Below are 55169 nucleotides of genomic sequence, written 5' to 3'. Positions count from 1 at the left end.
AGCTTGCGAGGGGTGGGGGCAGGAGGGTCCTCTTGCCGTGCGGCTGGGCCCAACGCTAGTCGCGAAAACGCGGTCGCGGCGCCCGCTGGTCGCGGTCCCGGACGACGTGGATCGCGGCCTCCTCGGCCGAGGCGGCGGCGCCGTCGATGCCTTCGTCCTGCGCCCACAGCTCGTCGTCGGTGTCCTCCGTCCCGCCGTCGTCGGCGTCGATCAGGCGGCCGGACCGCACGTCCCCCACCTCGTCGTCGAGCAGTTCGCCGTCGGTGTCGGACGCGTCGCCGAGCCCGTCGCCCTCGTCGGCAGTGCCGTCGGGGAGCTCACGGGCCAGCCGGCCGTCGAGGCTCTCCCCCGCGGACTCCTCGGCCTCCGTGGTGCCCCGGTCGTTCACCGCCCAGGGCCGCTCGGGCACCGACCAGCCGGTGTCCAGGACATCGCGCAGGCCGCGCGGGTCCTCGAGGGTGTCCTCCGCTGCCAGCAGCCCGGAGGCTTCCTCGGGGTCGGTGCCGTCCGTACCGTGGATACCGGGTTCCATGCCGACAGTCCTCTCGGGGCGGGAGAACGCGATGACCGCAGCCGCGATCGATGCATCGGTGCCACCCAGCGGACCCGGGTGCGTGGAGTGCGAGGCCGCGGGCGGCTGGTGGTTCCACCTCCGTCGCTGCGCGCGGTGCGGGCACATCGGCTGCTGTGACTCCTCGCCCAACCAGCACGCTCGCGCCCATGCGACATCCGCCGGCTATCCGGTGATGCGCAGCTTCGAGCCGGGCGAGGACTGGTTCTGGGACTTCTCGTCCGAGCGGCCGGTGGCCGGGCCGGCGCTGGCCCCGCCGCAGCACCACCCCCTCGACCAGCCCGCACCGGGACCGCGGGGGCGGGTCCCCGCCGACTGGCGGTCGCGACTGCACTGATTCCAGTTCCCGGCCGAGTCTGACCGGGCCGGCGCGCGGCGGACAGCCCTTCGCGCGCCGGCCCCGGCGATCAGGGGCTCACTCCGAGGCGGCGCCCGCGGTGTCGCCGTCGGCCTGCTCGCTGCTGGGCGGCCCGATCCAGACGGTCTTGGCGTTCATGAACTCGCGCATGCCCAGTTCGGTCAGCTCCCGGCCGTATCCGCTCTGCTTCACGCCACCGAAGGGCAACTCGGGGTAGCTGGTGACCATCCCGTTGACGAACGCCAGGCCGGAGGCGATGTCTCTGATGAACTGCGTGCGCTCGTCCTCGTCCTCGCTCCAGAGGTTGGCGCCCAGGCCGTACGGGTGGCTGTTCGCGATCTCGATGGCCTCGTCGAGGCTGTCGACGGTGAACAGCGCCGCTACCGGGCCGAACACCTCCTCGAAGTACAGATCCATCTCCGGGGTGATCCCGGTGAGCAGGGTCGGCGCGTAGAACCAGCCGGGCCGGTCGACCCGCGTGCCGCCGACGAGGACGGTCGCGCCCTTGTCGACGGCGTCCTGCACGTATCTCTCCACGTCGTCGCGCCCGGACTCGGTGGCGAGGGGGCCGACCTGGGTGTCGGGGTCCATCGGGTCGCCGACGGTGAGCGCCGCGATCTTCTCGGCGAACAGCCGGGTGAACTCCTCCGCCACGTCGCGGTGCACGAAGAACCGCTTGGCCGCGATGCAGCTCTGGCCGTTGTTCTGGTTGCGCGCGGTGACGGCGACCTCCGCCGCCTTGTCCAGGTGCGCCGAGGGCATGACGATGAACGGGTCGCTGCCGCCGAGCTCCAGGACGGTCGGCTTGAGCGCGTCGCCGGCGATCGAGGCCACCGACTGCCCGGCCGGGGCGCTTCCGGTCAGTGTCGCCGCCGCGACGCGGTCGTCGCGCAGCACCCGCTCGATCGTGCCGGACCCGATGAGCAGCGTCTGGAACACGTCTTCGGGAAAGCCCGCCTTGCGGAAGATTTCCTCCAGGTACAGCGCCGTCTGCGGCACGTTGCTGGCGTGCTTGAGGAGCCCCACGTTGCCGGCCATCAGCGCCGGGGCAGCGAAGCGCATGGCCTGCCACAGCGGGAAGTTCCACGGCATGATCGCCAGGACGACACCGATCGGCTGGTAGACCACGTAGGCCTCGTTCGCCTTGACGGCCTCGGCGTCCTTGCGCTCGGGTTCCAGCATCGCCGGCCCGTGCTCGGCGTACCAGCGCAGCGCCTTCGCGCACTTGGCGACCTCCGCCTTCGCCGAGGCGAGCGTCTTCCCCATCTCGGTGGTCATCAGTTCTGCGACGGTGTCGGCGTCGGCGTCGAGGACGTCGGCCGCCCCACGCAGCCAGCCGGCCCGCTGCTCGGCCGAGGTTCGCCGGTAGCTCGCCCACGCGGTGGCCGCACGCGCGAGCTTGTCCTCCAGTGCCTCGTCGGTCAGCGGCTCGTAGGTCTTGAGCGTCTCGCCGGTGGCCGGGTTGACGGTGGCGATGGCCATGCTGGGCTCCCGTGGGTCTGCGCTGCCGGACTGCACTGCTCCCCTGCCCGTCCGGCCGGTCGGGCAATCGTGCCGTGCGGCCGTGGCACAGTCCGGCCTCGTCTCCGTCCGCGGCTACCGGCACGCCCGGGCGCAGGGCCGGGCCGCAGCCGATCTGGCGCTGTCCTGACCCGCGGTCCCGGAGCCGTCCGGTGAGCCGGGTGAGCCGCGTCGCTCGGCGTCCATCCCACCCCGGAAACCGTTCTGCCTTACCGTGGAGCCGCAGCCCCGCATGCCGGGCGCCGACAGACATCTCGGGGTGGATCAGTGACGCAGTGGTCAGCGGGCGGACGGTCGGACGCGCCCGCCGTCGACCACCTGCGCAGCTCGGGCGCCTACCCGCACGACGCGCTGCTCTACGAGAAGCCCGAACAGGTCGTCGCGGCGGCCGTGCCCTTCCTGCTGGAGGGGCTGGAGGCCGGCGACGCCGCCGTGGTCGCCACCAGTGCTGCGACTGCCTCGGTCCTGCGCGACGCGGTCGACGGTGACCCGCGGGTGCACGTCCTCGAACGCGGCGACGTCTATCGCGCGCGCACGCCGACGGCGATCACGACGTTCCGGCAGCTGGCCGAGCAGCGCGCCGCCGAGGGTGTGGTGCGGGTGCGCATCGTCGGCGAGGTGGACTTCGGTGAGACCGAGCGCGACTGGCTGGAGTGGCAACGCTACGAGTCGGTCATCAACAAGGCACTGGCGGACTGGCCGTTGTGGGGTCTGTGCGTCTTCGACGCCCGACGTCTGCCCGAGACCGTCCTGGAGTCCGCGCGGCGCACCCACGGTCGCGTCGTGACGCCGGAGGGCCGCGCAGACAATCCCGACTTCGTCGCCCCCGCCGACTACCTGCGGTCCCTGCCGATCCCCGTCGAGCCCCTGGAGCGCACTCCCCCGCGCCTCTGGGTTCGCGACATCACCGACTTCATCGCCCTGCGGCACACCGTCGCCGCCGCACTGGCAACGGTCGACGCCCCGCCGGACGCCGTCGAGGACTACCTGCTCGCCATCGACGAGATGACGTCCAACGCCGTCCGGCACGGCAAGCCCCCGGTCAGCCTGCGGCTCTGGGTGGGCCAGGACCGGATCGTCTGCTCGATCGATGACCACGGTCCCGGCTTCGACGACCCGTTCGCCGGGTACGGGCCGGCGCACGGCGACGACCTGTCGCGCGGCGGCATGGGCCTGTGGCTGGCCCGGCAGCTGTGCGACCACGTCGACATCTCCGGCGACGACGACGGCGCGCACGTGCGTCTCACGATCCGCCTGCCCTGAGCCGGACCTCCCCGGCGGCCGGCGCTCAGCCGAAGAGGTCGCCGAGGAAGGACTCCTTCTTCCGCCGGTGGTACGACCCGGAGGAGTGCGAGGACTGCTTGGACCCCTGCACCTGGCGCAGGACCTCACCGACCACCGCACCCAGCCCGGCGCCCGACACCTTTTGCCCGTGGGCGGACTGCTGGTGGGACGACTCGCGGTGGGTGGACTGCTGGTGGGACGGCTGCTCGGCCTGCGCTGCCGGGGCGCCGCTGTGCCAGGCGTTCTCCGCGTCGATCAGCCGGTCCAGCTCGCCGCGGTCGAGGAAGATGCCTCGGCAGTCCGCGCACTGGTCGACGTGCACGCCGTTGCGCTCGTAGGTCCGCATCGCACCGTGACACTTCGGGCAGGTCAGCTCCATGCCCGCGCAACGGGGGTCCCGGGCCAGGAGTTCCCCGACCGGTAGGTGCGGGGACCATTCCACCCAGTGGTGGCCGCACGTCGGAACAGCCTGCTCCGGCATAGATACTGGGGAACCGCAGTCCTGAGCGATGGGAGCACGTTGGTGGATCGAACGCGCACGCACCAGGGGCCGGACGCCGTCCTGCCGCCGGTTCCCGGTACACGGAGGAGCTGACGATGGACAAGGTCCTGGCCTCGACACGGGAGGCGGTCGCCGACATCCCCGACGGCGCCACGCTGGCGGTCGGCGGGTTCGGCCTGTGCGGGGTGCCGATCAAGCTGATCGACGCCCTGCTCGAGCAGGGTGCCAAGAGGCTCACGACGATTTCCAACAACTGCGGCGTGGACGACCAGGCGCTGGGCGTTCTCCTCTACGCCGGGCGGATCACCCGCACGATCAGCTCGTTCGTCGGGGGCAACAAGGAGCTGGCCCGGCTGTACCTCTCCGGCGAGCTGGAGGTCGAGCTGACCCCGCAGGGCACGCTGGCCGAGCGGCTGCGCGCCGGCGGCACCGGCATCCCCGCCTTCTACACGCCGACCGGCGTCGGCACGATGGTCGCCGAAGGGGGCATCCCGGTCCGCTACGACAGCGAGGGCAACGTCGTGGCGACCAGCGCCCCCAAGGAGGTGCGGGTCTTCGACGGCGAGCAGTACGTGCTGGAGACCGCGCTCACCGCCGACTTCGGTCTGGTCCGGGCGGTCCGCGGCGACCGGCACGGCAACCTGGTCTTCCACGAGTCCGCGCGCAACTTCAACCCGCTGGCCGGCATGGCCGGGCGCATCACCATCGCCGAGGTCGAGGAGCTCGTCGAGCCGGGCGAGATCACCCCCGAGGACGTGCACCTGCCCGGCGTCTTCGTCGACCGCGTCGTCGTCGTGGGCCCCGAGGGCAAGGGGATCGAGAAGCGCACCACCCGCCCGCGCACCGACCGCACCGGCACCCCGGCCGGCGCCGGCGAAGAAGCCACCACCGTGGAAGGAACGGCCTGATGACACTGGACCGCGAGCAGCTCGCCGCCCGGGTGGCCCTCGAGCTCGAGGACGGCCAGTACGTCAACCTCGGGATCGGGATGCCGACCCTGGTGCCGAACTACGTGCCCGACGACATCCACGTCGTCCTGCACTCCGAGAACGGCATCCTCGGGGTCGGCCCCTACCCGTTCGAGGGCGAGGAGGACCCCGACCTGATCAACGCCGGCAAGGAGACGGTCACGATCCTGCCGGGGGCCAGCTTCTTCGACTCGGCGCTGTCGTTCGGGATGATCCGCGGCAAGCACCTCGACGTCGCGATCCTCGGCGCCATGCAGGTCAACGCCCGCGGCGACCTGGCCAACTGGCTCATCCCCGGCAAGATGGTCAACGGGATGGGTGGCGCCATGGACCTCGTCCACGGCGCCCGCAAGGTGATCATCATGATGGAGCACGTCGCCCGGGACGGGTCGGCCAAGATCGTCGAGGAGTGCACCCTCCCGCTCACCGGCAAGGCCTGCGTCGACCGGATCATCACCGACCTCGCCGTCATCGACGTCACCGGCGACGGCCTGGTGCTGCGCGAGGTGGCCCCCGGCGTCACCGTCGACGAGGTCGTGGCCGCCACCGACGCGCCGCTCACCGTCGTCGAGGACTGCCCGACGATGCCCCTCCCCGCGACCGTCTGACCCATCCCGAGGGAGTGCGCTGAGGCCCCGTTCCGGAGTGCGGAACGGGGCCTCAGCGCACTCCCTTCCCGTCCGTCGCGATCCCGGCGGGCCGGTGTCGGCGCCGGCGCGCCGATCAGCGTCAGGCGGAGGTGTCGCGGAGCTCCTCGAGGACGGGCGCGGCCACCTTGAACGCGTGGTTCGCGGCCGGGACGCCGGCGTAGATCGCGGCGTGCTGGATCACCTCGGCGATCTCCTCGTCGGTGAGCCCGTTGTTCTTCGCCGCCCGCACGTGCAGCGCGAACTCCTCCCAGTGCCGCAGCGCGATGGTGATCGACAGCGTCATCAGGCTGCGGTCGCGGCGGGCCAGCCCCGGGCGCTGCCAGAGATCACCCCAGGCGGTCCGGGTGATGAAGTCCTGGAAGTCGGCGGTGAACGGGGTCGTGGCCGCCACCGCGCGGTCGACGTGGGCGTCCCCGAGCACCTCGCGCCGGGTCCGCATGCCGGCCTCGCGCCGCGCGTCGTCGGTGGTCGGCTCGCTCAACGGGTACCTCCTGCGGAGTCGAAGTGGCCCAGCAGGGCGCCGGTGACCTCCAGCGTCCGTTCCAGGTTGGCCAGGTGCGCGCCGGGGCTCACGGTGACCAGCTCCGCGCCGCGGATGCCGTCGGCGATGAGCCGCTGGTGCTCCGGCGGCAGGGCGGGGTCTTCCGCCCCGGACACGACCAGCGTCGGCGCGGTGATCCGGGCGAGGTCCTCGCGCAGGTCCAGGCCGGCGACCACCTCGCAGCAGGCGGCGTAGCCCTCGTCGTCCGACCCGGCGATCATCGCCTCCAGCCGCGCGACCAGGTCCGGGTGCTCGGCGGCGTAGGTCGGCGTCAGCCAGCGGCTGACGACGACCGGGGCGAGTGGGGCGGTGCCGCCGGAGCGGGCGGCGACCGCCCGGTCCAGGTAAGCCTGCGGGTCGGCCTTCGCCGAGGTGCACAGCAGCGCGAGCCGGTGCACCCGCTCCGGGTTCCGCGCGGCCAGCCGCATCGCGGTCATGCCGCCCAGGGACAGTCCGGCGACGTGCGCCCGCTCGGCGCCCACCTCGTCGAGCAGGGCGACCAGGTCGTCGGTCAGGTCGTCGAGCGTGTACGGCCCCTTCGGCGCCGGGGATTCCCCGTGCCCTCGGGTGTCGTAGGTGACGACGCGGTACCGCTCGGCGAGCGCCGGTACCTGCGGGTCCCACATCGCGCGGGTGGCGCCCAGGGAGTTGGAGAGGACGACGACCGGCGCGTCGGCGGCCCCGTCCACGGTGTACGAGACGGCGACGGTCACTGCTCCTCCAGGGCGCTCGTCGGCCGCGTGCCTGCGGCTCCGGTCACTGGCTTGCTCGCACGTTGGCTCACTGTGTCCCCTCGGTCAGTCGGCGGTGGTCGGCCAGGACTGCGTCCACCTGAGCTCCGGCCTCGCCCACGTCCGGGCCCGCCGCCAGCAGCGTGTGCACGTCGACGTCGGTGCGCTCGGCGAGCACCTCGCGCAGCGGCCGGCCACTCGCCACCGCCTCGCGGGATGCGTCGGCCGCCGCGTCGTGCGCCGCTCCCCGGCCCAGCGTCGGCGTCAGGGCCTCGGCGAGGGCTCCAGCCAGCTCCGGGTCCCGCGCCGAGGCGACGGTGGCGGCCATCCGGTCGACGTCGGGCCGGAGGCCGGCCAGGCTCTCCGCCAGCCACGACGCGGCGGAGCCCACGGTGCTGAGCAGATCGGTCAGGGTGGGCCATTCGCTGTGCCAGGCCCCCGCCGCCCGCTCGTGCTCCTGCTCCATCGCCGCGAACAGCGTGGCGACCAGGCCGGGCGCACGCCGCGCGCAGGCGCGGGCCGAGATCGCCGCGACCGGATTGCGCTTGTGCGGCATCGCGGAGGAGCCGCCGCGGGACTCCCCGCTCTCGCTGACCTCGGCGACCTCGGTCTGTGCCATGAGGACCACGTCGACGGCGATGGTCCCGAGCACGCCGGCGGTCGCGCCCAGTGCGCCGGCGAGGTCGGCGATCGGCAGCCGCATCGTGTGCCAGGGAGCCGCGGTGTCGGCCAGACCGAGCTCGGTGGCCAGGGCGGAGCGCAGGGCCACGCCCGACCCGGAGCTGGCGACCAGGGTCCCCGCCGCTCCGCCGTACTGGACCGGCAGCGACGCGACCACCTCGGCCAGCCGGAGGCGCGCTCCGTCCAGGCCGGCCAGCCAGCCGGCTGCCTTCAGGCCGAAGGTCGTCGGCAGCGCCTGCTGCATGAGCGTGCGGCCCATGACGACGTCGTCCCGGTGGACTCCGGCGAGCCGGGCCGCTGCTCCGGCGGCGCCGGCGAGGTCGGCGTCGATGGCCGCGATCGCGTTCCGGGCCAGCAGCAGCAGGGCGGTGTCCAGGATGTCCTGGCTGGTGGCACCGACGTGGACGGCACGGGCGGCGTCCTCGCCGACGGCCTCCTGCAGCGCCCGCACCAGCGGCGGCACCGGGTTGCCGGCATCCGCAGCCCTCGCCACGACGGTCGCGAGATCGAGCCGGGCCGGGTCGGCACAGACGGTCGTCACCGTGGCGGCCGCGGTCTCCGACACCAGCCCGAGGCGGGCGGCCGAGCGGGCCAGTGCGGCCTCCACCTCGAGCAGGGCCCGGAACCACGCGGCGTCGGAGACTGCGGCGGTGGCTCCGCCGCGGGCGAAGGTGCCGCCGAAGAGTCCGCTCACGCGCAGGTCCCGGTCATGGGGCCGTTCTTACCGGAGCAGCGGTCAGGGAGCCGGGTCATACCGCGAAGAACACGGTCTCGCGGTCGCCCTGGAGGCGGATGTCCAGCCGGTACCCGTCATCGGTGGGGGTGGCGATCAGCGTCTCCCGAGCCGCGTCGTCGGGCAGCGACCTCAGGACGGCGTCCTCTGCGTTGGCCGCGGCCTCGTCGGCGAAGTAGATCCGGGTGACGACGCGATCGAGGATCCCGCGCATGAAGACCGAGACGTCGAGGTGCGGAGCCTGCAGCCCGCCGTCGCCGTCCGGGACGCGGCCGGGCTTGAGCGTGCAGACGGCGTACTCGCCACCGTCCACGGTCTGCGACCGGCCGAAGCCGCGGAACCCCGGGTAGGCGACCGGGCCGCGCGGGTCGTCGGGATGGTCGAAGCGACCGTCGGGATCGGCCTGCCACGTCTCCACCATGGCGTCGGGGACCACGTCGCCGTTGCCGTCGAACACGGTGCCGCGGATCCAGATGGCACCGTCGGCGTCCGGGGCGACGACGAAGGGACCGTCCTCCCACGTCAGCCCGATGGCGAGGTAGGGGCCGACCGTCGCGCTGGGTGTCGTGCGCAACTGCGTCTTCACGCCACACCTCCCGGCGCGATTCCGGCCTCGATCCGCTCCTCGCTCCGCGTCAGCGGTCGCCTCCGCGGTCGCTCCGCTCCTCGCTCGCTGGCGCTCGCTGCGATGCTCACTCCCTGTCGGCTCCTGCCTCGCTGCGATGCTCCCTCGGCTGTCATCACGCCACGTCTCCGTCGTCCTCGGTCTCGAACGGCGTCTGGTCCTTGCCGCGCAGCACGATGTCCCACCGGAACGCCAGGGCCCAGTTGTCCACGGTGCGCTCGTAGTCGAACCGGCTGATGGCGAGCGGCCGCGCGGCCTCAGGGATCGCGTTGAAGATCGGATCCTGGAAGAACAACGGATCGTCCGGGAAGTACATCTGGGTGACCAGTCGCTGCGTGAACGCGGTGCCGAACAGCGAGAAGTGGATGTGCGCCGGCCGCCAGGCGTTGTGGTGGTTGCCCCACGGATAGGCGCCGGGCTTGATCGTCGTGAACTCGTAGCGGCCCCGGTCGTCGGTGAGGCATCGCCCGAGGCCGGTGAAGTTCGGGTCCAGCGGCGAGGGCCAGTTGTCGACGACGTGCCGGTAGCGGCCGCCGGCGTTGGCCTGCCAGATCTCCACCAGCGTGTGTGGCACGGGCTTGCCGTCGCTGTCGAGCACTCGGCCGTGAACGATGATCCGCTGCCCCTGCGGTTCGCCGTCGTGCTGGCGCGTCAGGTCGGCGTCGGCCGGGGTCACCCGTCCCTCACCGAGGAGCGGACCGGTGATCTCGGTCAGCCGGTGCGGGAGGTCGACGGGGGCGTGCAGCGGCGCCCGCAGGCCGGTGCTCCGGTAGTCCGCGTAGCCGACGGGCGTACGGAACTTGTCCTCCTCCCGCAGGTAGCGCGGGAGGTGCAGCCGACTACCGGATGTGGTCCTGCTCATGCCGGGACGGTACGGCCGAGCGGCTACGCTTCCCAAGCGCCCACTTCCACTGGGCGGGAGGAGCGCGCATGGCCGGCCGCAGCGCCACACCGGGGCGATCGGTGACCTCGCGTGCCCTGGCGATCCTCGACGCCTTCGACAGCACCGCCCCGCGGTTGTCCCTGTCGCAGATCGCAGAGCGCTCCGGCACCCCGCTGACGACGGCCCATCGGCTCCTCGGCGAGCTGGCCGACTGGGGCGCCCTCATCCGCCGTCCGGACGGCCGCTACGAGATCGGCCGCAAGCTCTGGGATCTCGGGCTGCTCGCGCCGGTGCAGATGGAGCTGCGCCAGATCGCCGCCCCGTTCCTCCAGGACCTGCACACCACCATCCGCGACACCGTCCATCTCGCCGTCCGCGAGGGCCTGCACGCGCTCTACGTCGAGCGGGTCTCGGGCCGGGAGTCCGTGCCGATGGTGAGCCAGGTGGGCAGCCGGCTGCCGTTGCACGCCACCGGGGTCGGCAAGGTGCTGCTGGCGGCGGCGCCGCAGGACGTCGTCGAGCAGGCGCTGCGTTTGCTCACCCGACAGACCCGGAACACGCTGGTCGACCCGGGGCGCATGCGCCGAGAGCTGGCCGAGGTCCGGCGTCGTCGGTACGCCCGGACGTCGGAGGAGATGTCACCGGGCGCGGCCTCCCTGGCCGTCCCGGTCCAGGTGGAACGCCGCAGCGGCCCGGCGGTGGTGGCGGCACTCGGCATCGTCGTCCGCCCGCACCGTCGGGACCTCCCCCGCCTCGTTCCCGTCCTGGAGGTCGCGGCCCGGGGCATCGGACGCGAACTCGCCCGCACCCGCGATTTCCGCTGAATGGAAGGGGCCGGTTCCCAGCGACCCGGAGCGGCGGTCACACTCGGGCCGTGCGCACCCAGGTAGGCATCATCGGTGCCGGTCCCGCCGGCCTGCTCCTCTCGCGGCTGCTGACCCTGCAGGGCGTCGACAACGTCGTCCTGGAGAACCGCTCGCGGGAGTACGTCGAGGCGCGGATCCGTGCCGGCATCCTGGAGCAGCACACCGTCGACACGCTCACCGACGCGGGGCTCGGCGACCGGCTGCACCGCGAGGGCATGGAACACCAGGGGATCTACCTGCAGTACCCGGGAACCCGCCACAAGCTGGATTTCCCCGAGCTGTGCGGCCGCACCGTCTGGGTCTACGGGCAGACCGAGGTCACCAAGGACCTCATCCAGGCGCAGCTCGACGGCGGCGCGCCGCTGTTGTTCGAGGTCTCCGACGTCAGCCCCGAGGACGTCGACTCCGACTCGCCCCGCATCCGGTTCACCGACGCCGACGGCACCCCCCAGGTGCTCGAGTGCGAGGTCATCGCCGGCACCGACGGCTTCCACGGCCCCTCGCGGGCCGCGGTGCAGGAGGGCACCGGCGGTCGGGTCTGGGAGCGCACCTACCCCTACGCCTGGCTCGGCATCCTCGCTGACGCCGCCCCGTCCACCGACGAGCTCGTCTATGCCTGGCATCCCGAGGGCTTCGCGCTCTACTCGATGCGCTCACCGACGGTGTCGCGCCTCTACCTGCAGGTCGACCCGACGGACGAGATCGGGAACTGGTCCGACGACCGGATCTGGGACAACCTGTCGAAGAGGTTCGCCCTCGAGGGGTGGGACGTCTCGACCGGACCCATCACCGAGAAGTCGGTGTTGCCGATGCGCTCCTTCGTCAGCGCCCCGATGCGCCGCGGCCGGCTGTTCCTCGCCGGCGACGCCGCCCACATCGTGCCGCCGACGGGCGCCAAGGGCCTCAACCTCGCGATCGCCGACGTCACGCTGCTGGCCTCGGCGCTGGTCCGGCTGCTGCAGGAGAAGCAGACCGACCTGGTCGACAGCTACTCCGACCGTGCGCTGGCCCGCGTGTGGAGGTGCACGCACTTCTCCTGGTTCATGACCTCGATGCTGCACCGGTCCGGCGACGACTTCGACGCCGAGCTGCAGCTCTCGCAGCTGCGGCGGGTGTGCTCATCGGAGGCCGCTGCCCGGGAGCTGGCGGAGAACTACACCGGGCTCCCGCTCGACCGCTGAGACGGCGTCCCCCCGCTGCCGGCTGCCGCGTATCCGGCGGGGACCGCCTGTGCCGGCGGCGGCGGGCACACGGTGCAGCGCCGGCGTGACCACCGCTGCCGGCGGGCCGCCTCCATCGCCGCGGCCGCCTCCGCTCCGACGGCCCGGCCCAGCGCCGAGTAGGCCGTGAACTTCCCGTCGTCGAAGAACTGGTCACCGGTCGAGTCGTACGGGAACACCTCGTTACGCGCGGCGTAGGAGAGCAGCGGGTACGGCAGCCTCGGTGTCAGTGATGCCTTCGCGAACACCAGGATTCCGTGGCGGTGGCCCTCGGGCAGACCACTCTCCGCCGGATAGCAGATCCGGGCCGTCAGGACCGACCGGTCCGACAGCCGCTTGTTCAGCGCCTCGAGCGGGTCCGGCGGAGGCAGTGGGGTGCCGCTGCCCGGGACGAGTCGCCACGCCTCGTCGTCGAGCTCGATGCGGACGCCGAGCTCGGTGTAGGCGAGGGCGACCGCCTCCGCGAACGTCCCGGCCGTCGGCGGCTTGTCGCCGCTGGCATCGATGCAGTAGATCTCGGTACACCGGCGGCGCAGCGCCTCCACCAGGCCGAGGTTCTCGTAGTGGCCGCCGTCGGTGATCTGCAGCAGCCGGTCGGTCCACCGGTGGATGCCGAGGACCTCACGCGCCAGGTACCCGAGCCGACGCAGCCGGGGCAGGCCCGGCGTGGTCCAGTCCTTCGCTCTCCTGGCGTCGTTCCAGCGGTCCACGAAGACCGGGTTGGGCAGCCAGGTTCCCAGCCTGAGGCCGCTGAGCGCGAGCAGCGTGGTGTACCAGCGGGTGTGCCGCCCGGCGGCCGACGCGAACGCGGCCCCCGAAACCGCCATGGCCGCCTGCACCGTGAGATCACGCCGGAACGCCGGCGCCACGGCCCTCCGGAGCGCTCCGGTGGCGACGTAGCCGACGTCGGGCCCGCCGACCCACGCCGCGTCCATCGTGAAGGACGTCGCCTTCAGCGGCGCCCGGCGCTCACCCGTCAGGTTCGCCGCGGCCGCGAAGACGACCTGGGGGAAGCCGTCCACCTTCACGCCGTAGGAGTCCAGCCGGGTGGCCTCCCCGTAGCTGTACCCCTCGGCGACCACGCGGTGGTCGAGGTCTCGCTCCACCCGCCGCGCGGCGAAGGCGTCCGCGAGCCGCCGCCGGTAGAACGGGTGCAGGCTGAGCTCCGTCTGGTCGAGCAGACCGCCGAGCACCACCAGCGCGACGAGCAGTCCGGCGGCCGCCACCCGGACGGGCCCGGGATCCGCCGCGGTCGTCGCCGCCGCCACTCCCCCGGCCAGGACCAGCCAGCCCGCCGCCAGCAGGCACAGGGAGACCGCGACGAGGAGCAGCTGCAGGAACCCGCCCGGAACCGCGGCGACCGTCGTCCCGCCCTTCTTGCCGAACAGGCCCCGCACACCCTCGACGACCTTCTTCCTGCGCAGGAGCGTCGTCAGGGTGACGGCGTACGTGACGACGACGCCGGCCACCGGGCCACCGAGTCCGATGTCGGTGGCCCCCGAGGCCTCGAGCAGCCGGCCCGCCCCGTACACGAGCCAGGGCAGGCCGACCGCGACGACCGCCACGAGCAGCCCGAGGGCGGTGATCCGGCGGGCCCAGCGGCGTGCGCCCGCGCCGGTGCCCTCCGAGGACGCCTTGCGCCACAGGGTCAGCACGTACGCCGCCAGTGCGGCCGCGGTCAGGATCGCGAGCAGCAGCCACGTGCCGGCGGGCACGTCCGGCACGTGCAGGGGGCCGGTGGGGTCGTCCCGCACCGGCGCCATCGGGACGGCGCGGTAGAACTCCCCGGCCAGCCAGCCGAACACCAGCGCGGGCGCGAAGACCGCCACCAGGGAGAGGACGAGGACGCGGGCGACCAGGCCGAGCGCGCCGAGGATCTGCGTCGTCGAGTCCGCGAGGTAGCGGGCGTGCCGCCGCAGCCGGTCCTCCTCCACCGATCCCGGCTGGTAGACGCCGGCAGGCTGTCCGGCGCGCGCTCCCGTGGACGGGTGGTCGGGATCGTGGGCCGTGGTGAGGGCCAGCTGCAGGGCCCCGGCCGTGTACCCGCCCCCCGACACCGAGACCAGGTAGCGCGAACGGACCAGCTCCGACCGGAGTGACTGCAGGGCTCCGAGCGCGACGGAGGCGGAGCGGATGCCGCCGCCGGAGAGGCAGAAACCGAGCACCGGCTGCCGCTGGTCCGGCGCCTCGGCCAGCGAGCGCGGCTCCTGGAACCCGCGCAGCCAGCGGCCTCGGGGCTCGGGGATCCGCGGTGCCGCTTCGCGCGCAGCCGGCACGTCCCGTCGTCCGGCCGCGGGATGCCGAACCCCGGGGTCGCCCTCGAGGGGGTCGGGTGGACGGACCGTGGGGTAGCCGGGTTCGTCCAGCCGGCCGGGGCGGTGCACCCAGAACCGCACCAGCGTGACCCCTCCGGCGGCGAGTGCGACGGCCGCGGCGGGCAGCAGGCAGGCCCACTTCAGGACGCCCGCGGCCACCGCGAGGTCCAGCAGCCGGGGCGCCGCGGCGCCGGAAGGCGACAGCATGAGCGCGTTCTCGACCAGATCGGCCACGATCCCCACCACGGCGAGCGGGAGGAGCACCCGGGCCACGGGCGCGGGCTCCGTCTCCCCCGGCACCACCGGCTGGGACGGGGCCTCGGACATGGGGGCGGCGCCGGCCCTCGTGACGTCGCCGTCCGCCGCCAGCGGACCGATCGCGTCGGCCTCGCCGTCCCCGGCCCGGGCGTCGTGCTTGGTCAGCTGGCGCCGGAACACCGCTGGGGCCAGGACGAGCCCGCAGATCAGCAGCGCCGCCCCGTAGCCGGCGATGAAGACCAGGTCCCACCAGAGGGCCGCCCGCGTTCCCTCCGGCAGCGGCAGCGACTGCCCCCCGCCGGCGAAGGCCAGCCGCCCGACCCCGACGTCGGGGGCCAGGCGGCTGTAGACGATCCAGCCCCCGACGGCGCAGCCGAGCGCCGCCACGACGCACAGCGCGGCCCGCGCCCGAGGCAGCCGTCCTCCGTGCGGCGGCTGCGCCGCGCTGCTCGCCGGTCGTGACCTCGCGCGCATGGGCACCCCCGGAGCGCCTCCTGCCGCTGCCTGCAGCGGAGGAACGCTAGGGCGCCTCGGGGACGGCCGTCCATCCCCTCGCGCGCGGCCTCACCGCCCCCCGCTCGGCGCGTCGTCCGTACGGACGCCGGAAGACGCCGCCACGCCGCTCGCGCCCGGAGTTACCGGCCGGTACCAGATGTGGGATCGTCCGACGTACACGTCGAGACGGCGCGCACGACGACGAGTGCTGCCGTCAGGAATGAGGACCGATGCGGTTGCAGCTGTCCCCGGAGCTCGAGGCCTTCCGGGAGGAGATGCGGACCTTCTTCACCACACAGGTGCCGCAGGAGATTCGCGACACCGTCGCGGCCCACCGGCACGTGAGCAAGGAGCAGTACGTCAAGACGCAGCGGGTGCTCAACGCCGCCGGGCTCGCCGTGCCGCACTGGCCGGTGGAGTGGGGCGGCAAGGACTGGACGCCGCTGCAGCGCCACATCTGGCGCGAGGAGATGCAACTGGCCAACGTGCCCGAGCCGCTGGCCTTCAACACCAGCATGATCGGCCCGGTCATCGCGACCTTCGGCAACCAGGAGCAGAAGGAGCGCTTCCTGCCGAAGACGGCCAACCTCGACATCTGGTGGTGCCAGGGCTTCTCCGAGCCCGACGCCGGCTCGGACCTCGCGTCGCTGCGCACCACCGCGGTGCGCGACGGCAACGACTGGGTGGTCAACGGTCAGAAGACCTGGACGACGCTCGGCCAGCACGCCGACTGGATCTTCTGCCTGGTCCGCACCGACCCGACCGCGGAGAAGAAGCAGCGCGGCATCTCGCTGCTGGTCTTCCCGATGGACTCCCCCGGGGTCACCCTGCGGCCGATCGAGCTGCTCGACGGCGGCTTCGAGGTCAACGAGGTCTTCTTCGAGGACGTCCGGGTGCCGGCGGACGACCTGATCGGCGAGGAGAACCGCGGCTGGGACTACGCCAAGTTCCTGCTCGGCAACGAGCGGGTCGGCATCGCGCGCGTCGGCACCACGAAGCGGATGCTGGCCCAGGCCAAGGAGCACGCCCGGGAGATCACCGTGGGCGGCCGCCCGCTGTCGGAGGACCCCCGCATGGCCGCGCGCATCGCCGAGCTGGAGAACGAGCTCGTGGCGCTGGAGCTCACCGCCCTGCGCGTGGTCGCCAACTCCGCCGACGGCAAGCCGCACCCCGCCTCGTCGGTGCTCAAGCTCCGGGGCTCCGAGCTGCAGCAGGCGGCGACCGAGCTGTTCGTCGACATCGCCGGCCCGCTCTCGCTGGCCTCGTTCGCCGGCGAGGGCTCCGACGTGCCCGAGTGGGCGCGCGTCGCGACGCCGCACTTCCTGAACTACCGGAAGGTCTCCATCTACGGGGGCTCCAACGAGGTGCAGCGCACCATCATCGCCGGCTCGATCCTGGGGTTGTGAGACAACCGTGAACTTCGACTACGACAGCGAGCAGAACGACCTCCGGGAAGCGGTCCGTGGCCTGCTGGCCCGGTCCTACTCCGACAGCGAGCAGCGCCGCTCGGTGGTGGCCGCCGACCCCGGCTTCGACGAGAAGACCTGGTCGCGGCTGGCCGAGATGGGCCTGCTGGGTCTGCCCTTCACCGAGGAGGACGGCGGCATGGGCGCGGGCCCGGTCGAGGTGGCGATCGTCGCCGAGGAGATCGGGCGGGTGCTCGCGCCCGAGCCGTTCATCGAGACGGTCGTGCTGGCCGGTGGCCTCGTCGCCGCCGTCGGCACCGCGGAGCAGAAGGGCGAGATCCTCGGGGGCATCGCCGAGGGGACGACGATCGCCGTCTTCGCGCACGCCGAGCCCGGCACCCGCTGGACGCCGACGGCGGAGGGCGTCACCGCCACGCGGAGCGGCGACGGCTGGACGCTGACCGGCGTCAAGGAGCCGGTGCCCAGCGGCGCCCGCGCCGACGTGCTCGTCGTCTCCGCGGTCGTCGACGGCGGAACCGGCCTGTTCCTGGTGCAGGGGGACGCCTCCGGGCTGAACCGCACCGGATACCGCACGCACGACGGCACGCGAGCGGCCAACGTCCGCTTCGAGGGCACCCCCGCCGTCACCCTCGGTGCGGGCGGTGACCAGACCGCCGCCATCGAGCGCGCGCTGGCCGAGGCCCGCATCGCCTACGGCCACGAGGCGATCGGTGCCATGGACACCGCACTGCGGACCACCGCGGCGTACCTGAAGACGCGCAAGCAGTTCGGCGTCACCCTCAACAAGTTCCAGGCGCTCACCTTCCGGGCGGCGGACATGTACGTGTCCCTGGAACTGGCCCGCAGCACCGCGCTGTGGGCGTCGATGGTGCAGGAGGCCGGCGGGGACGTCGTCCAGGCCGCCGACCGTGCCCGGCTGCAGGTCAGCCGCGCCGGCCGGCACATCGGCAAGGAGGCCATCCAGCTGCACGGCGGCATCGGGGTGACCGCGGAGTACTCCGTCGGGCACTACACGAGCCGGCTCACCGCGATCGACCACCTGCTCGGCGACGGCGACTGGGCCGCCGACCGGCTCGCCGCGAACGTGGCGAGCTACGAGACGGTCGACCCGCTGGGCGCCCCGTACGCCTGATCGGCACCGCGCACTCCCCCGGCCCCCTCGGGACTTTCGGTACCGAGAGTTCCGAGGGGGCCGGGAACTTTCGGTACGGAAGTCCGGTCAGGAGACGATGCGGGAGACGATCAGGCGGTTGGCCCAGTCGGGGGTGACGGCCGCCGCGGCGGCGAGCAGCCGGGTCTGGCGGCCCACGGGGCGGTGCGGGGAAGCCAGCGGACGACGGCGCTCGTGCACGACGTTCCACGCCGCCGCGGCGACGTCGTCGGCGGTCAGCCGCACCCCGAGGCGGGAGACGCCGGCGGCACGGACGCCGTCCCGCGTGACCATCTCGGTGGACACGAACAGCGGGAGCAGGCTGCGCACGCGGATGCCGTCACGGCGCCACTCGATGTCGAGGGCCTCGGTCAGCGACTTGACCGCCGCCTTCGTCGCCCCGTGGGTGGCCAGCGTCGGCTGCCCGTAGAGCGCGGACGCCGAGCACAGGTTGAGCAGCAGCCCTCGCGACGAGCGCTTCAGGAAGGGGTGCCCCTCGGCGGCGCCCTGGACCGCCCCGGTCACGTTGACGTCGACCATGCGCCGGTGGCTGTCGAGACCGGTCTCGGTGAACGGACCCGACGAGAGCACCCCGGCGTTGTTGATCAGGACGTCGAGGCCGCCGTCGCCGCAGAACGAGTGCAGCGCCGAGCGCCACTGACCGGCGTCCCGGACGTCGAGGGCGCCGTGCACCGCACCGTCCCGGCCCGCAGCGGCGCCGGCCGCGACGTCCGCGTCGACGTCGTACATCCCGACCCGCCACCCTCGGGCGAGGAAGAGCTCGGCGGTGGCCCGCCCGATACCGCGCGCGGCTCCGCTGATGAAGATGCTCCGAGATGGCGTCATTCGGTCGCTCTTACCGGACGGCGTGCGCGGCCCCCGTGCCGGGGCCCACCGCCGGCCCCGTCCCGGGTCCCGCCCTGAGCTCGCGAAGGGTCGGGAGGGGGTCCTCTTTCACGGGGTCCTCTTTCACGGGGTCCACTCCTCCGGGTTCCCGCTCGGGTCGTCGGACGCGGCCGTCTCGCCCAGCATCGCCCGCCGCAGCTCGGCGGCGTCGGCGCGGACCTGGTCCAGGACCGGCACCACGTCGTCCTCGCGGAGCCGGCCGCAGGTGAGGCGCACGATCGGCTCGTCCTCGTAGTCCTCGACGGTCAGGCGCGCGGCCACCTCGAAAGCCGCCCGCAGCAGCGCGCCGTCCATCGACCGGTCGTCGTCGATCTCCTTGAGCGGCGTGGTCAGCGACACCGGGAAGCCCCACTGCTCCAGCGCGACCGACGTCAGCCGCAGGCCGTTGATGCCGTAGCGACGGGTCTCCGCGGAGCGCCGGCCCCGGTAGGTCGGCTCCGAGGCGAGGATCTCGCCATAGCCCACGGGGTCGTTGTGGTGCAGCAGCGCCGCCCCCATCTGGGCGAGCAGGCCCAGGCACAGCGACTCCTGGGGCCGTTCGCCGAATCGGGGCGCCAGGCTGGAGGCCGCCAGCGCGAGGCTGGTGGTGACGTCCCAGAAGTTCTCGGGCAGCCGCGACTCGTCGTCGAGGTTGGTGAGCGCGACGGTGGCCATCGTGCGGACGGTCGTGAAGCCGACGACGGTCACCGCGAACTGGAGGGAGGTGACGCGGCCGCGCATGCCGAAGTAGGCGGAGTTGGCCAGCTTCATCACCCGGCTCGCCAGCGCGACGTCGGAGGCGAGGATCCGGGCCAGCGCCTTGGCGCTGGTGTCGTCGGAGTTGGCCACCGAGACGATCTGGGCTGCGACCGGTCGCTGGGCGGCCATCGTCTCGATGCTGGCCAGAACCTTCTCGATGTCGAAGACGGGCACCGGAGCGACGCGCGTGTCGGAGCCGGGGAACGGCGTCACGGTCACCGCTCCTCCCCTGAGCGGGCGGCGAACCACGCCGCGGTGCGCCCGCCCGTCATGGGCGGGGCGAGGCTGAACCCCTGCAGGTAGGTGGCGCCCAGCCGGGCGAGCTCCTCGGCCTGCTCGACGGTCTCCACCCCCTCGGCGACGGTGCGGAGGCCGAGGTTGCCGGCCAGGGCGATGACGGCCGATGCGATCTCGGCGTGCCCGTCGGCGAGCTCGGCCACGAAGGAACGGTCCACCTTGAGGCAGTCGACCGGCAGGTGCCGGAGGTAGGCCAGCGAGGAGTAGCCGGTCCCGAAGTCGTCGATGGCCAGCTCCACCCCGAGGTCGCGCAGCTGCTGCAGCACCGCCCGCGCCGAGTCGGGATCCTTCATGAGGGCGGACTCAGTGATCTCGACCGAGATCCGGCTGGGGTCGAGGCCGTGGCGTTCGAGGGCGGCGGCCACCTGCGCGGGCAGGTTGTCGTCCAGCTGCAGCGCCGAGACGTTGACGTTCGCCCGCGGCGGGGCGGCCGGGCCCAGCAGGTGGTCCCAGTCCGCGATCTGCCGGCAGGTCTCCTCGAGGACCAGCAGACCGAGGCCGGTGATCAGACCGCTCTCCTCGGCCAGCGGCACGAACGTGGCGGGGCTGATGGCACCCCGCTCGCGATGGTTCCAGCGCGCCAGGGACTCCACGGCCACCGGCGCACCGTCCTGGGTGCCGAAGATGGGTTGGTAGTACAGGCTGATCTCGCAGCCCTCGATCGCGTCGCGCAGCTCGGCGACCAGGCGCAGCTTCTCGCGCGCCTCGGCGCGGGCCTGCTGATCGAGGACGGTGACCCGCCCCTTGCCGCCGGCCTTCGCCTGGTACATGGCGATGTCGCAGTCGCGGATGAGCTCCTCGGCCATGACGTGCTCGGCGGTCTGCACGGTCACGCCGACGCTGGCGTAGGGACGGACGTCCACCCCGCCGAGCCGCATGGGCTGCGCGAGGGCGTCGGACACCCGTCCGGCGAGCGTGACGGCGGCGTCCTCGTCCACGTCCTCGCAGACGACGACGAACTCGTCGCCGCCGAAGCGGGCGACCAGGTCACCCGGCCGGACGGTGGCGCGCAGCCGGTCGGCCACCTCCACGAGCAGCTCGTCGCCGGCGGTGTGCCCCAGGGAGTCGTTGACGACCTTGAAGTTGTCCAGATCCAGGAACAGACAGGCCAGGCCACTGGTGCCGGACACGAACCGCGCCGCGACGTACTGCGCGAGCAGGGTGCGGTTGGGCAGGCCGGTGAGGGGGTCGTGATTGGCCTGGTGGGCCAGCCTGGCCTCGAAGGCGAGCCGGTCGGTGATGTCCTCGATCGTGCCCACGAACCCCGCGCCCACGCCGGGGCTGAACAGGTGGGCGAAGCGGATGACCGTCGTGCGGACGGTGCCGTCGTCCCGGACCAGGCGGGCCTGGATCTCCACCTCGTCGCCCTCCAGTGCGGCGGCGACCCGCTCGATGACGCCGTCGAGGTCGTCCTCGTGGATGGTGTCGATCCAGCCGGTGCCCAGCAGCTGCTCGGCGCGCCGGCCGACCAGGCTGCAGAAGGCGTCGTTGACGTGCGCCAGGCGCATGCCCTGCTCCGAGAGCAGGGTCGGGACCGGCGAGCGCTCGGTGAGCGCGGAGAACCGTCGCTCGTGGGCGTCCGCGGTGGCGCGCAGGGCCCGCTCCTGCTCGTTCGCGGTCGACAGGAGGCGGACGGTCCACATGCGCCCACCCGGCGACGGCGTGGTGACGACGACCGCCTCGAGGTCGGCGCCGCTCGCCGTGCGCACGGGCAACGTCATGCGGGCGGCGCGTTCCCGGCGCAGCAGCAGCTTCAGCTCCCCTCCGCCGAGGGTGGGGAAGAGGCGGCCCACCGGGAGCACCCGCAGGTCCTCGATGCCGTAGCCGAGGAGCCGCAGGGCACTCTCGTTGCCCCAGGTCAGCCGCTGCGTGCCACCGATGGTCTCGGCGACGAGGATGGCCAGACTCTCACTCACGGTCGCGCTGTAGAAGACCGTGGAGACGATCTCCGGTGGCACCGTGTGATGCTCGGTCGTACTCATCGAGACCGACACGGCCCTCCCCTCCGATGGTGCATGGACGTCGCCGGACGGTCGGCGTCGGCGGGACCGTCGGGCGCGCCCCGGCCACGGTCGGGGACGACCGGGCCCGAGCGGGACCACGGCCTCGCTGATGCCTATGTCGGCCGGTTGGGGCCCTTCCCTCCACCCGGACGTGCTCGAGTCCCTCGGAGGGGGGAGGCCACTACGGCAGGCCCGCGCGGGGCCCCGCGCTGCCGTGTCACCGGTCACAACGGCGGACCCAAGCGGTGGCCCTCATCGTTGACAGGCATGATCGCGGGGATCACCGCGAGACGCACCACACGCACCGAGCACGACCCGCACCGCGTACGACAGCCACCGAGGGCAGGCGACGCTGCCTCCCCGGCGACGAATGGAGCGCCACCATGCGAATCGGAGTTCCGCGGGAGACCCGCGCCCGCGAGACACGGGTGGCCGCCACCCCGACCACGGTCGGCAAGCTGCTGGCCCTGGGCTACGACGTGGTGATCGAGAGCGGTGCGGGGGCCGCGGCGAGCTTCCCCGACGAGGCCTATGCCGAGGCCGGTGCCACCGTCGGGACGGCGGACGACGCGTGGCAGGCCGACGTGGTCCTGCGGGTCAACGCCCCGAGCACCGGGGAGATCCCACGCCTGCGGGACGGCGCGACCCTGATCAGCCTGCTCAGCCCCGCGCTGAACCCCGACCTGGTCGACGCGCTGGCCGCCCGGCCGATCACCGTGCTCGCCATGGACGCCGTCCCCCGGATCTCCCGCGCGCAGTCGCTGGACGTGCTGAGCTCCATGGCCAACATCGCCGGCTACCGGGCGGTCATCGAGGCCGCGCACACCTTCGGCCGGTTCTTCACCGGGCAGGTGACCGCGGCGGGCAAGGTGCCCCCTGCCAAGGTGCTCGTCGTCGGCGCCGGCGTGGCCGGACTGGCCGCGATCGGCGCGGCGAGCAGCCTGGGCGCGATCGTGCGCGCCACCGACGTCCGCCCGGAGGTGGCCGAGCAGGTGCGCTCGCTGGGCGGCGAGTACGTCGCGGTGCCCGCCGCCGAGGCACAGGTCAGCACCGACGGCTACGCCCGCGAGATGTCCGAGGACTTCAACCGCCGGGCGGCGGAGATGTACGCCGAACAGGCGCGCGACGTCGACATCATCATCACCACCGCTCTGATCCCCGGGCGGCCGGCGCCGCGGCTGATCACCGAGGAGATGGTGGCCAGCATGCGCTCGGGCAGCGTGATCGTGGACATGGCCGCCGCCCAGGGCGGCAACGTGGCCGGCTCGGTGCCCGACGAGATCGTGGTGACCGCCAACGGCGTCTCGATCATCGGCTACACCGACCTGCCCGGCCGGCTCCCGGCCCAGGCCTCGCAGCTCTACGGCCAGAACCTGGTCAGCCTGATGACGCTGCTCACCCCGGGCAAGGACGGCGAGCTGATGCTGGACTTCGAGGACGTGGTCCAGCGGGCGATCACCGTGGTGCGCGCCGGGGAGAAGACCTGGCCGCCCCCGCCGGTGCAGGTCTCGGCGGCTCCCGCCCCTGCCGCGGCCGCTCCCGTCACGGCCGAGCCCCCACCACCGCCGGAACCACCGTCGCCGAGCCGCAGGCTGGCACTCGTGGGCCTGGGCGCCGCCGTGCTGTTCCTCATCACGGCGTTCTCGCCCAACGAGCTGATCCAGCACTTCACGGTGTTCGCCCTGGCCGTCGTCGTCGGCTTCTACGTGATCGGGCACGTGCACCACGCCCTGCACACGCCGCTGATGTCGGTGACGAACGCGATCTCCGGGATCATCGTCGTCGGCGCCCTGCTGCAGATCGGCCACGACGACGCCGTGGTCACCGCGCTGGCCTTCGTCGCCGTCCTCGTCGCCAGCATCAACGTCTTCGGCGGCTTCGCCGTGACCCGCCGCATGCTCGGCATGTTCACGAGGAGCTGACCGCGACCCATGACAGCCACCACCGCCGCGTCCGCGGCCTACATCGTCGCCGCGCTGCTGTTCATCCTGAGCCTCGCGGGACTGTCCAAGCACGAGACCGCCAAGGCCGGGAACGCCTACGGCATGGCCGGCATGGCCATCGCCCTCGTGGCCACCATCGGCCTGGCCGCCCGCAACGCCTCGACGGTGGGCATCGTCCTGCTGGCCGTCGCCATGGTCGTCGGCGCCGCCATCGGCCTCTCGCGGGCCGCCCGCGTCGAGATGACCGGCATGCCCGAGCTGATCGCGATCCTGCACAGCTTCGTGGGCCTCGCCGCCGTCCTCGTGGGGTGGAACGGCTACCTGTCGGTGGAGGCTCAGGCGTCAGAGGGGAGCGGCGCCCCCGGCCAGACGGAGGTCGCCGGGAACCTGCTGGGCATCCACTCCGCCGAGGTGGTGATCGGCGTCTTCATCGGCGCGGTCACCTTCACCGGGTCGATCGTGGCCTTCCTCAAGTTGTCGGGTCGCATCAAGAGCAACCCGCTGATGCTGCCGGCGCACAACCTGCTCAACCTCGGGGCACTGGTCGTCTTCGCCGTCCTGACCGTCGTCTTCGTGATCGAGCCGAACCTGCTCGCGCTCTCGGCCGTGACGCTGGTGGCCCTCGCGCTGGGCTGGCACCTGGTCGCCTCGATCGGGGGCGGCGACATGCCCGTCGTCGTCTCGATGCTCAACAGCTACTCGGGGTGGGCCGCGGCGGCGTCGGGCTTCCTGCTGGGCAACGACCTGCTGATCGTCACCGGCGCCCTGGTGGGCTCCTCCGGTGCCTACCTGTCCTACATCATGTGCAAGGCGATGAACCGGTCGTTCATCTCGGTGATCGCGGGCGGCTTCGGCAACGAGGGCAGCATCTCCGACGACCGCGACTACGGGGAGCACACCGAGATCAGCGCGGAGGACACCGCCGACCTGCTGCGCGCGGCGCGAACCGTCGTGATCACGCCCGGTTACGGCATGGCGGTGGCCCAGGCACAGAGCGCCGTCGCGGAACTCACCCGGCATCTGCGCGAGAAGGGCGTCGACGTCCGGTTCGGCATCCACCCGGTCGCCGGACGCCTGCCCGGGCACATGAACGTGCTGCTGGCCGAGGCCAAGGTGCCCTACGACATCGTGCTGGAGATGGACGAGATCAACGACGACCTGGCCGACACCGACGTCGTACTGGTCATCGGCGCCAACGACACCGTCAACCCGGCCGCGACGGAGGATCCCAGCAGCCCGATCGCCGGCATGCCGGTGCTGCGAGTCTGGGAGGCCGCCAACGTCGTCGTGTTCAAGCGGTCGATGAGCACGGGGTACGCGGGGGTCCAGAACCCGCTGTTCTTCCGCGAGAACAGCCGGATGCTCTTCGGTGACGCGCGCGAGCGGGTCGAGGACATCCTCCGCGCCTTGTGACCCAGCCCGAGCCCCGTCATCCGGGGTGCCCTGCACCCCCGGCCGCCGGCCGGCGGACCGCCGGGCGCCGGCCTTCCTGGGGAGCACATCGCAGGTGAGGCACCCGGCGCCCTCGCCGCGTCGCTGACTCCTCGGGCCGGCGATCGTCGTCCCGCGAACGACCGTGCCCGGGGGCGCCCGCTCGAGCCTGTCCGGACGCCGGGAGCGCTGCCACTATGCTCGTGCACCGAGTACGCGTCAGACAGCCGGCGCGCGACGTGCCATTCCCGCCTCGACAGCGCCCTGAAACAGACGGGGCTGAGTCATCGACCGCCGGCGTCTGTTCGTTCGGTGCAACGGACACGGAGAACATCGCGTGACTCGCCCAGAGGATGACCCTGCCTCGGTCTCCGTCCATTCGGCGTTCGAGGAGCTGGGCCGGATCTCCTTCGCGGAGCACTCGCTCGAGTCGGTGCTGCAGACGGTGACGGAACTGGCGGGTCGCGTGCTGCCGGGCCGGCCCGTCACGTCGGTCACGATCCTCCGGGAGCGCGGCCCGGCGACCGTGACCTCCAGTGGTGACCTGGCGGTGGAACTGGACCAGGCGCAGTACCGCCTGGGGGACGGCCCGTGTCTCGCGGCGGCCTCGGCGGGGCGGCCGGCCGAGATCCCCGACACCCGCAGCGCGACGGAATGGTCGGCGTTCGCCGCGATCGCTGCCGAGCGTGGCTGCGACACGGTCCTGTCCGTTCCGCTGCCGGTCCAGGAACGCCTCCAGGGTGCGCTGAACGTGTACGCCCAGCGGTCGACCGCATCGGCGGCGAGGACCCGGGAGATGGTCGCCCGGTTCGCCACGTATGCCGCGGTCCCGATCTCCAACATGTACCTGTACGAGAGCGCCGTCGAGCGAGCGGGGCACCTGCAGGCCGCCCTCGACTCCCGGGCTGTCATCGATCAGGCCAAGGGCATCCTCATGGAGCGGTTCAAGATGACCGCCGATCAGGCCTTCCAGGCGCTGGCGCGGATGTCGATGGAGAACAACACCAAGGTGCGCGACGTCGCCCAGCTGTTCGTGGAGACCGGCGAGTTCAGATCCGGGTGAGCCGCCTCCCGGGCGCCGCGGGCTGCGCCCGGGCCGTGTCACGGTCGGTCGGATGGCCGGCGCTCCGACGGCCACGGGCTCGGCGGTGGACGGAACGGCCGCTGAGCCACTTCGTTCGGCGGGACGGCACGTCCGGTTGCGTGACGGGCGCCGGTCACGGACGGTTGCCGACGTGGACCCCTTCCGTGGCCTGGGGATGCCCCGCATCCCCGGCCTGACCGAGCTGCTGAGCCTCCTCCAGACCCAGACCGAGGCGCTGGCCCAGCTGCCGCGCACCCTCAGCGATCTGAACGGCACCGTCCGGGAACTGACCGAGGCGACGAGGATGGCGCACGCCACGATCGCGTCCGCCCAGCGGATCGCCGAGCGGCTGGAGGACCTCGTCGACGAGCTCGAGGAGCCGGTACGCGCCCTGAGGCCCGGCATCGAGCGAGTGGGCCGGGTGCTCGACGACCCGGTCGTGGACACCGTGCCGGACACGCTGCGCCGGATCCAGGAGGACCTCGTCCCGCTGATCCACGGGCTGCGGGTGGCGCAGTCGCGCGTGGGATCGGTGACCGGGATGCTGCGCCGCAAGCCTCGTGAGGACGACGAGGAGGACTACTGACCTATCGCTGGTCGCCGACCCCGGGATGATCGCCCTGGTCGCGGCGCACGAAGTCGCCGACCGCCTCCTCCAGCCGCGCCCACGTCGAGCTCCACTCGACCAGCGGGTCGAGGATGCGTTCGAAGACCGCCAGCTGCTGGTCGAACGCCTCCAGCTGTGACCGCATCGCGTCGATCGATCGGCGCTGAGCCCGCACCATCTCGGAGATCGCGCGCAGCTGGGCCGCGGACATCGCACCGGGAGGGCTCGGCAGCGCGGGCAGCGAGACGCGGGAGGTGGCGCTCCCGGCCAGGGTGCGCGCCCGGTCGGTGAAGCCTCGGAGCTGGTTCACGAACTCGTCGATCGAGCGGCCGACCAGGCGTCCGGTCGCCGTCTCGGGTTCCGGTCGCTCCTGCTCGTCGGCCATGGCCCGACCGTATTACCCGGCCCGCCGGACGGCGAGCCGCGGACCGGTCAGCCGGCGGACGGGTCCGCCGTCCAGACGACGGTGAGCTCGTTGCGCTGGCCGAAGCGCTCCAGGTGACGGCCGAGGACGTCCCGCACGCGGTCCAGCGTCTCCGCGTCGGGAGCCTCGGCGAGCAGGGTCAGGACGCCTTCCCCGACCCGGATGACGCCGGTGCCACCGGCGATGGGAGCCGTGGATGTCGCGCCCTCGGTGGTGAACTCGGTCTTGCGGCCCAGGTGGGAGACCAGTTGCTTGGCGTAGCGCGCGGGGGCGTCGGTGCGGACGTCGGCGCGGGCGGTGAGCGTTTCGGGCACGGGTCGCACGCTACGCGCGGGATCTCCGGATTCCCTGGGTGTGCGCCAGGATGCCGCCATGGAGGTGTTGAGCAGCCGCGTCCTGCTGCGCCCGACCGATCCGGAGCGGTCGCGGGCCTTCTACGGCGACGTGCTCGGGCTGGCCGTGTACCGCGAGTTCGGGCCGCCGGAGCACCGGGGCGTCGTGTACTTCCTCGGCAGTGGGCTGTTGGAGATCTCGGGGCGGTCCGATGATCGGCCACGCGGCATGGCGCTGTGGTTCCAGGTGCGGGACGTCGCCGCCGAGCACGACCGGCTGGTGGCCATCGGAGTGCCGGTCACCCGATCGCCGCGTCTGGAGCCGTGGGGCCTGGTCGAGATGTGGATCGAGGACCCGGACGGGGTCCGGATCGTGCTCGTCGAGGTGCCCGAGGACCACCCGCTCCGCCGCGACCGGCGCTAGGAGATCGTGTGGGGACATCGTGTCGGGGCCGCGGCCCCGCCGCGGACCACTCCCCTGGTCGACGTCGAGGAGATCCATGTCCACCGCCTCTCGCCCGAGGCTCCGCGCTGCGGTGCTCTGCGCGCTGGTAACGCTGGTGACCGCCTGCTCCCCGGGCGGCGAGCCCACCCCCCGCAGGGAGGCGTCGGCGACCTCCGCCGCCCCGAGCAGCCGGCCGCCCGGCCCCGATGAGCGGGTCGAGGTAGTCATGGCCGGCCTCGACCGCCGCGCGCGGGCCGCCCAGCTGTTCGTGACCGGCGTCCCGCTCGCCGATCTCGCGAGCGGCGACAGCGTGGCGCAGAGCGGCGTGGGTGGGCTCTTCCTCGCGGGGCGGTCCGTCGCCCCGGCCGCCGAACTCGCCGCGACCGCTGAGCGCTGGCAGTCCCTGTCCCCCGGCCCCCGCCTCTGGGTGGCCGTGGACCAGGAGGGCGGCGCCGTCCAGTCGCTCACGGGACCCGGCTTCGAGCGACTGCCATCCGCCCTCGATCAGGCTGCGCTCCCGCCGGCCGAGCTGACCGCGCTGGCCGGGGACATGGGGACCGCCCTGCGCGACGCCGGCATCAACCTCGATCTGGCACCGGTCGCCGACGTCGTCCCGCCGGGGACCGAGGCCGCCAACGAGCCCATCGGCGCCCATGACCGCCACTACGGCAGCACCCCCGAGAGCGCGGCCACGGCGGTCGCGACGGTCGTGGACGGGCTCGCGCAGGCGGGGGTGACCGCGACGCTGAAGCACTTCCCGGGCCTGGGGCGGGTCCGGGACAACACCGACACCACCGCCGGGGTCACGGACCCCACCACGACTGCCGACGACGCCCAGGTGACGCTCTTCGCCGACCTGGCACGCTCACCAGCGCACCCGTTCGTCATGGTGTCGTCGGCGACCTATCCGCAGATCGACCCGGCGGCGCAGGCGGCGTTCTCACCCGTCGTCGTGACCGATCTGCTCCGGAAGCGACTGCGCTTCGACGGCGTGGTCATCTCCGACGACCTGGGCAGCGCCCGCGCCGTCCGTGACGTCCCGCCCGGTGAGCGGGCGGTGCGCTTCCTCGCCGCCGGCGGCACGCTCGTCCTCACGGTGGAGCCGGCGATCGTGCCCGAGATGATCGACGCCGTCCTGGCCCGCAGCGAGGCCGACCCCTCGTTCGCCGCCACAGTGGACGACGCCGTGCGCACCGCGCTCCTGGCCAAGGAACGGGCCGGCCTTCTCGCCACTGACGTCAGCCGATGAACTCGCGGAGCCGCTCGGCGTTGCGGACGGCGTGGCCGTGCCCGTCGTTGTTGAAGTACACGAGGACGTCTCGCCCCGCCCCTGCCCACTCCCCCACCCGGTCGGCCCACCAGCGCAGGTCGGCATCGCTGTAGGAACCGGCGTAGAGGTGTCCGGGATCGGGGCCGTGCATCCGGACGTAGACGAACGGCGCGGTGGCCCGCAGCACGCACGGCAGCTGTGCGCCGCTCATCACGCAGTAGGCGGCGCCGTGGCGCTCCAGCAGCGCGAACACCGCCTCCTCGTGCCAGCTGGGGTGCCGGAACTCCACCGCGACCTGCATCCACGACGGCAGGCGGGCCAGGAAGTAGTCGAGGCGGGCGTCGTCACGCTCATGGGCCGGGTGCAGCTGGACCAGCAGCACCGCCCGCCGGTCCCCCAGCTCGTGCCAGGCCGACGTCAGCCGCGGGAGCCACGGTTCGGGCGCGTACAGCCGCTTGGCGTGGGTCAGCCCCCGCGGCGCCTTGACCGAGAGCTGGAAGCCCGGCGGCAGGCGGCGACGCCAGCTCGCGAAGCTCGCGTCCCGTGGCCAGCGGTAGAAGCTGGCGTTGAGCTCGACGGTCGTGAACCGCGCCACGTAGTGGGCCAGCCGGTCCCGGGGGGCAGTCCCGGGTGGGTACAGGACGCCGTCCCAGTGGTCGTAGCTCCACCCGGACGTCCCGATCTGCACGGTCACCCTGCGGCCCCTGTGCGCAGCGTGGCCTCCACAGGCAGCAAGAACGTCACCGTCCGACACCGCTGTCGCGCCGTGACGAGCGAGCATCTCGACGTCGACACGCTCCACGGCCCGCGGCGCGCGCGGTTGTCCTCACTGGCGGCAGCACCGAGGCGGGGCTGCCGCCAGGCGCTGGCACGCTGTTAGCCATGACGGTCACCCGGTCCATCCTGCTGTTCGTGCTCGCCGCCGTCGCCGAGATCGGCGGCGCCTGGCTGGTCTGGCAGGGCGTGCGCGAGCACCGTGGACTGCTCTGGACCGGCGCAGGTGTGGTTGCCCTCGGCGTCTACGGGTTCGTCGCGACGTGGCAGCCCGACGCCCACTTCGGCCGCATCCTGGCCGCCTACGGCGGCGTGTTCGTCGCCGGGAGCCTTGCCTGGGGCATGGCCCTGGACGGCTTCAGGCCTGACCGCTACGACCTCATCGGGGCGGCGATCTGCCTCGTCGGCGTGGCCGTGATCATGTACGCCCCGCGTCCGGCGTAGAGCCCGGCTCGGCGACCGAGGAGCAGCGGCGAGGACCCAGGCCGACGAGGACGTCGTCCGCCGGTGGGTCGACGAGGTCCCTCCACCGTCACGCCCACCGCCGCCGGCGGCAGCGACTCAGTACCAGCCGCTGGACTGCGACTTGGCCCACGCGGCACAGGGCGACCCGTAGGTCTTCTCGATGTAGATGAGGCCCGCGTCGATCTGCCGGTAGCCGTCGGAGGTCTTGGCGATCCCGGTCCCCGCCCACGTCGAGTTGAGGAACTGGGCGATCCCGTACGCGGTGCTGCTCGGGTTCTGCGCGTTGGGGTTCCAGCCGCTCTCCTTGCCCCAGAGGTTCTCCAGGCAGGAGAACTCGCTGCTGCTGCCGACCTTGCTCATGGCGTACTCCTTGTAGGAGCCGCCGGGAGCGACGGGGGCGGAGGTGCCCCGGCCGGGGCGGGCCGCGGCGGCAGCAGCCTCGGCAGCGCGGGCGGCCTCGGCGCGGGCAGCCTCCTCGGCGCGGGCAGCCTCCTCGGCGGCGACCCGTGCCGCCTCCTCGGCGGCGACCCGTGCCGCCTCCTCGGCGGCGAGGCGGGCGGCCTCCTCGGCGGCGAGGCGGTCGCGCTCGGCCTGATCGGCGGCGGCCTGCGCCTCGGCGGCGGCGGTGCGCTCGGCATCGCGCTCGCTACGGCTGGCGGCCAGCTGCCCGAGCGGGGCGACGATCTCGTCACCGGCCACCGGGGCCGGCTGCGCCGGGATGCCGAGCTGCTCGGCGACGCTCACCGACTCCAGCTGCGCGGCGTCGGCGGCCGGCTCCCCGGCGGTGATGACGTTGACCATGACGGCGCCGGCGGCGGCCACCGCGAGGTAGGCGGCGGGACGGCGGCCGGCAGCGGGCGGCCGGGACGCGGGGATGCCGCTGCGACGGAAGGCCATGGCACGGGCCTTGGCAGCGTGCGAGGACGTGATCGTGCGGAGGTTCATGAAGGGCGTGGCTCCGGATGACAGGGCGCGGCGGACCGACGGCGCGCAGGGGTGCAGGGCGGTCCACCGCTGAGGGGTGAGGGGCAGCACCGGGGGCTGGGAGCCCGCCGGACCAGGGTCAGCGCAGGCGACTCCCGCGCGAGGGTCCGTGCCGATGACTGCTGCGTGCAAGGTGTGCCCGAGGGCGCGCCATGCTGCGGCTCTCCATTTCTTCCACGGCCGCCTACCGAGTTAGCTGACGGGTTCGGGCGGGAAGAAGCCCTACCTGCGCGAGCGGAGCTCGGAGCAGGATTCACCCCAGTACTGCGGTGGGTCCCCGGCTCGCCCGCACTCCAGCGGAGTGGCGAGGCGACTCGGCGGCGCCCGACACGGCCTCCCCGGATGGGGCGGAACGTTCCGTCCGGACCGGCCCAACGTAGCGGTCGTTATCTGGTCGTGACAATCCCGCGGGCGCAATCGGCTGCGTGATGCAGGTCGCGCCCACCCGTCACGGCAGTCGCCATACGGTGGTCCGGCGGACCTGCGTGGGCGGGTTGGGCGATGGCTCGGTGTCGGGGACGTCGAAGGTCGTCACGGCGGTCAGCTGCTCGGTCGGCAGGTACGGCCGGCCGGGGTCCCCGAGGTAGACCTCCGCGCCTCGCGCCCGCGCGGCCGCGAGCCAGGGCAGCACCCGCTCGCTCATCTCGCGGTCGTAGCAGACGTCACCGGCCAGGACGACGTCGACCGCGGGCGGGTCCTCCCCCAGCACGTCACCGACGACGGCGACCGGCGCGATGCCGTTCACGTCGGCGTTGACCGCGATCGCGGCGTGCCCGAACGGGTCGATCTCGCTGGCCGTCACCTGCCGCGCGCCGGCCAGGGCCGCGGCCACGGCGACCAGTCCACTGCCCGACCCGAGGTCGAGCACCGACCGGTCGGCGACGGTCGCCGGGACGTCGAGGACGTACCGCGCCAGCGCCTGCCCGCCGGGCCAGGCGGCCGCCCAGAACGGCGGCTCGGTCGGCGCGGTGCCCCGCTCCTCCTCGATCGCCTCCCAGAGCGCCACCACGTCGGGGGCGACCTGCAGGGTCACCTCGGGCACCAGCGACGGCCGAACCGGCCGGGTGTGGTCGCGCACGAAGGCGGCGGAAACGGGGTGGTCGGTCGGCACCGGCCCAGTCAACCCGACCTCGCCGGAGACCGTCGGGGCACAGACGGGCCGACCAGGCGGAGAGCCGGCCGGCCGGGCGGAAGCCGAGGGCCTCGTTGACCGCCACCATGGGCCGGTTGCTCTCGGAGTTGTAGGTGCTGATCCGCCGCACCGCAGGGAACGAGGCGCTCACCTCGCGCAGGACGGCCACCTTCATCCGCGCCCCGAGCCGGTGGCCACGGTGCTCGCGGAGGACGAGGGTGCCGGCCTGCTGGGCGCGCTCGGGCTGCACGAGCGGGATCTGCAGGTCGGTGTAGCCGACCAGCCGGCCGTCCCGCACCGCGCCGGCCGACAGCGTCGTCCGTCCCCGCGCGAGCGCGGCGGCCTCGTACTCGCGGATGCGGGCGCCGTCCCAGTCCTCCTCCTCGACCGGTAGGTCGCCCTGCGGCGCGTCGGTCGTCATGCGCCGGGCCAGGAGGGCGCGGTCCGCCAGCAGGGCGTCCGGCGTGCGGTCGCGCCAGACGACGACTTCGTACCCCGCGCCTGCCTCGGCCGCCTCCGCCTCCACCGCCGCCAGGCGCGCCTCGTCGGGGGGCAGCACCAGGTCGCGGCGGGTCTCCAGCAGGTCGCAGGTCCAGCCGTGCCGGAGGGCGAAGGCGCGACCCGGGGCGTCGGGCAGCGGCTCGTCCACGTCGGCGATGAGCTCCGTGCGGCCGTGCGCCACGGCCAGTGCCAGCCCCTCGGCGAGCAGCGCGCTGCCCAGACCCCGGCGCCGGTGGTCCGGGTGCACCGCCAGGTCGACCGTGGCCACGGTGCCGTTGTCCCGCATCGGGAAGATCAGCCGCAGCGCCCCGGCCACCGCTCCGTCGACCACGGCGGCGCGGTGGGTCCCGGTGCGGGATCCGCCGCCCGCGAGCACCTCGTGCGCCAGTGCGACGTGCTCGGTCGCCGACCGGGGTGGCTCGTCGGGCCGCTCGGCGCGCTGGGACGCCGCCCAGACGCCACACCAGTCGGCGAAGAGGACGTCGTCCGGGCCGAGCTCGACGATGCGGACGGTCACCCCCTGGTTGTACCGACCGGCACAACCGATTTCCGGCCGGTCAGGAGGCGGGCGGCTTCGCCGGGGCCGCCCGGCGGGCGATGAGCCGCCAGTAGGTGCCGGGCATGAGCCGCACGAGGACGTCGGGGACCTTGGCGCTCCATCCGATGAGCAGCCGGGGCCGGCGCTGCTCGATCGCATCCACGATCGTCGCCGCCGCCTTCTCCGGCGGGATCGTCAACAGCGTGGCGAACTGCTCACGGCCCTGCTCGTACTCCTCCGCCGAGACCCCGGACCCGACGCGCGCGCTCTCGGCGATCCGGGTCCTGATCCCGCCGGGGTGCACCACGGTCACCCCGACCGCGTTCTCCGCCAGCTCGTGCCGCAGCGCCTCGGAGAACCCGCGGACGGCGAACTTGCTGGCCGAGTAGGCCGCCTGCCCGGCCGGCGCGAAGATGCCGAAGACGCTCGACACGTTGACCAGGTGCGCTCCGGGGTGGGCCTTCAGCACCGGCAGCAGCGCATGGGTCAGCCGGACCACGGCCCGGAAGTTGACCGCCATGACCCAGTCGAACTCCTCGAGGGTCACCTGGTCGAAGCGCCCGCCCAGCGCGACCCCGGCGTTGTTGACCAGCAACGTCGTCTCCGGGTGCTCGGCGGCCAGCGTCGCGGCGAGGGCCGCGGTCTGCTCGTCGTCGGACAGGTCGGCGACGTGCGTGGCGAGCGTCAGCCCGGGGTGGGCGGTCCGCAGCCGGTCGGCGACGTCCCCCAGCCGGATCTTGTCGCGGTCGACCAGGACGAGGTGGCTGCCGCGCGCGGCGAGCTGGACCGCGAGCGCCTCCCCGATGCCGCTGGCTGCTCCGGTGACGACGGCGGTGCCGCCGGCGAACTGGTACGGGTCCATCAGGCGACCGCCTTCTCCGTCGTGGTGGCGGGCACGCGCCGCTGGAACGTCATGCCCTCGTCCTCCAGCGAGCCGCGCCGCATGAGCGCGACGTCGCGGATGTAGTTCTGGTGCAGCCGCCACGGCGTGCGCCGCCCCTGCTTGGGCAGGTCAGCCAGGCTGCGCTGGACGTAGCCGGAGGCGAGGTCCAGGAACGGCTGGTCGGCACCCTCGGGTGGGGCCACGGGTGTTGCCGACGCATATCCCTCGGCGTCGAGGTGGTTGATCAACCGGCAGACGTAGCCGCTGACGAGGTCGGCCTTCAGCGTCCAGGACGCGTTGGTGTAGCCGATCGTCATCGTGAAGTTGGGGACGCCGGACAGCATCATCCCCTTGTAGGACACCGCCTGTGACACGTCGACGGGGTCGCCGTCGACGCTCAGGGACATCCCACCCATCGGCAGCAGGTTCAGGCCGGTCGCGGTGACGATCACGTCCGCGTCCAGGTGCTCCCCCGACTCCAGCGCGATGCCCGTCGGGGTGAACCGGGCGATCCGGCCGGTGGCGATGGAGGCCTCACCCCGGCGCAGGGCACCGAACAGGTCCCCGTCGGGCACCAGGCACAGCCGCTGGTCCCACGGGTCGTACGGCGGATGGAAGTGCGTGTCGACGTCGAATCCGGCAGGCAGTTGCTTCTCGGTCAGTCGGCGGATCAGTTCCCGGGCCGCGGCCGGGCGGCGCCGGCTGAACTGGTAGAGCGCGGTGGAGAGCAGGACGTTCTTCCAGCGCACGATCGGATACGCGAGCTTCGCCGGGAGTCTGTTGCGCAGGAGCTGGGCCAACGGATCGCGGCCCGGCAGCGACAGGATGTAGCTGGGGGTGCGCTGGAGCATCGTCACGTGCTCGGCCTCGCCGGCCAGGCTGGGCACCAGCGTCACCGCGGTGGCGCCGCTGCCGATGACGACGATCCTCTTGCCGGCCGCGTCGAAGCCCTCGGGCCAGTGCTGCGGGTGGATCACCTCGCCGCTGAACTCCGCCTCGCCCTCGAACCGCGGCCGGAAGCCCTCGTCGTAGCGGTAGTAGCCCGAACACACGGACAGCCACGAACAGGTCAGCCGCACCGTCTCCCCGGTGTCCGTGCGGCGGGCGGTCACCGTCCAGCGGGCGTCCTGGGACGACCACGCGGCGGAGAGCACCTGATGGTGGAAGCGGATGTTGCCCTGCACGCCGTGCTCGCGCGCGGTGTCCTGGATGTAGTGCCGGATGGCGGCGCCGTCGGCGATGGACGTCGACTCCTTCCACGGCCGGAAGGCATAACCGAGGGTGAACATGTCGGAGTCCGACCGGACACCCGGATAGCGGAACAGGTCCCAGGTCCCCCCGACGGCGCCGCGGGACTCGAGGATCGCGTAGCTCTTGCCCGGACACTCCTGCTGCAGGTGGCAGGCAGCGCCGATGCCGGACAGTCCGGCCCCGACGATGACGACGTCCACGTGCTCCGGTGCCATGTGCGTGCTCCATGGGCTGGGCCGGTGGAACCGGCGGGAGGGTCGTCGGTGCCGCGAAACCGTGCCGCACCGACGTTATCGACGCCCTGTCGAACGAGCCGACGGAGTGTCGAGAAACGCCTTCCCCCAGGTAGTCTGCGGCCGTGACGGTCCGCGAGACCTCGCCCCGGGGACGCCGTGCCGCCCGTCCCTCGGGCGACGACCGCGAGCTGGCGATCCTGGCCACCGCCGAGCGGCTGCTCGGGGAGAAGCCGCTGAGCGCGATCTCGGTCGACGACCTCGCCCGCGGCGCCGGCATCTCCCGGCCCACGTTCTACTTCTACTTCGCCTCCAAGGACGCCGTCCTGCTGTCCCTGCTCGACCGGGTCGTCGCCGAGGCCGACGCCGTCTCGCGGGAGGCGTTCGATCACCCGGTGAGCGGTCCCCGCGAGGGCTGGGGACGGGTCATCACCGCCTACTACGAGACCTTTCGGGCGCACCGCGCGCTCACTCTGGCCTGGGCGGAGGCACGCTCGTCCAACGCCGAGATCCGGCGCCTGTGGGCCGACGTGGTCGAGTCCTGGGTCCAGCGGTGCACGACCGCCATCGAGGCGGAACGCACCCGGGGGGCGGCGCCGGACGGCCCGCCCGCCCGTGACCTGGCCGTCGTCCTGGCCTCCACCAACGAGCGGGTGCTCTACGCGACCTTCAGCGGCGACGGTCCCGCGCTCGCCGAGACCGACGTGGTCGACGTGCTGCTGGAGGTATGGCTGCGCGCCATCTACGGCGCCTCCCCGACCGACTGACCTGGACCGAACAGCGTCGCCACGCAGTCGCCGACCACGCTGCCGAGCCGCAGCGTCCCGCCGGACACCCGGGTCACTCGGTCGCGACCGCCCTTCCGGCCGGCGCCTCGATCTCCCGTCCGGTCGCTCCGGTACGGACAACGGTGACCGGGCAGGGTGCGTGGTGCACGAGCTGGTCGCTGACCGATCCCAGGAGCAGGCCGCGGAAACCGCCGCGACCCCGCGCACCCATGACCAGCAGGTTCGCCCCCTGGGCGGCGGCCATCAGTCCCTGGGCCGGTGCCTTGTGCACGACGTGGCAGGTGACCCGCACCGACGGGTCGAGGCCCGCGGCCTTGACGTGGGCGGTGAGCTCGTCGTGCACGGCCTTCTCCCAGTCCCGCAGCGGCGGCACGTACCCGGGCGTCCAGCTGCTGGGCTGCGGCGCGGTCATCATCGCCCAGGCCCGGACCACGTGGAGCTCGATATCGGCCCGGCAGGCCAGGCGGCCGGCCCACGACAGCGCCTCCTGTGCGGACCTCGAACCGTCGTGCCCGACGACGATCCCGCCCTCCACGCGCACGACCTCACAGACGTCGTTCATCACTGCCTCCCTCGTCCGTCCCAGGGCCTCGATGTCTGGCGGCCAGCCTCTCACCAGGAGAGCGAGCGGAGGGCGGACGCGGGCGTCAGTGGGCGGAGGGGGCCGGGCGGCCCGCCATCGCCACCACGTTCGGCTCGTCCCGGTCGTCCCGCCTGATGCCCGCCGGCGCCACGTCGGACTCCTCCGGGTCGCCGAGGACCCTGCCCTCGACCGCGACATTCGGCTCGTGCGGGTCGTCCGCCATCGCCGCCAGCGCGTCCCCGATCCGGTCGGTCAGTGCGCGCAGCAACTGCCGGGCCCGGTCCTCCTGCCGGCGCAGCTCGACGACGTCTGCCTGGACGGCTGCCAGCTGGGCAGCCGCGGCCGCTGCGGCCCGCTCCCGCTCCTGCGCCGCCCGCGCGGCCAGGCGGTCCCGTTCGGCGACGGCCTCGCGCACGATCCCGGCAGCCTCGGCGCGGGCCCGGCCGACCGCAGCCGCAGCATCCGCCCGGTCCCGGCGAGCCTGCTCCAGGAGCTCGTCGGCCGCCCGGACCGCCATCTCCTTGATCTGGTGCGCCTTGCGCAGTCGGGCGTCGGCCTCGGTCAGCGCCTCGGCCTTCAGTCGCTCGGCCTCCTGCGTGCCCGCCTCGGTGATCGCAGCGGCCTCGTCGGAGGCCAGGCGCAGCATCGCCTGGACGCGCTCGGAGACCGGGAACGTCTCCCGCCCGCGAGGCGCCTCCGCGATCACTCGGCGCGAGATCTCCAGCTCCGCCGAGCACTGGGCGAACCTGCTCAACAGGTGGTCGGCCTCCCGCCGGACGGCGATCAGCTCGCTCTCCGCCCAGGCGGTGTAGTTGTCGACCTCGAGTCGGTCGTAACCCTGGAGGCGGATCCGGAAAACGGGTCGATGGTCCATCAACTCGTCCAGGTCACCGCGCCTGTTCGGCACCGCCGGCGGCGCATCGGTCCGGGCACCCGCGGCCTCTCCCTTGCCGGTGGCCTGACCGGACCTTGCACGCGAACCCATCGTCGTTCTCCTCTGTGCCGGCGCAGCTCACCCAGGCGGACAGTGCCAGACGAGGGGACGAACCGTGCCGCACCGTGACCGGACCGTGAACTGGCCCCGGCGTAGCTCCGCCAGCCTGTGCCAGGGCGGCTACGTTCCGTCGTCTGCGGCGGATGCGACGTCATACCGCCCACAGGGGTGGGTTCCGCGGAGCGCGGGCATAGCCGCGGAGTCCTCCGTGTTGTGCGGGGCAGTAGTTGTGCTTTCAACTAGCGACGGAGACGGACATGCAGTTCGGCATTTTCACGGTCAGTGACATCACGCCCGACCCGACCACCGGCCGCACGCCGAGCGAGGCGGAGCGCATCAAGGCGGTCCTGACCATCGCCCGGAAGGCCGAGGAGGTCGGGCTCGACGTCTTCGCCCTCGGCGAGCACCACAACCCGCCGTTCTTCTCCTCCTCCCCCACGACCACACTCGCCTGGATCGCCGCGCAGACGTCGACGCTGCAGCTGTCGACGTCCACGACGCTGATCACCACCAACGACCCGGTGAAGATCGCCGAGGACTACGCGATGCTCCAGCACCTGGCCGACGGCCGGGTCGACCTGATGATGGGTCGCGGGAACACCGGACCGGTCTACCCCTGGTTCGGCAAGGACATCCGCGACGGCATCGAGCTCGCGGTGGAGAACTACGCGCTGCTGCGGCAGCTCTGGCGGGAGGACGTCGTCAACTGGGAGGGCAAGTTCCGCACCCCGTTGCAGGGCTTCACCTCCACTCCCCGGCCGCTGGACGGCGTCCCGCCGTTCGTCTGGCACGGGTCGATCCGCAGCCCGCAGGTCGCCGAGCAGGCCGCCTACTACGGCGACGGGTTCTTCCACAACCACATCTTCTGGCCGCCGGAGCACACCCAGCAGATGGTCGAGTTCTACCGCCGGCGCTTCGAGCACTACGGCCACGGGACCGCGGACCAGGCGATCGTCGGCCTCGGCGGGCAGGTGTTCATGCGCAAGAACAGCCAGGACGCCGTCCGGGAGTTCCGCCCCTACTTCGACAACGCCCCGGTCTACGGGCACGGTCCCTCCCTGGAGGAGTTCACCGCCCAGACCCCGCTGACCGTGGGCAGCCCCGAGCAGGTCATCGAGCGCACCCTGGGCTTCCGCGACTACGTCGGTGACTACCAGCGGCAGCTGTTCCTCATCGACCACGCCGGCCTGCCGCTGAAGACCGTGCTCGAGCAGCTCGACCTGCTCGGCGAGGAGGTCGTGCCGGTGCTGCGCCGCGAGTTCGCCGCGCTGAAGCCGGCGCACGTGCCGGACGCGCCGACCCACGAGTCCCTGGTGGCCGCGGCCGGCGGCGCCAAGGACTCCACCGTGTTCGCCCCCGCCGACAGCGTGACGGGGCAGGCGCGATGACCACCCGCACCCTGGCCGTCGTCAGCGCCGGCCTGAGCGTCCCGTCGTCCACCCGGCTGCTCGCCGACCGGCTCACGGCCGCCACCGTCGAGGCCCTCGAGGCGCGCGGTGAGGACACCACGGTCGAGGTCGTGGAGCTGCGGTCGCACGCCCGCGACCTGGCCGACAACCTGGTCACCGGGTTCGCCAACCAGGAGCTGCGGACGGCGGTGGACACGGTCACCGGCACCGACGGCCTGATCGCGGTGACGCCGATCTTCTCGGCGTCCTACAGCGGCCTGTTCAAGACGTTCTTCGACGTGCTGGACAAGGAGGCCCTGGTCGGGAAGCCGGTGCTGCTCGGGGCCACGGCGGGGACGGCCCGGCACTCGCTGGCTCTCGAGCACGCCGTCCGCCCGCTGTTCTCCTACCTGCGGGCGGTGACCGTGCCCACCGCCGTCTTCGCCGCCTCCGAGGACTGGGCCGGTGGCGGCGGCGTGGATCGCGCGCTCGCCGGACGGATCGACCGGGCCGCCGGGGAGCTGGCCGACCTGGTCACCGGCCGGCTGGCCGCGGTCCGCCCGGTGGACCCGTTCGCCGACCCGACGACCTCCTTCGAGGACCTGCTCCGCGGCCGTTGAGCAAGGACCCCCTGCCCCCACCGCATCGGCCCCGTCCAGGGCACCGCCGCGAGCTGGCGAGCGGTGGGGGAGACGGGGTCCTTCGTCTAACCGACGGCGTCCGGGGACGGCGGGGCAGAGCCGCCCTGCGGCGACTCCCCGGTCATGATGCGGGCGATCTCCGCACGGTCCGCGGGCGAGGGCACCCCCCATCCCGGCTCGTAGCCGTAGACCTCGTGCAGCGGCGTGGACGCGCTCCGCCCGGTCAGCACCTCCACCGAGCTGGAGTCGATCAGGCCCGGGTGCTCGACGCCGCACGCCTCGGCGACCTTCAGCAGGTCGCGGCGCAGAATACGCACGTAGTTGGCCGCCCGCACCGACTTCAGCGCCGGGTCCAGACCGTGGCTGAGCCAGGCGTTCTGCGTGGCGACGCCGGTGGGGCAGGTGTCGGTGTGGCACTTCTGCGCCTGGATGCAGCCGATCGCGAGCATCGCCTCCCGGGCGACGTTCACCATGTCGCAGCCCAGCGCGAACGCGACGACCGCGTTGTCGGGCAGGCCCAGTTTGCCCCCGCCCATGAACACGACCTGCTCAGCCAATCCCCTGCGGGCGAAGGTCGCGTAGACCCGGGCGAAGCCCAGCTGGAAGGGTAGCGACACCGAGTCGGTGAAGATCAGCGGTGCCGCGCCCGTGCCGCCCTCGCCGCCGTCGACGGTCACGAAGTCCACGCCGCGCCCGTCGCGGGACATGAGGTCGGTCAGCTCGTCCCAGAACGTCATGTCGCCGACCGCGGACTTGATGCCGACCGGCAGCCCGGTCTCGGTCGCCAGCAGTTCCACCCAGTCGAGCAGGCTGTCGGTGTCGGAGAACTCCGCGTGCCGCGACGGGCTCACGCAATCCACACCCTCGGGCACCCCCCGGGCCGCCGCGATCTCCTCGGACACCTTCGCACCGGGCAGCACCCCGCCCAGCCCCGGCTTGGCGCCCTGGCTCAGCTTGATCTCCAGGGCCCGCACCGGAGCGCCCGCGACCAGGTCCTTGAGCCGCTGCAGGTCGAACCGCCCGTGCTCGTCCCGGCAGCCGAAGTACGCCGTGCCGATCTGGAACACCAGCTCACCGCCGTGGCGGTGGTGCACCGAGAGGCCGCCCTCGCCCGTGTTGTGCATGCAGCCGGCCAGGGCCGCGCCCCGATTCAGCGCCTCGACCGCGGCGCCGGACAGCGACCCGAAGCTCATCGCCGAGATGTTGACCAGCGAGTTCGGCCGGAACGCCGCCGCACGGCCGCGCGCCGCCCCGAGGACCTTCGCGCACGGCAGCACGACGTCCTCACCGGCCTGGACATGGGCCGCCGGCACCGCCCGGCCGAAGGTGCGGTGGTTGATGACGGGATAGCCGGCGGTGTACTCGAGATCGTTGTCGGTGCCGAAGCCGAAGTAGTTGTTGGCCTTCTTCGCCGACGCGTAGACCCACCGCCGCTGGTCCCGGGTGAACGGCCGTTCCTCGTTGTTGCCCGCCACGAGGTACTGCCGCAGCTCGGGTCCGATCGCTTCCAGCAGGTACCGGGCACGCCCGACCACGGGGTAGTTGCGCAGTAGGGTGTGCTCGCGCTGCAGCAGGTCGCGGGCGGCGACGGCCGCGACGGCGGACAATCCGGCTGCGGCCGCTCGTGCGACGCGGTTCATGACGGTCACTATCCCCGTCGGTGGGCTCCGCGGACAGCCGATCGGGTACCGATCGTCACGACAGCGAGTCGAGCGCCGGGTTCAGCGGTAGGCCGAGGTCCCGCGCAGCCGGGCACGGGCGGCGATGTGGAGGGGTGCGAGGACGACGCCGTCGCGGGCGAGCCGCCCCCGCAGCTCACGGCGGTGGCGCAGCACACCCACGAGTCCGATCGCCCAGAACAGGTACTGCACGGCGAACGCCGCCCGGAACGCGTCCAGCTCGTAGGCGGTCGAGGAGCCCGGGGTCAGTACGTCGAGGACGACGCCGACGCCGAGGATCGTGAGCAGCGAGGCGACGAAACCACCGACGTTGACGACGCCACTGGCGCTGCCCATCCGCTCGGCGGGGTTCTCGGTGCGGGCGTAGTCGAACCCGATCATCGAGCCGGGCCCGTTCGTGCCCAGGACGACGACCAACACGATCAGCAGCGGGAGCGGAGCGCGGCCCGGCCAGAGGAGAACGACCGTCCAGACGCCGGCGGTGACGGCGAGGATGGCGAACACCAGGTCCGACCGGCGCAGGGGCCACCGCCCGCACAGCCGGCCGAACAGCGGGCCCACGCCCATGCCGACCGCGACCAGCAGCGTCAGCAGTGCGGCGGCGACCGCAGGCGACCGGCCCTGCCCGACGACGAGGAACGGATATCCCCAGAGCAGCGCGAAGACCGTGCCGGAGAACTGGGTGACCAGGTGCGTGTAGAGGCCGATCCGGGTGCCGGGCTCCCGCCAGGTGGCCGTGAGGTTGCCGCGCAGCTCGGACAGGCCTGCGGGGGTGGCCGGCTCGGTGCCGGGCGGCGTATCCCGGAGGGCGACCAGCACCAGGACGGCGACGACCACTCCGGTCGCCGCGGCCCCGAGGAAGGTGGCCTGCCAGCTCGTACCGTGCAGCAGCGCGACCAGCGGATAGGCCGCGACGACCGAGCCGAGCTGGCCCAGGATCCCGGTGAGCTGGGTGATCAGCGGAACGGTGCGGCCGGGGAACCAGAGGGAGACCACCCGCAGGACGCTGATGAAGGTCATGGCATCGCCGGCGCCGACCAGCACGCGGGCACCCACCGCCGTGGGGACGTCGGTCGCCAGCGCCAGCACGAGCTGGCCGGCGGCCATCGTGAGCGCGCCGGCGAGGATCATCCGTCGCGACCCGAACCGGTCCAGGGCCACACCGACCGGCACCTGCAGTGCGGCGTAGACGGCCAGCTGCACGACCAGGAAGAGCGAGACCGCCGACGCACCTGCGGAGAACCGCTCCTGCGCCTCGACGGCGGCGACGCCGAGGGAGGCCCGGTGGAACACCGCGACCGCGTAGGCGACCAGGGCGACCAGCCACACCGCGTAGGCCCGGGCCGACGGCCGGACGGCGGGAGGGGCGCTGTCCCCGGCTGGCTGCATCGTCACCCCATGGAGGACAACGGGCCGACGGCGCAGCTTCCGTCGCGCCGCGGTGAGATTGCTCACCCGGAGCGCTCGTGCCCATTACAGTGCGCCTCGATGCACACGCTCGTCGATCCCGCCGCAGATCCCGCCGTCGACGACGCCCCGCGCCGCGGCCGGATCCTGTGGGCCCTGGCCAGCTGCATGGCCGAGAAGGGCTACCAGGCGACGACGATCGCCGACATCGCCCGGGTGGCCCGGGTGTCGAAGACGGTCGTCTACACCCACTTCCCGGACAAGGAGCACTGCCTGCTGGAGCTGTACTCCCGCGCCAACGACAAGGTGCTGGCGACGGTGCGGCAGGCCCAGGAGGACGCCCGCAGCGCCGGGCTGCCCTGGCGGGACCGGCTGCGCGCAGGGATCAGCGCCTACCTGGAGACCCTGGCGGACGGACCGGCGGTCGCGTGGGCGGCCCTCGTCGAGGTCCAGGCGGCCGGCCGGCCGGCACTGGCCCTGCGCCGGAAGATGATCGACCGGTACGTCGACCTGCTCTGCGGCGTCGCCGAGGGGCTGGCCCAGGACCACCCCGACGAGGTCCGTCCGGTCAGCCGGGAGCTGGTCCTCGCCGCGGTGGGCGGGATCAACGAGCTCATGCTGGCGCGGGTCGAGCGGGGAGAGGCCGAGCACCTCCGCGACGACGCCGACGTGGCGACGGAGGCCGTCGTCGGCCTCCTCGAGCGCCGTCAGGGACCACGGCGCCCGCCGAACGCGGAGTAGCCCGTGCGGTGCCCAGGTCCACCGACCGGTGACAACGGTCTGCAGGCTGGTCAGGCCCCTGCTCAGGTGGATCGGAGCCGGATGAGTGCACCCGCCGACGTCAGCGTCGGCGCGTCGGATCGACGGATCCCGGGCGACCGCGACGCACCGCGGCGAGGCACTGACCGCCTGGCCTCGGCGTCGGGTGTGCAGCTGTGGTCGCCTCCCGGCGCGGGAGACGACAGCAGCCGAAGGCCCGCGCCAGGGCGGGGTGCCCGGCCGGCAGCACGTCCGGGTGATCACGACGAGTACGCGGCGAGCACACGGGGCAGGAGAACCGTCGTCCCCCGTCCGGGCGCCCCGCCGTGCGCGGGCACAGCAGCTCCGGACGGCAGCAGTCCGACGAGAGGAGCGCCGTCCATGGCGTCCGTCATCCACTACACGATCGCCACCGAGGCCGAGAAGAGCCCGGACTTCCGCCGCGTCCTCTGGACCGGCGAGCACACCCAGCTGGTCATCATGACCATCCCGGCCGGCGGTGAGATCGGCGAGGAGGTCCACGAGGTGGACCAGATCCTCACCTTCGTCAGCGGGACCGGGGAGGCCAGGATCTCCGGCTCCACCAAGCAGGTGGCCCAGGGCGACCTCGTCGTCGTGCCGGCGGGCAAGAAGCACAACTTCGTCAACACCGGCGAGAACCCGCTGATCCTCTACACGGTCTACGGGCCGCCGGAGCACGCCGACGGCGCAGTGCACAAGACCAAGGAGGAGGCCGACCGGCTGGAGGAAGAGGGCAAGGACGAGCCGCCGACCTCCTGAATCCGTTCAGGAGCCGGCGTGGCCGCCGTCAGCCGGCGGCGGCCACGGCCCGGTCCCCGCACCGGGGAAGCTTCCAGCGCCGACCGGTCCCGCGCGAACGTCCGGCGGAAGACCCCGTGGGAGCGGTCCGGCCGGTGACGGAGGGGCGTCGAAAGCCTGCAGGACCGGCAGACCGGCACGGCAGCCCCACCGGTTGGCCGGCGTGGACGCCGGAACGGAGACTCGCCACCATGACCACAGTCGCCCCTCCCGCGGCCGCCCGGGAGCTGGTGGACGCGCTCCGGCGGGCCGGCCTCGACGACGTCGACGACTCCGGCCTGGCGCGAGCCCTGTACTCCTCGGACGCCTCGCTGTACCGGGTGCTGCCGCGGGCCGTCGTCCGCCCCCGCCACGTCGACGAGATGGTGGCCACGCTGGAGGTCTGCCGCTCCCTCGGCGTGCCTCTGACGGCGCGCGGGGCCGGCACCTCGATCGCCGGGAACGCCGTCGGCCCGGGGGTGGTGCTGGACACCAGCCGGCATCTGTCCCGGGTGCTGGATGTCGACGCCGAGGCCCGGACGGCCACCGTCGAACCTGGTGTGGTGCAGGCCGCGCTGCAGGCCGCGGCGAAGCCGTCCGGGCTCCGGTTCGGGCCCGACCCGAGCACGCACAACCGCTGCACCGTCGGCGGGATGATCGGCAACAACGCCTGTGGCTCGCGGGCCCTGGGATACGGCCGGACTGCGGACAACGTCGTCGGCCTCGACGTCGTCACCGGCGCCGGCGAGCGGCTGCGGCTGGGCCCCGGTGCGCCCGGCGACGACGGCGTGCTCGCCGCCCTCTCCGCGCTCGTCGACTCCGAACTGGCGACCGTCCGCACCGAACTGGGCCGCTTCGGTCGCCAGGTGTCGGGCTACTCCCTGGAGCACCTGCTGCCCGAGCGCGGTTTCGACGTCGCCCGCGCCCTGGTCGGCAGCGAGGGCACGCTGGCGCTCGTGCTCGGCGCCACGGTGCGGCTGGTCACCGACGCACCGTTCCGCGGGCTGGTCGTCCTGGGCTATCCCACGATGGCCGACGCCGCCGACGCCACGCCGGCACTCCTGCCGCACTCCCCCACCGCCGTCGAGGGCCTGGACGCCCGGATGGTGCAGCGGCTGCGCGACGTGCCGGCCGCCGTTGTGCCCGAGCTGCCCCGCGGGGACGCCTGGTTGGTCGTCGAGCTCACCGGGGACAGCGTCGCGGAGGTGACCGACAAGGCCCGCCGGGTGCTCGCCGACGCGGGGGCGCTGGACGACCTCGTCGTCACCGACACCGCGGAGGCGGCGGCGATCTGGCGGATCCGGGAGGACGGCGCCGGGCTCGCCGCCCGCACGTCCGACGGGCATCCCGCGCACGCCGGCTGGGAGGACGCCGCCGTGCCGCCGGAGCGACTCGGCGACTACCTGCGCGAGTTCGAGGCGCTGCTCGACCAGCACGGCCTGCAGTGCGTTCCGTACGGCCACTTCGGTGACGGGTGCGTCCACGGGCGCATCGACTTCCCGTTCGGTTCCGGGGAGGACCGGGGCCGGGCGCGCTACCGCTCCTTCGTCGAGGACGCCGCCCGGCTCGTGGCGGGATACGGCGGCTCCCTCTCCGGTGAGCACGGCGACGGCCGGGCGCGCAGCGAGCTGCTCCAGCACATGTACAGCCCGGCGGCCCTCGGACTGTTCGAGCGGGTGAAGCAGCTCTTCGACCCCGCCGACCTGCTCAACCCGGGCGTGCTCGTCCGGCCGGCGCGGCTCGACGACGACGTCCGGATGGCCGCTGCCCCCGTCCTCCGGAACGGGCTCGCCCTGGCCTACCGGCACGACGGCGGGGACTTCTCCGGAGCCGTGCACCGGTGCACGGGCGTGGGCAAGTGCCGGGCCGACCTGCAGGCCGTCGGCGGCGTGATGTGCCCCTCGTGGCCGGCGACCCGGCAGGAGAAGGACACCACCCGGGGGCGGGCGCGGGTACTGCAGGAGATGCTCGCGCCCGGCGGTCCCGTCCGGGACTGGCGGTCGCCCGAGGTGCACGACGCCTTGGACCTCTGCCTGTCCTGCAAGGGCTGCTCCCGCGACTGCCCCACGGGCGTCGACATGGCCTCCTACAAGGCCGAGGTGCTCCACCAGTCCTACCGGCGCAGGCTCCGGCCCCGTGCGCACTACACCCTCGGCCGGCTCCCCCGCTGGGCCGATCTGGCCGCGCGGGCACCCCGGGTGGTCAACGCCGTACTCACCTCGCGCCTCGGCGGTCGGCTGGCGAAGTGGTCCGCGGGGATGGATCAGCGGCGCGACGTCCCCCCGTTCGCCCGGCGGACCTTCCGGCAGGAGTGGGCGGCGCGCACGCTCCCCACCGCGGACGGCGCACCGGTGGCGCTGTGGGTGGACTCGTTCACCGACCACTTCGCGCCGGAGGTGGCGCACGCCGCGGCCCGGGTGCTCGAAGCGGCCGGCTACCGGGTTCAGGTGCCCGGCGCCGACACCTGCTGCGGGCTGACCTGGATCACTACCGGCCAGCTGGACACCGCCCGGCGGATCCTCCGGTCGACGGTCGAGTCGCTGGCGCCGCTGGCCGACCAGGGCATCCCCATCGTCGGGGTGGAGCCGTCGTGCACCGCCGCCCTGCGCGGGGAGTCGCTCGAGCTGGTCGGCGGTCCGGCGGCCGAGCGGGTCGCCCGTGGCACCCGCACCCTGGCCGAGCTCCTCGCGGCCACCCCGGGATGGGAGCCGCCGTCGATGGCCGGCCTCGAGGTCGTGGCGCAGCCGCACTGCCACCACGCGTCGGTGATGGGCTGGTCGGCCGACGCCCGGCTGCTGGCGCGGGCCGACGCCCGGGTGACCCGGCTCGGCGGCTGCTGCGGCCTGGCCGGCAACTGGGGCGTGGAGCGCGGCCACCACGACGTCTCGGTGGCCATCGCCGGGCAGCAGCTGCTGCCCGCCGTCACCGGACTCGGGCCCGAGGCCGTCGTCCTCGCCGACGGGTTCTCCTGCCGCACCCAGCTCGACCAGCTCGCCGGCCGCCGCGGCCTGCACCTCGCCGAGCTCCTGGCCGAGCGGCTGCGCTGACCGCCGCCGCGGTTCTGCCACGATGCCCGTCATGGACCTCGAGGAGACCCTGCTGCCCGGCGTCGGTGTGCGCTACGAGGTGCGGATTCGAACGGGCGAGGTGCTCGGCATCGTCGTCCAGCGCGAGGGCGGGGCGGAGATCTCGGTGTACGACCGGCGCGACCCCGACCGCGTGCGCGACGTGTTCCGCCTGAGCCCCGAGGAGGCCGACGCGGTCGCGGAGGTGCTCGGGGCGCCGCGCCTGACCCAGCGCTTCGCGGACCTCTCCCGCGAGGTGCCCGGCCTGCGGTCGGCGCGGTTCCCGATCGCCCCGGGCTCCCCGTTCGACGGCCGCACCCTCGGCGACACCCGCGCCCGCACGCTGACCGGGTGCTCGATCGTCGCGCTCGTGCGCGACGCCGACGTCGTTCCCTCCCCCGGGCCGGAGCACGGGCTGCGTGCCGGCGACGTGCTGGTGGCCATCGGCTCGGCGAGCGGCCTGGAACAGCTGGACCGGCGACTGTCCGGCCAGGCCGACGGCTGATCGGGCCCTCCTCGGTGGACCACGTCGCCGCGCTCCTGGTCGAGCTCGGCCTGCTGTTCGTGGGGCTGTCGCTGCTCGGGCTGGCCGCCCGGCGCCTCGGGCTGTCACCGATCCCCTTCGTGCTGGTCGCCGCGCTCGCACTCGGGGAGGGCGGCGTCGTCCCGTTGAGCACCGCGGAGCCGTTCCTGACCGCGTCGGCCGAGATCGGCGTCGTCCTGCTGCTCTTCACCCTGGGCCTGGAGTTCTCCGCAACCGAACTGTTCGCGGCGTTCCGGCGGCACGCCCCGTCGGGTGTCGTGGACCTGGTCCTCAACGCGCCCCCCGGCTTCGCCGCCGGGCTGCTGCTGGGGCTGCCGTGGCAGGGTGCGCTGGCCCTCGCCGGCGTCACCTGGATCTCGTCGTCGGGGATCATCGCCCGGCTGCTCGGCGACCTCGGCCGGCTGGCCAACCGCGAGACCCCGGCCGTGCTCTCGGTCCTCGTGCTCGAGGACCTCGCGATGGCGCTCTTCCTCCCGCTGCTGGCGGTCGCACTGGCCGGCGCGGGGCCGATGTCGGCGCTGGGCGGGATCACGCTCGCGGTGGGTGCCGTGCTCGTGGTGCTCCTCGCCGCGCAGCGGCTCGGTCACCGGCTCGGCCGGCTGATGACCCACGACGACGACGAACAGGTGATGCTTCGGCTGGTCGGGCTGACGCTGCTCGTCGCGGGGCTGGCGCAGTCCGTCGGCGCCTCCGCCGCGGTCGGTGCGTTCCTGGTCGGGCTCGCGCTGCCGGCCTCCTTCGCCGACCGCGCCCGGGCCATCCTCAGCCCCCTGAGGGACCTCTTCGCCGCCACGTTCTTCGTCGCCTTCGGCCTGGCGACCGATCCGGGCGCGATCCTACCGGTGCTCCCTGCGGCCGTCGCCCTGGCCCTCGTCACGACCGCCACGAAGATCGCCACCGGCTGGTTCGCCGCCCGGCGCGATGGTGTGGGGGTGCCCGGCCGGTTGCGCGCGGGTACCGCGCTGGTGGCCCGCGGGGAGTTCTCCATCGTGATCGCCGGCCTGGCGGTGACCTCGGGGCTGCCGGAGATCGGGCCCGTGGCCACCGGCTACGTGCTGCTCCTGGCGGTGACCGGACCGGTGCTCACGCGGATCGCCGAGCCGATCGGCCTGCGCCTCGCGTCCGCGCCGTCGACCCGGTGAGCCCGCCGGGTCAGGCGGCGGCCTCGTCCCGGCGGCCCCGGGCGGCGGCGAGCACCGACGGCGTCAGCGCCGCCGCGATGCGCGCGTAGCCGGCCGACGAGGGGTGGAAGCGGTCGCTGGAGAACATCGCCGGATCGGCGGCGAACGCTCCGGCCACCTCGGCGGCCACTCCCGCGACCGATCCGCCCGCGGCCTCGACGACGGCCGCCTGCCGCTGTTGCAGCTGGACGCACGCGGCCCGGACGAGGGGGCGGAACGCCGGGGGGACGACGGGCACCATGGACATGTCCGGGGCGGGAACGGCGACGACGTCGGCGCCTCGCGCCCGCAGGGCGGTGACGGCTGCGGCCAGCGCGGCGGCCGCCTGCTCCGGAGGGACGAAGCGGGCCAGATCGTTCGCCCCGATCACCACGACGGCGAGGTCGGCGTCGAACGCCTCCGCGCGCCGGACCTGGGCGGCGAGATCGCCGGAGACGGCCCCGGGCACGGCCAGCACGCGCAGCTCGACGTCGAAGCCGTCGGCGGCCAGCTCGGCCGACAGCCGGCGCCCGAGCGTGTCCTCGGCACGGAGCGCACCGGTGCCGTAGGCGATGGAGTCCCCGAGGACGACGAGACGGAGAGGAGTGCGGGTCACACCCGCTCCAACGCCGCGAGACAACTCCGGATTTCCGGCGTCAGCGGCCGCGCCAGACCGGGAGCCGGCGCTCGGCGAACGCCGCCGAGCCCTCGCGGGCGTCCGCGGAGGCGAACACCGGGCCGACGACCTCGTCCTGCCGGTCCCACATCTCCTCCGGCGCCCAGCCCGGTGCCGACTGCACGATCTGCTTGGTCGCGGCCACGGCCAGCGGGCCGTTGGCGCCGATCACCTCGGCGACTTCCACGGCCGCGTCCAGCGCCGTCCCGTCATCGACCACCCGGTTCACCAGCCCGACCGCCGCCGCCCGCTCGGCGTCCATCGGCTCCCCGGTGAGCAGCAGCTCCAGAGCCACCGCCCGCGGCACCCGCTGCGGCAGCAGCAGCGCGGCACCCCCGGCGGCGACCAGGGAGCGCTTCACCTCCGGGACGCCGAAGCGGGCGCCCCGGCCGGCGACGACCAGGTCACAGGCGAGCACCAGCTCGAACCCGCCGGCCAGTGCCCCGCCCTCGACGGCCGCGATCAGCGGCTTGCCGGGCGGCGTCCGGGTGATCCCGCACAACCCCCGCCCTTCGATCGCCGGCGTCTCCCCGCGCAGGAACGCCTTGAGGTCCATCCCCGCGGAGAAGAAGCCCCCCGCCCCGGTGAGGACGCCGGCGCGCAGGTCGTCCGACGCGTCGAGCTCGTCCACGGCGGCCGCCACGTCGCGGGCGACCGCCGCGTCGAGTGCGTTGCGCGCCCGGGGCCGGTTGATGGTGACGACCTGCACGGCGCCGCGGCGCTCGACCATGACCGTGTCGTCCGCGCTGTCGGACATGTGCGCTCCTCCGGGAGACGGGCGCGGGGCCCGGGCCGCCGAATGGCTGCCCGGGCCCCGCGGTGTGGCCCCTGTGCAGTGTCCCGCCGCGAGCCTGCGAGCGGCGGGGGGCAGAGGGGTCCTCTGTCAGGCCTTCGGGCCACCTGCGGCGTAGACGACCTGGCCGGACACGAAGCCGGCACCCTCGCTGACGAAGAAGGAGACCAGGTGCGCGATGTCCTCGGGCTGGCCGACGCGGGCCACGGGGATCTGCGAGGCGGCGCCCTTGATGAAGTCCTCGAACGGGATGCCCATGCGCTCGGCGGTCGCCTTGGTCATCTCGGTCTGGATGAACCCGGGGGCGACGGCATTGGCGGTGACGCCGAACTTGCCCAGCTCGATGGCGAGGGTCTTGGTGAAGCCCTGCAGGCCGGCCTTGGCGGCGGCGTAGTTGGCCTGGCCGCGGTTGCCCAGCGCGGAGACGCTGGAGAGGTTCACGATCCGGCCCCACTTGGCGTCGATCATGTACTTCTGCGCCGCGCGGGTCATGAGGAACGCGCCCCGCAGGTGCACGTTCATGACGACGTCCCAGTCGGTCTCGGTCATCTTGAACAGCATGTTGTCGCGGGTGACACCGGCGTTGTTCACCAGCACGGTGGGGGCACCCAGCTCGGCGGCGACCCGGTCGACGGCGGCCTGGACCTGGTCGGCGTCACTGACGTCGGCGCCGACGGCCAGGGCGCGGCCACCGGCGGCCTCGATCGCCTCGACGGTGCTCTTCGCGGCGGCCTCCTCGAGGTCGAGGACGGCGACGGCGAACCCGTCCTGCGCCAGCCGGAGCGCCGTGGCCGCACCGATGCCGCGGGCCGCCCCGGTCACGATGGCCACCCGGGTACCTGCGCTTGCCTCGCTCATGAACGTTCCCTTCGAATCGGTTGCGGCTGCCGTTGCGGCGGGGGTTGATCCCGGCGACGGACCGGGAGCTGCGTCGGACACGTTACGTCCGGGCGTGCGGCGACCATCACACGGTGCGGTCCCGTCGCGTGTCAGGGCCAGATCGAGGCGACGATGATCACGGCGACCGCCAGCTGGACGGCGGCGCTGACCAGGCTGGCCGGGTGGAACTCGGGCTCCATCAGGTGCTGCCCCAGATGTCCGGGGAGGAGCACGTCCAGCGCGACGAACGCCACGGCCTGGAGCACGACCCCGAGGAGGCCGAAGACGACGGTGTAGAGGAGCGCCCGGCCGAACCCGCTGGTGGCGTTGGTCCAGATGCTGGCGAAGATGATCGCGCCCTGCCCGAGGAAACCCCCGGCGAGGGCGACGGCGGCATTGAGCGAGCGGTGCTCGGAGATGTGCCGGCCCAGGTTCCCCGGGGTGAGCAGATCGAGGGCGTAGAAGCCCACGACCAGCAGTGCGATGCCCACCCCGGTGTAGGCGGCGGCGAAGCCGATGCTCTCCAGCACGGGGAGGACCTCCGGACGGTGAGGTGACAAAGGGCCTGCCAGGTCTACCGCACCGACCCCCGGCGCGCACGGACCGGGCCTTTCACGCGCCGTCCGGAGCGCCTCCGCGGACGACGTCGATCCGGTCGAATCCCTCGGCGGTCGTGGGCGGCAGGAAGCGCGCCCGGGTCGCGAACACCCCCTGGAGCGGGACGCGCGCCCGCCCCTCCCGCACCTCGTTGCGTGCCAGACACAGCTCGGCCGGGGTGTCCATCCAGACCGCGCGCACCGGCACACCGGCGTCCCGGGCGGCGGCGATCAGCGGCGCCCGGTCCGCCGGCGCCGGATTGGTGTTGTCCACCACCACGCGGGCGCCGGCCGCGAGGAGTTCTGCGACGACGCGCCGCTGACGGCTCTCGCGGCGGCGGGCGTTCGGCCAGTGGTCCTTGCTCACGACCGTGTGGGTCCGGGCCAGGTGCCGGGCCACCCAGGTGGACTTCCCGCTCCCCTGGAGGCCGACCATCACCACCAGCTCCCCGCGCGGGCGGTCCGCGGTGGTCAGGCCGAGTGCCGCAGCGGCGTCACCGCGGCGTCGTCCTCCAGCGCCGCCCGCGGGGCGGGGTGCTCCACGAGTGCCAGCACCCGGCCGGCCATGAACCGCGCCGTGCGCACGGCCGTGCCCCCGCGGGTCGTCTCGGTCACCTCCACCACGCCACGCCCGTGGCTGACCTCGACCCGCCGCCCGGCGCGCGTCGCCTCGATGTCATAGGTGCGCGTGCTGCCGCCGGCGTCGATCACGACCTCGACCCGATCGCCCTTCATGTCCTGTCCCCTCCGCCGGGCGTCGGACGACGCCGTCGGCTTCGTGGGTACAACCTCCCAGACGGGGGTGACATTCCGGCGACACGCGTGCTGAGCTGGGCAGATGCAGGTTCTGACGGCGCGGGATCAGTGCTGTTCGGCCTCGGACGTCTGCGCGGCGCGACGGGGGTGATGGAGCCGGCGGACCGATGCCAACGCCGCTCGGCGGGCGTGCATCCGGCGCTTGGCGCGCATGGTCCGGGGCGCCCGCGGCTCCTCGCGCATCAGCGCGTCGAGCCAGTGCCCGCGCGGGTCGACGTCCACCAGCAGGGCCTTGACCAGCAGCGTCAGCGGGATCGCCAGCAGCGCACCGAGCGCGCCCAGCACCCAACCCCAGAACAGCAGGGCGACGAAGGTGACCGTCATCGACAACCCCACCGAGTCACCCACGAACCGCGGCTGGATCAGGGTCTGGACGACGAAGTTCAGCAGCGCGTAGACGATCACGATCGCGACCAGCTCCCCCCAGCCGCCGGCCAGCAGGCCGAGGATGGCCGGCGGCACGACGCCCAGGACGAAGCCGATGTTCGGCACGTAGTTGGTGACGAAGGCCAGCAGCCCCCACAGGCCCGCCGCCGGCACGCCGATGATCGCCAACGCGATCCAGTCGCCGACGGCCACGACGGCACCGAACACCGTGCTGACCAGCAGGTAGCTGCGCGTGCCCTGGGTGAACAGCGTCATCGCCACCGGTAGGTGGGGACGGTCCGCACCGACGAGGGCCATCCGGCGGGGGAAGCCGCTGGACTCGATCGCCATGAAGACCAGCGCCGAGAGCAGCAGGACCAGCGTGCTCGCCGCGCTGGTCAGCCGGGCGAGGACGTCGGTCGCCAGACCGACGAGCTGGCCGTAGTCGATCTGGCGGACGAGATCGGACAGCCGGCCGGACACCAGGCCGGCGTCGTTGAGCTCGTCGACGACGTCGTTGATGAGGATCTGCGCGCGTCCGGCGTAGTCCGGGAGCAGCGCGGCGAACTGGGCGGCGGACACCACCAGCAGCGCCACGAAAGCCAGGAGCACCGCCCAGACCAGCAGCAGGAGCACCGAGGTCGCCAGCCAGCGGGGCACGCCGACGCGGCGGAGCCAGCCCTGCACCGGCGCGAGCGCCACGACCACGACCAGGGCGAGGAACACGGGGGCGACCAGCCAGGCGACCGCGCGCAGACCCGCCACCGCGATGGTCGCCGCCGCGAGACCGGCCAGCAGGAGCAGCCAGCGCGGGATCCCGGGCGGCGGGGCCAGTGGCTCCGCGGCGGTCGAACCACCGGCGTTCCCGGCGGCAACCGCTTCCCCACCGCCCGGCGCCAGGTCGTCGGTCGCCACCCCGTCGTCCTCGGCCGGCACCAGGTCCTCGGGCGCCGACTCCACCGGCACCCCGTCCACGGGCGCCGAGTCGACGGGCACCCCGTCCACGGGCGTCGCCTCCACGGGCACCCCGTCCACGGGCGCCGAGTCGACGGGCTCCCCGGGCTCGGGCGCCGCCTCCACGGGCACCCCGTCCACGGCTGCCGAGTCGACGGGCTCCCCGGGCTCGGGGCGCGACAGCGCCCGGGGGCCGGTGTGGCCGGTCCCCGGCACGTCGGGTCGCACCGCCATGTCCACCCCTCCCCCCGGTCGTGCGTCCT

Annotated in this window: 53 protein-coding genes, 1 pseudogene and 1 riboswitch; of the genes and pseudogenes, 23 read left to right on the top strand and 31 right to left on the bottom strand. The window is 73.3% G+C overall.

Translation table 11 applies throughout. The annotated features are described in order from the left end of the window. Positions 1-55: 55 nt before the first annotated feature. A complete protein-coding gene (locus CHB94_RS00560; protein WP_089334637.1) occupies positions 56-532 on the bottom strand; it encodes a DUF5709 domain-containing protein in 477 nt (158 codons plus the stop codon). Between the two features lie 31 nt (positions 533-563). Between CHB94_RS00560 and CHB94_RS00555 the strand changes: the two genes are divergently transcribed. Next, on the top strand, positions 564-908 hold the full coding sequence (locus CHB94_RS00555; protein WP_089334636.1) for a UBP-type zinc finger domain-containing protein: 345 nt from the start codon (positions 564-566) through the stop codon (positions 906-908). A gap of 78 nt (positions 909-986) precedes the next feature. On the opposite strand, the gene CHB94_RS00550 is transcribed toward CHB94_RS00555, so the two are convergent. Beyond that, positions 987-2411, bottom strand: a complete 1425-nt coding sequence (locus CHB94_RS00550) for an NADP-dependent succinic semialdehyde dehydrogenase (protein WP_089334635.1) — start codon at positions 2409-2411, stop codon at positions 987-989. Positions 2412-2717: 306 nt separating this feature from the next. On the opposite strand from CHB94_RS00550, the gene CHB94_RS00545 reads away from it, so the two are divergent. Beyond that, a complete protein-coding gene (locus tag CHB94_RS00545; protein ID WP_254920304.1) occupies positions 2718-3713 on the top strand; it encodes a sensor histidine kinase in 996 nt (331 codons plus the stop codon). 25 nt (positions 3714-3738) lie between these two features. Here CHB94_RS00545 and CHB94_RS00540 read toward each other — a convergent pair whose 3' ends face one another. Continuing rightward, a complete protein-coding gene (locus CHB94_RS00540) occupies positions 3739-4113 on the bottom strand; it encodes a TFIIB-type zinc ribbon-containing protein (RefSeq protein WP_089334634.1) in 375 nt (124 codons plus the stop codon). 218 nt (positions 4114-4331) lie between these two features. Here CHB94_RS00540 and CHB94_RS00535 point away from each other — a divergent pair, with 218 nt between their 5' ends. Together CHB94_RS00535 and CHB94_RS00530 are read left to right on the top strand one after the other, a co-directional pair. Continuing rightward, on the top strand, positions 4332-5144 hold the full coding sequence (locus CHB94_RS00535; RefSeq protein WP_089334633.1) for a CoA transferase subunit A: 813 nt from the start codon (positions 4332-4334) through the stop codon (positions 5142-5144). Next, a complete protein-coding gene (locus tag CHB94_RS00530; RefSeq protein ID WP_089334632.1) occupies positions 5144-5812 on the top strand; it encodes a CoA transferase subunit B in 669 nt (222 codons plus the stop codon). The genes CHB94_RS00535 and CHB94_RS00530 overlap by 1 nt, the downstream gene beginning before the upstream one ends. A 121-nt stretch (positions 5813-5933) precedes the next feature. Here CHB94_RS00530 and pcaC read toward each other — a convergent pair whose 3' ends face one another. From pcaC to pcaH, 5 genes are all read right to left on the bottom strand, one after another. Further along, positions 5934-6335 (bottom strand): 4-carboxymuconolactone decarboxylase, encoded by a 402-nt coding sequence (pcaC, locus tag CHB94_RS00525; protein ID WP_217899102.1) that lies wholly within the window; start codon positions 6333-6335, stop codon positions 5934-5936. Next, entirely contained in the window at positions 6332-7108 is a 777-nt protein-coding gene (pcaD, locus tag CHB94_RS00520) for a 3-oxoadipate enol-lactonase (protein WP_089334631.1), read from the bottom strand. The genes pcaC and pcaD overlap by 4 nt, the downstream gene beginning before the upstream one ends. A 67-nt stretch (positions 7109-7175) precedes the next feature. Next, a complete protein-coding gene (pcaB, locus tag CHB94_RS00515) occupies positions 7176-8501 on the bottom strand; it encodes a 3-carboxy-cis,cis-muconate cycloisomerase (RefSeq protein ID WP_089334630.1) in 1326 nt (441 codons plus the stop codon). Between the two features lie 55 nt (positions 8502-8556). Next, positions 8557-9126: a protocatechuate 3,4-dioxygenase subunit alpha gene (gene pcaG, locus CHB94_RS00510; protein ID WP_176445339.1), complete on the bottom strand. Its 570-nt coding sequence runs from the start codon at positions 9124-9126 to the stop codon at positions 8557-8559. A 154-nt stretch (positions 9127-9280) separates the two neighbouring features. Further along, on the bottom strand, positions 9281-10027 hold the full coding sequence (gene pcaH / locus CHB94_RS00505; RefSeq protein WP_089334629.1) for a protocatechuate 3,4-dioxygenase subunit beta: 747 nt from the start codon (positions 10025-10027) through the stop codon (positions 9281-9283). Between the two features lie 68 nt (positions 10028-10095). On the opposite strand from pcaH, the gene CHB94_RS00500 reads away from it, so the two are divergent. After that, entirely contained in the window at positions 10096-10872 is a 777-nt protein-coding gene (locus CHB94_RS00500; protein WP_089334628.1) for an IclR family transcriptional regulator, read from the top strand. A 50-nt stretch (positions 10873-10922) separates the two neighbouring features. Next, positions 10923-12095, top strand: a complete 1173-nt coding sequence (locus tag CHB94_RS00495) for a 4-hydroxybenzoate 3-monooxygenase (protein WP_089334627.1) — start codon at positions 10923-10925, stop codon at positions 12093-12095. Here the strand turns inward: CHB94_RS00495 and CHB94_RS00490 are convergent. Further along, positions 12068-15187: a patatin-like phospholipase family protein gene (locus CHB94_RS00490; RefSeq protein WP_141137382.1), complete on the bottom strand. Its 3120-nt coding sequence runs from the start codon at positions 15185-15187 to the stop codon at positions 12068-12070. The genes CHB94_RS00495 and CHB94_RS00490 overlap by 28 nt on opposite strands. Positions 15188-15432: 245 nt before the next feature. On the opposite strand from CHB94_RS00490, the gene CHB94_RS00485 reads away from it, so the two are divergent. Then, on the top strand, positions 15433-16608 hold the full coding sequence (locus CHB94_RS00485) for an acyl-CoA dehydrogenase family protein (protein WP_089334625.1): 1176 nt from the start codon (positions 15433-15435) through the stop codon (positions 16606-16608). A 7-nt stretch (positions 16609-16615) separates the two neighbouring features. After that, positions 16616-17761, top strand: coding sequence for an acyl-CoA dehydrogenase family protein (locus CHB94_RS00480; RefSeq protein WP_089334624.1), 1146 nt, complete (start codon positions 16616-16618; stop codon positions 17759-17761). An 87-nt stretch (positions 17762-17848) separates the two neighbouring features. Here CHB94_RS00480 and CHB94_RS00475 read toward each other — a convergent pair whose 3' ends face one another. The 3 genes from CHB94_RS00475 to CHB94_RS00465 form a co-directional block, all read right to left on the bottom strand. Then, complete coding sequence (locus CHB94_RS00475) at positions 17849-18625, bottom strand: SDR family oxidoreductase (RefSeq protein ID WP_089334623.1); 777 nt, start codon at positions 18623-18625, stop codon at positions 17849-17851. Between the two features lie 123 nt (positions 18626-18748). Continuing rightward, complete coding sequence (locus tag CHB94_RS00470; protein ID WP_254920303.1) at positions 18749-19636, bottom strand: HDOD domain-containing protein; 888 nt, start codon at positions 19634-19636, stop codon at positions 18749-18751. Positions 19637-19638: 2 nt separating this feature from the next. Beyond that, positions 19639-21636 (bottom strand): putative bifunctional diguanylate cyclase/phosphodiesterase, encoded by a 1998-nt coding sequence (locus CHB94_RS00465; RefSeq protein ID WP_254920302.1) that lies wholly within the window; start codon positions 21634-21636, stop codon positions 19639-19641. 470 nt (positions 21637-22106) lie between these two features. Here CHB94_RS00465 and CHB94_RS00460 point away from each other — a divergent pair, with 470 nt between their 5' ends. From CHB94_RS00460 to CHB94_RS00445, 4 genes are all read left to right on the top strand, one after another. Further along, positions 22107-23645 (top strand): Re/Si-specific NAD(P)(+) transhydrogenase subunit alpha, encoded by a 1539-nt coding sequence (locus tag CHB94_RS00460; RefSeq protein ID WP_089334622.1) that lies wholly within the window; start codon positions 22107-22109, stop codon positions 23643-23645. 9 nt (positions 23646-23654) lie between these two features. Next, the gene (gene pntB / locus CHB94_RS00455) at positions 23655-25079 is read left to right on the top strand and encodes a Re/Si-specific NAD(P)(+) transhydrogenase subunit beta (RefSeq protein ID WP_089334621.1); all 1425 of its coding nucleotides are present in this window, start codon (positions 23655-23657) and stop codon (positions 25077-25079) included. Positions 25080-25434: 355 nt separating this feature from the next. Further along, positions 25435-26160 carry a GAF and ANTAR domain-containing protein gene (locus tag CHB94_RS00450; protein WP_089334620.1) on the top strand — a complete coding sequence of 242 codons (726 nt, stop codon included), beginning with the start codon at positions 25435-25437 and terminating at the stop codon, positions 26158-26160. A gap of 172 nt (positions 26161-26332) precedes the next feature. Next, a complete protein-coding gene (locus CHB94_RS00445) occupies positions 26333-26767 on the top strand; it encodes a hypothetical protein (RefSeq protein ID WP_089334619.1) in 435 nt (144 codons plus the stop codon). Between the two features lies 1 nt (position 26768). Here the strand turns inward: CHB94_RS00445 and CHB94_RS00440 are convergent, their stop codons facing one another. After that, the gene (locus tag CHB94_RS00440) at positions 26769-27173 is read right to left on the bottom strand and encodes a hypothetical protein (RefSeq protein WP_089334618.1); all 405 of its coding nucleotides are present in this window, start codon (positions 27171-27173) and stop codon (positions 26769-26771) included. Between the two features lie 47 nt (positions 27174-27220). After that, on the bottom strand, positions 27221-27526 hold the full coding sequence (locus tag CHB94_RS00435) for a DUF2218 domain-containing protein (protein WP_217899101.1): 306 nt from the start codon (positions 27524-27526) through the stop codon (positions 27221-27223). A gap of 58 nt (positions 27527-27584) precedes the next feature. Between CHB94_RS00435 and CHB94_RS00430 the strand changes: the two genes are divergently transcribed. Next, positions 27585-27968 carry a VOC family protein gene (locus CHB94_RS00430; RefSeq protein WP_089334616.1) on the top strand — a complete coding sequence of 128 codons (384 nt, stop codon included), beginning with the start codon at positions 27585-27587 and terminating at the stop codon, positions 27966-27968. Positions 27969-28044: 76 nt separating this feature from the next. Next, complete coding sequence (locus CHB94_RS00425; RefSeq protein WP_089334615.1) at positions 28045-29238, top strand: glycoside hydrolase family 3 N-terminal domain-containing protein; 1194 nt, start codon at positions 28045-28047, stop codon at positions 29236-29238. On the opposite strand, the gene CHB94_RS00420 is transcribed toward CHB94_RS00425, so the two are convergent. Further along, on the bottom strand, positions 29228-29953 hold the full coding sequence (locus CHB94_RS00420; RefSeq protein ID WP_089334614.1) for a DUF72 domain-containing protein: 726 nt from the start codon (positions 29951-29953) through the stop codon (positions 29228-29230). The genes CHB94_RS00425 and CHB94_RS00420 overlap by 11 nt on opposite strands. Before the next feature lie 188 nt (positions 29954-30141). Here CHB94_RS00420 and CHB94_RS00415 point away from each other — a divergent pair, with 188 nt between their 5' ends. Further along, positions 30142-30477 (top strand): YnfA family protein, encoded by a 336-nt coding sequence (locus tag CHB94_RS00415; protein ID WP_089334613.1) that lies wholly within the window; start codon positions 30142-30144, stop codon positions 30475-30477. Between the two features lie 117 nt (positions 30478-30594). On the opposite strand, the gene CHB94_RS00410 is transcribed toward CHB94_RS00415, so the two are convergent. The 5 genes and pseudogenes from CHB94_RS00410 to CHB94_RS00390 all read right to left on the bottom strand — a co-directional run bounded on the left by CHB94_RS00410 (position 30595) and on the right by CHB94_RS00390 (position 36002). Beyond that, positions 30595-31443 (bottom strand): aggregation-promoting factor C-terminal-like domain-containing protein, encoded by an 849-nt coding sequence (locus tag CHB94_RS00410; RefSeq protein WP_254920301.1) that lies wholly within the window; start codon positions 31441-31443, stop codon positions 30595-30597. 205 nt (positions 31444-31648) lie between these two features. Beyond that, a riboswitch (cyclic di-AMP (ydaO/yuaA leader) is annotated at positions 31649-31812 on the bottom strand. 118 nt (positions 31813-31930) lie between these two features. Further along, the gene (locus CHB94_RS00405; RefSeq protein WP_254920334.1) at positions 31931-32488 is read right to left on the bottom strand and encodes a class I SAM-dependent methyltransferase; all 558 of its coding nucleotides are present in this window, start codon (positions 32486-32488) and stop codon (positions 31931-31933) included. Between the two features lie 196 nt (positions 32489-32684). Next, positions 32685-33491 (bottom strand): annotated as a pseudogene (locus tag CHB94_RS26620) (GNAT family N-acetyltransferase); the annotation flags it as partial. A gap of 181 nt (positions 33492-33672) precedes the next feature. Beyond that, a complete protein-coding gene (locus CHB94_RS00395) occupies positions 33673-34515 on the bottom strand; it encodes an SDR family NAD(P)-dependent oxidoreductase (RefSeq protein ID WP_089334610.1) in 843 nt (280 codons plus the stop codon). After that, a complete protein-coding gene (locus CHB94_RS00390) occupies positions 34515-36002 on the bottom strand; it encodes a flavin-containing monooxygenase (RefSeq protein ID WP_089334609.1) in 1488 nt (495 codons plus the stop codon). Before CHB94_RS00390 ends, CHB94_RS00395 begins: the two co-directional genes overlap by 1 nt. 143 nt (positions 36003-36145) lie before the next feature. Here CHB94_RS00390 and CHB94_RS00385 point away from each other — a divergent pair, with 143 nt between their 5' ends. After that, a complete protein-coding gene (locus CHB94_RS00385) occupies positions 36146-36787 on the top strand; it encodes a TetR/AcrR family transcriptional regulator (RefSeq protein ID WP_089334608.1) in 642 nt (213 codons plus the stop codon). Between the two features lie 73 nt (positions 36788-36860). Here the strand turns inward: CHB94_RS00385 and CHB94_RS00380 are convergent, their stop codons facing one another. After that, positions 36861-37370 (bottom strand): universal stress protein, encoded by a 510-nt coding sequence (locus CHB94_RS00380; RefSeq protein WP_089334854.1) that lies wholly within the window; start codon positions 37368-37370, stop codon positions 36861-36863. A gap of 85 nt (positions 37371-37455) precedes the next feature. Next, positions 37456-38376, bottom strand: coding sequence for a hypothetical protein (locus CHB94_RS00375; RefSeq protein WP_089334607.1), 921 nt, complete (start codon positions 38374-38376; stop codon positions 37456-37458). 266 nt (positions 38377-38642) lie between these two features. Between CHB94_RS00375 and CHB94_RS00370 the strand changes: the two genes are divergently transcribed. Then, positions 38643-39773: an LLM class flavin-dependent oxidoreductase gene (locus CHB94_RS00370; RefSeq protein ID WP_089334606.1), complete on the top strand. Its 1131-nt coding sequence runs from the start codon at positions 38643-38645 to the stop codon at positions 39771-39773. Beyond that, the gene (locus CHB94_RS00365; RefSeq protein WP_089334605.1) at positions 39770-40393 is read left to right on the top strand and encodes an FMN reductase; all 624 of its coding nucleotides are present in this window, start codon (positions 39770-39772) and stop codon (positions 40391-40393) included. The genes CHB94_RS00370 and CHB94_RS00365 overlap by 4 nt, the downstream gene beginning before the upstream one ends. Before the next feature lie 86 nt (positions 40394-40479). On the opposite strand, the gene CHB94_RS00360 is transcribed toward CHB94_RS00365, so the two are convergent. Further along, the gene (locus CHB94_RS00360; protein ID WP_089334853.1) at positions 40480-42054 is read right to left on the bottom strand and encodes an FMN-binding glutamate synthase family protein; all 1575 of its coding nucleotides are present in this window, start codon (positions 42052-42054) and stop codon (positions 40480-40482) included. 81 nt (positions 42055-42135) lie between these two features. Then, a complete protein-coding gene (locus tag CHB94_RS00355) occupies positions 42136-43482 on the bottom strand; it encodes an MFS transporter (RefSeq protein WP_089334852.1) in 1347 nt (448 codons plus the stop codon). A gap of 99 nt (positions 43483-43581) precedes the next feature. Between CHB94_RS00355 and CHB94_RS00350 the strand changes: the two genes are divergently transcribed. The 5 genes from CHB94_RS00350 (at position 43582) to CHB94_RS00330 (ending at position 49808) form a co-directional block, all read left to right on the top strand. Then, positions 43582-44241 (top strand): TetR/AcrR family transcriptional regulator, encoded by a 660-nt coding sequence (locus tag CHB94_RS00350; protein WP_176445338.1) that lies wholly within the window; start codon positions 43582-43584, stop codon positions 44239-44241. Between the two features lie 399 nt (positions 44242-44640). Then, positions 44641-45039, top strand: coding sequence for a cupin domain-containing protein (locus CHB94_RS00345; protein ID WP_089334603.1), 399 nt, complete (start codon positions 44641-44643; stop codon positions 45037-45039). Positions 45040-45269: 230 nt separating this feature from the next. After that, the gene (locus CHB94_RS00340) at positions 45270-48104 is read left to right on the top strand and encodes an FAD-binding and (Fe-S)-binding domain-containing protein (protein WP_089334602.1); all 2835 of its coding nucleotides are present in this window, start codon (positions 45270-45272) and stop codon (positions 48102-48104) included. 31 nt (positions 48105-48135) lie between these two features. After that, positions 48136-48627, top strand: a complete 492-nt coding sequence (locus tag CHB94_RS00335) for a cation:proton antiporter regulatory subunit (protein WP_089334601.1) — start codon at positions 48136-48138, stop codon at positions 48625-48627. Positions 48628-48641: 14 nt separating this feature from the next. Next, on the top strand, positions 48642-49808 hold the full coding sequence (locus CHB94_RS00330) for a cation:proton antiporter (protein ID WP_089334600.1): 1167 nt from the start codon (positions 48642-48644) through the stop codon (positions 49806-49808). Positions 49809-49818: 10 nt separating this feature from the next. Here the strand turns inward: CHB94_RS00330 and CHB94_RS00325 are convergent, their stop codons facing one another. The 7 genes from CHB94_RS00325 to CHB94_RS00295 form a co-directional block, all read right to left on the bottom strand. Continuing rightward, entirely contained in the window at positions 49819-50442 is a 624-nt protein-coding gene (locus CHB94_RS00325; RefSeq protein WP_089334599.1) for an SGNH/GDSL hydrolase family protein, read from the bottom strand. A gap of 40 nt (positions 50443-50482) precedes the next feature. Then, positions 50483-51259, bottom strand: a complete 777-nt coding sequence (locus CHB94_RS00320; protein WP_089334598.1) for a crotonase/enoyl-CoA hydratase family protein — start codon at positions 51257-51259, stop codon at positions 50483-50485. A gap of 126 nt (positions 51260-51385) precedes the next feature. After that, entirely contained in the window at positions 51386-52153 is a 768-nt protein-coding gene (fabG, locus tag CHB94_RS00315) for a 3-oxoacyl-ACP reductase FabG (RefSeq protein WP_089334597.1), read from the bottom strand. 131 nt (positions 52154-52284) lie between these two features. Further along, a complete protein-coding gene (locus CHB94_RS00310; RefSeq protein ID WP_089334596.1) occupies positions 52285-52704 on the bottom strand; it encodes a DUF350 domain-containing protein in 420 nt (139 codons plus the stop codon). An 82-nt stretch (positions 52705-52786) separates the two neighbouring features. Further along, a complete protein-coding gene (locus CHB94_RS00305) occupies positions 52787-53206 on the bottom strand; it encodes an ATP-binding protein (protein WP_089334851.1) in 420 nt (139 codons plus the stop codon). Between the two features lie 35 nt (positions 53207-53241). Next, positions 53242-53505 (bottom strand): DUF8836 family protein, encoded by a 264-nt coding sequence (locus CHB94_RS00300; protein ID WP_089334595.1) that lies wholly within the window; start codon positions 53503-53505, stop codon positions 53242-53244. A 126-nt stretch (positions 53506-53631) separates the two neighbouring features. Then, a complete protein-coding gene (locus tag CHB94_RS00295; RefSeq protein WP_254920300.1) occupies positions 53632-55140 on the bottom strand; it encodes an AI-2E family transporter in 1509 nt (502 codons plus the stop codon). Positions 55141-55169 lie beyond the last annotated feature (29 nt).

Origin of the sequence: Blastococcus mobilis, assembly GCF_900188025.1 — a bacterium.
Lineage (GTDB): Bacteria > Actinomycetota > Actinomycetes > Mycobacteriales > Geodermatophilaceae > Blastococcus_B > Blastococcus_B mobilis.
The sequence above is the reverse complement of the archived record's forward strand: the minus strand, read 5'-3'. Positions and strand labels throughout refer to the sequence as shown.

What these genes read in the sequence shown, in the direction of transcription:
- CHB94_RS00560 (WP_089334637.1), bottom strand. Translation starts at nt 532, where the DNA reads ATGGAACCCGGTATCCACGGTACGGACGGCACCGACCCCGAGGAAGCC.
- CHB94_RS00555 (WP_089334636.1), top strand. Translation starts at nt 564, where the DNA reads ATGACCGCAGCCGCGATCGATGCATCGGTGCCACCCAGCGGACCCGGG.
- CHB94_RS00550 (WP_089334635.1), bottom strand. Translation starts at nt 2,411, where the DNA reads ATGGCCATCGCCACCGTCAACCCGGCCACCGGCGAGACGCTCAAGACC.
- CHB94_RS00540 (WP_089334634.1), bottom strand. Translation starts at nt 4,113, where the DNA reads ATGGAGCTGACCTGCCCGAAGTGTCACGGTGCGATGCGGACCTACGAG.
- CHB94_RS00535 (WP_089334633.1), top strand. Translation starts at nt 4,332, where the DNA reads ATGGACAAGGTCCTGGCCTCGACACGGGAGGCGGTCGCCGACATCCCC.
- CHB94_RS00530 (WP_089334632.1), top strand. Translation starts at nt 5,144, where the DNA reads ATGACACTGGACCGCGAGCAGCTCGCCGCCCGGGTGGCCCTCGAGCTC.
- pcaH (WP_089334629.1), bottom strand. Translation starts at nt 10,027, where the DNA reads ATGAGCAGGACCACATCCGGTAGTCGGCTGCACCTCCCGCGCTACCTG.
- CHB94_RS00500 (WP_089334628.1), top strand. Translation starts at nt 10,096, where the DNA reads ATGGCCGGCCGCAGCGCCACACCGGGGCGATCGGTGACCTCGCGTGCC.
- CHB94_RS00485 (WP_089334625.1), top strand. Translation starts at nt 15,433, where the DNA reads ATGCGGTTGCAGCTGTCCCCGGAGCTCGAGGCCTTCCGGGAGGAGATG.
- CHB94_RS00475 (WP_089334623.1), bottom strand. Translation starts at nt 18,625, where the DNA reads ATGACGCCATCTCGGAGCATCTTCATCAGCGGAGCCGCGCGCGGTATC.
- CHB94_RS00460 (WP_089334622.1), top strand. Translation starts at nt 22,107, where the DNA reads ATGCGAATCGGAGTTCCGCGGGAGACCCGCGCCCGCGAGACACGGGTG.
- pntB (WP_089334621.1), top strand. Translation starts at nt 23,655, where the DNA reads ATGACAGCCACCACCGCCGCGTCCGCGGCCTACATCGTCGCCGCGCTG.
- CHB94_RS00440 (WP_089334618.1), bottom strand. Translation starts at nt 27,173, where the DNA reads ATGGCCGACGAGCAGGAGCGACCGGAACCCGAGACGGCGACCGGACGC.
- CHB94_RS00430 (WP_089334616.1), top strand. Translation starts at nt 27,585, where the DNA reads ATGGAGGTGTTGAGCAGCCGCGTCCTGCTGCGCCCGACCGATCCGGAG.
- CHB94_RS00425 (WP_089334615.1), top strand. Translation starts at nt 28,045, where the DNA reads ATGTCCACCGCCTCTCGCCCGAGGCTCCGCGCTGCGGTGCTCTGCGCG.
- CHB94_RS00415 (WP_089334613.1), top strand. Translation starts at nt 30,142, where the DNA reads ATGACGGTCACCCGGTCCATCCTGCTGTTCGTGCTCGCCGCCGTCGCC.
- CHB94_RS00410 (WP_254920301.1), bottom strand. Translation starts at nt 31,443, where the DNA reads ATGAACCTCCGCACGATCACGTCCTCGCACGCTGCCAAGGCCCGTGCC.
- CHB94_RS00395 (WP_089334610.1), bottom strand. Translation starts at nt 34,515, where the DNA reads ATGGACCCGTACCAGTTCGCCGGCGGCACCGCCGTCGTCACCGGAGCA.
- CHB94_RS00390 (WP_089334609.1), bottom strand. Translation starts at nt 36,002, where the DNA reads ATGGCACCGGAGCACGTGGACGTCGTCATCGTCGGGGCCGGACTGTCC.
- CHB94_RS00380 (WP_089334854.1), bottom strand. Translation starts at nt 37,370, where the DNA reads ATGAACGACGTCTGTGAGGTCGTGCGCGTGGAGGGCGGGATCGTCGTC.
- CHB94_RS00375 (WP_089334607.1), bottom strand. Translation starts at nt 38,376, where the DNA reads ATGGGTTCGCGTGCAAGGTCCGGTCAGGCCACCGGCAAGGGAGAGGCC.
- CHB94_RS00370 (WP_089334606.1), top strand. Translation starts at nt 38,643, where the DNA reads ATGCAGTTCGGCATTTTCACGGTCAGTGACATCACGCCCGACCCGACC.
- CHB94_RS00365 (WP_089334605.1), top strand. Translation starts at nt 39,770, where the DNA reads ATGACCACCCGCACCCTGGCCGTCGTCAGCGCCGGCCTGAGCGTCCCG.
- CHB94_RS00360 (WP_089334853.1), bottom strand. Translation starts at nt 42,054, where the DNA reads ATGAACCGCGTCGCACGAGCGGCCGCAGCCGGATTGTCCGCCGTCGCG.
- CHB94_RS00355 (WP_089334852.1), bottom strand. Translation starts at nt 43,482, where the DNA reads ATGCAGCCAGCCGGGGACAGCGCCCCTCCCGCCGTCCGGCCGTCGGCC.
- CHB94_RS00350 (WP_176445338.1), top strand. Translation starts at nt 43,582, where the DNA reads ATGCACACGCTCGTCGATCCCGCCGCAGATCCCGCCGTCGACGACGCC.
- CHB94_RS00345 (WP_089334603.1), top strand. Translation starts at nt 44,641, where the DNA reads ATGGCGTCCGTCATCCACTACACGATCGCCACCGAGGCCGAGAAGAGC.
- CHB94_RS00340 (WP_089334602.1), top strand. Translation starts at nt 45,270, where the DNA reads ATGACCACAGTCGCCCCTCCCGCGGCCGCCCGGGAGCTGGTGGACGCG.
- CHB94_RS00335 (WP_089334601.1), top strand. Translation starts at nt 48,136, where the DNA reads ATGGACCTCGAGGAGACCCTGCTGCCCGGCGTCGGTGTGCGCTACGAG.
- CHB94_RS00320 (WP_089334598.1), bottom strand. Translation starts at nt 51,259, where the DNA reads ATGTCCGACAGCGCGGACGACACGGTCATGGTCGAGCGCCGCGGCGCC.
- fabG (WP_089334597.1), bottom strand. Translation starts at nt 52,153, where the DNA reads ATGAGCGAGGCAAGCGCAGGTACCCGGGTGGCCATCGTGACCGGGGCG.
- CHB94_RS00305 (WP_089334851.1), bottom strand. Translation starts at nt 53,206, where the DNA reads ATGGTCGGCCTCCAGGGGAGCGGGAAGTCCACCTGGGTGGCCCGGCAC.
- CHB94_RS00300 (WP_089334595.1), bottom strand. Translation starts at nt 53,505, where the DNA reads ATGAAGGGCGATCGGGTCGAGGTCGTGATCGACGCCGGCGGCAGCACG.
- CHB94_RS00295 (WP_254920300.1), bottom strand. Translation starts at nt 55,140, where the DNA reads ATGGCGGTGCGACCCGACGTGCCGGGGACCGGCCACACCGGCCCCCGG.